Source organism: Cyanobium sp. PCC 7001 (genome assembly GCF_000155635.1).
Classification (GTDB): domain Bacteria; phylum Cyanobacteriota; class Cyanobacteriia; order PCC-6307; family Cyanobiaceae; genus NIES-981.
This window is the reverse complement of the sequence record NZ_DS990556.1, coordinates 328930-374497: the sequence shown is the minus strand read 5'-3', so window position 1 is coordinate 374497 and position 45568 is coordinate 328930. Positions and strand designations below refer to the sequence as shown.

48 protein-coding genes and 1 pseudogene are annotated in these 45568 nt (G+C 68.2%); 23 read left to right on the top strand and 26 right to left on the bottom strand.

Annotated elements, in window-relative coordinates:
• A partial coding sequence (locus CPCC7001_RS01840; RefSeq protein WP_225867143.1) for a RecQ family ATP-dependent DNA helicase occupies positions 1-1578 on the top strand: 1578 nt, incomplete at its 5' end.
• On the opposite strand, the gene CPCC7001_RS01835 is transcribed toward CPCC7001_RS01840, so the two are convergent.
• Positions 1575-1826 carry a hypothetical protein gene (locus tag CPCC7001_RS01835; protein WP_043368475.1) on the bottom strand — a complete coding sequence of 84 codons (252 nt, stop codon included), beginning with the start codon at positions 1824-1826 and terminating at the stop codon, positions 1575-1577. The genes CPCC7001_RS01840 and CPCC7001_RS01835 overlap by 4 nt on opposite strands.
• An 86-nt stretch (positions 1827-1912) precedes the next feature.
• Here CPCC7001_RS01835 and CPCC7001_RS14240 point away from each other — a divergent pair, with 86 nt between their 5' ends.
• Positions 1913-2128 carry a hypothetical protein gene (locus tag CPCC7001_RS14240; RefSeq protein WP_198006442.1) on the top strand — a complete coding sequence of 72 codons (216 nt, stop codon included), beginning with the start codon at positions 1913-1915 and terminating at the stop codon, positions 2126-2128.
• A 3-nt stretch (positions 2129-2131) separates the two neighbouring features.
• On the opposite strand, the gene CPCC7001_RS01830 is transcribed toward CPCC7001_RS14240, so the two are convergent.
• Positions 2132-2941, bottom strand: coding sequence for a prohibitin family protein (locus CPCC7001_RS01830; RefSeq protein WP_006910391.1), 810 nt, complete (start codon positions 2939-2941; stop codon positions 2132-2134).
• 57 nt (positions 2942-2998) lie between these two features.
• Here CPCC7001_RS01830 and aroB point away from each other — a divergent pair, with 57 nt between their 5' ends.
• A complete protein-coding gene (gene aroB, locus CPCC7001_RS01825; protein WP_006911381.1) occupies positions 2999-4210 on the top strand; it encodes a 3-dehydroquinate synthase in 1212 nt (403 codons plus the stop codon).
• Here aroB and CPCC7001_RS01820 read toward each other — a convergent pair.
• Positions 4155-4892 (bottom strand): DUF429 domain-containing protein, encoded by a 738-nt coding sequence (locus CPCC7001_RS01820; protein ID WP_083782544.1) that lies wholly within the window; start codon positions 4890-4892, stop codon positions 4155-4157. The two genes, aroB and CPCC7001_RS01820, sit on opposite strands and share 56 nt — an antisense overlap.
• Positions 4855-5208, bottom strand: coding sequence for a hypothetical protein (locus CPCC7001_RS01815; RefSeq protein ID WP_006909184.1), 354 nt, complete (start codon positions 5206-5208; stop codon positions 4855-4857). The genes CPCC7001_RS01820 and CPCC7001_RS01815 overlap by 38 nt, the downstream gene beginning before the upstream one ends.
• Before the next feature lie 189 nt (positions 5209-5397).
• On the opposite strand from CPCC7001_RS01815, the pseudogene CPCC7001_RS15890 reads away from it, so the two are divergent.
• Positions 5398-5496, top strand: a pseudogene (locus tag CPCC7001_RS15890) (Nif11-like leader peptide family natural product precursor); the annotation flags it as partial.
• A gap of 28 nt (positions 5497-5524) precedes the next feature.
• Here the strand turns inward: CPCC7001_RS15890 and CPCC7001_RS01810 are convergent.
• Positions 5525-6919 (bottom strand): Rieske 2Fe-2S domain-containing protein, encoded by a 1395-nt coding sequence (locus CPCC7001_RS01810; protein WP_006909589.1) that lies wholly within the window; start codon positions 6917-6919, stop codon positions 5525-5527.
• Between the two features lie 111 nt (positions 6920-7030).
• Here CPCC7001_RS01810 and CPCC7001_RS01805 point away from each other — a divergent pair, with 111 nt between their 5' ends.
• Entirely contained in the window at positions 7031-7699 is a 669-nt protein-coding gene (locus CPCC7001_RS01805) for an SDR family oxidoreductase (protein WP_006910493.1), read from the top strand.
• Here CPCC7001_RS01805 and CPCC7001_RS01800 read toward each other — a convergent pair.
• Genes CPCC7001_RS01800 through CPCC7001_RS01765 form a run of 8 tightly spaced genes read right to left on the bottom strand, consistent with a single transcriptional unit; the run spans position 7696 to position 13177 of the window.
• The gene (locus CPCC7001_RS01800) at positions 7696-8358 is read right to left on the bottom strand and encodes an MnhB domain-containing protein (RefSeq protein WP_006910999.1); all 663 of its coding nucleotides are present in this window, start codon (positions 8356-8358) and stop codon (positions 7696-7698) included. The two genes, CPCC7001_RS01805 and CPCC7001_RS01800, sit on opposite strands and share 4 nt — an antisense overlap.
• Positions 8355-8921, bottom strand: a complete 567-nt coding sequence (locus tag CPCC7001_RS01795; protein ID WP_006909044.1) for a hydrogenase subunit MbhD domain-containing protein — start codon at positions 8919-8921, stop codon at positions 8355-8357. The genes CPCC7001_RS01800 and CPCC7001_RS01795 overlap by 4 nt, the downstream gene beginning before the upstream one ends.
• Positions 8918-9244, bottom strand: coding sequence for a monovalent cation/H(+) antiporter subunit G (locus CPCC7001_RS01790; protein ID WP_006909054.1), 327 nt, complete (start codon positions 9242-9244; stop codon positions 8918-8920). Before CPCC7001_RS01790 ends, CPCC7001_RS01795 begins: the two co-directional genes overlap by 4 nt.
• A 31-nt stretch (positions 9245-9275) precedes the next feature.
• Positions 9276-9524 carry a hypothetical protein gene (locus CPCC7001_RS01785; protein WP_006910778.1) on the bottom strand — a complete coding sequence of 83 codons (249 nt, stop codon included), beginning with the start codon at positions 9522-9524 and terminating at the stop codon, positions 9276-9278.
• Between the two features lie 27 nt (positions 9525-9551).
• Complete coding sequence (locus tag CPCC7001_RS01780) at positions 9552-9971, bottom strand: Na+/H+ antiporter subunit E (RefSeq protein WP_043369330.1); 420 nt, start codon at positions 9969-9971, stop codon at positions 9552-9554.
• On the bottom strand, positions 9968-11521 hold the full coding sequence (locus tag CPCC7001_RS01775; protein WP_006909395.1) for a proton-conducting transporter membrane subunit: 1554 nt from the start codon (positions 11519-11521) through the stop codon (positions 9968-9970). Before CPCC7001_RS01775 ends, CPCC7001_RS01780 begins: the two co-directional genes overlap by 4 nt.
• Entirely contained in the window at positions 11518-11943 is a 426-nt protein-coding gene (locus CPCC7001_RS01770) for a cation:proton antiporter subunit C (protein ID WP_006910329.1), read from the bottom strand. Before CPCC7001_RS01770 ends, CPCC7001_RS01775 begins: the two co-directional genes overlap by 4 nt.
• A 25-nt stretch (positions 11944-11968) precedes the next feature.
• The gene (locus CPCC7001_RS01765) at positions 11969-13177 is read right to left on the bottom strand and encodes a class I SAM-dependent methyltransferase (protein ID WP_006909197.1); all 1209 of its coding nucleotides are present in this window, start codon (positions 13175-13177) and stop codon (positions 11969-11971) included.
• A gap of 47 nt (positions 13178-13224) precedes the next feature.
• Between CPCC7001_RS01765 and CPCC7001_RS01760 the strand changes: the two genes are divergently transcribed.
• Positions 13225-14046 carry a TPM domain-containing protein gene (locus CPCC7001_RS01760; RefSeq protein ID WP_006910393.1) on the top strand — a complete coding sequence of 274 codons (822 nt, stop codon included), beginning with the start codon at positions 13225-13227 and terminating at the stop codon, positions 14044-14046.
• Positions 14047-14101: 55 nt separating this feature from the next.
• Here CPCC7001_RS01760 and CPCC7001_RS01755 read toward each other — a convergent pair whose 3' ends face one another.
• From CPCC7001_RS01755 to CPCC7001_RS01745, 3 genes are all read right to left on the bottom strand, one after another.
• Positions 14102-15001 carry a glycoside hydrolase family 104 protein gene (locus tag CPCC7001_RS01755; protein WP_006909760.1) on the bottom strand — a complete coding sequence of 300 codons (900 nt, stop codon included), beginning with the start codon at positions 14999-15001 and terminating at the stop codon, positions 14102-14104.
• Positions 15002-15222: 221 nt separating this feature from the next.
• Positions 15223-16299, bottom strand: coding sequence for a hypothetical protein (locus tag CPCC7001_RS01750; protein WP_006911186.1), 1077 nt, complete (start codon positions 16297-16299; stop codon positions 15223-15225).
• Complete coding sequence (locus CPCC7001_RS01745; RefSeq protein ID WP_006910860.1) at positions 16293-17198, bottom strand: TIGR04168 family protein; 906 nt, start codon at positions 17196-17198, stop codon at positions 16293-16295. The genes CPCC7001_RS01750 and CPCC7001_RS01745 overlap by 7 nt, the downstream gene beginning before the upstream one ends.
• A 45-nt stretch (positions 17199-17243) precedes the next feature.
• Here CPCC7001_RS01745 and nadA point away from each other — a divergent pair, with 45 nt between their 5' ends.
• The 3 genes from nadA to CPCC7001_RS01730 all read left to right on the top strand — a co-directional run bounded on the left by nadA (position 17244) and on the right by CPCC7001_RS01730 (position 20054).
• Positions 17244-18242 (top strand): quinolinate synthase NadA, encoded by a 999-nt coding sequence (gene nadA, locus CPCC7001_RS01740; RefSeq protein WP_006911037.1) that lies wholly within the window; start codon positions 17244-17246, stop codon positions 18240-18242.
• A 64-nt stretch (positions 18243-18306) separates the two neighbouring features.
• Entirely contained in the window at positions 18307-19359 is a 1053-nt protein-coding gene (locus tag CPCC7001_RS01735; protein WP_006911707.1) for a hypothetical protein, read from the top strand.
• Positions 19360-19442: 83 nt separating this feature from the next.
• On the top strand, positions 19443-20054 hold the full coding sequence (locus CPCC7001_RS01730; protein ID WP_006909870.1) for a MarC family protein: 612 nt from the start codon (positions 19443-19445) through the stop codon (positions 20052-20054).
• Between the two features lie 40 nt (positions 20055-20094).
• On the opposite strand, the gene CPCC7001_RS01725 is transcribed toward CPCC7001_RS01730, so the two are convergent.
• Positions 20095-21177 carry a class I fructose-bisphosphate aldolase gene (locus CPCC7001_RS01725; RefSeq protein WP_006911725.1) on the bottom strand — a complete coding sequence of 361 codons (1083 nt, stop codon included), beginning with the start codon at positions 21175-21177 and terminating at the stop codon, positions 20095-20097.
• A 135-nt stretch (positions 21178-21312) separates the two neighbouring features.
• Between CPCC7001_RS01725 and CPCC7001_RS14230 the strand changes: the two genes are divergently transcribed.
• From CPCC7001_RS14230 to CPCC7001_RS14920, 3 genes are read left to right on the top strand one after another with little or no spacing between them, the layout of a single operon-like run.
• A complete protein-coding gene (locus tag CPCC7001_RS14230; RefSeq protein WP_071778244.1) occupies positions 21313-21486 on the top strand; it encodes a conjugal transfer protein TrbI in 174 nt (57 codons plus the stop codon).
• A 32-nt stretch (positions 21487-21518) separates the two neighbouring features.
• Positions 21519-22565 (top strand): ligase-associated DNA damage response exonuclease, encoded by a 1047-nt coding sequence (locus tag CPCC7001_RS01720; protein ID WP_006909908.1) that lies wholly within the window; start codon positions 21519-21521, stop codon positions 22563-22565.
• Complete coding sequence (locus CPCC7001_RS14920) at positions 22562-23026, top strand: hypothetical protein (RefSeq protein ID WP_156796641.1); 465 nt, start codon at positions 22562-22564, stop codon at positions 23024-23026. The genes CPCC7001_RS01720 and CPCC7001_RS14920 overlap by 4 nt, the downstream gene beginning before the upstream one ends.
• Here the strand turns inward: CPCC7001_RS14920 and CPCC7001_RS01715 are convergent.
• Complete coding sequence (locus tag CPCC7001_RS01715) at positions 22926-23471, bottom strand: HPP family protein (RefSeq protein ID WP_225867142.1); 546 nt, start codon at positions 23469-23471, stop codon at positions 22926-22928. The genes CPCC7001_RS14920 and CPCC7001_RS01715 overlap by 101 nt on opposite strands.
• Positions 23472-23519: 48 nt before the next feature.
• On the opposite strand from CPCC7001_RS01715, the gene CPCC7001_RS01710 reads away from it, so the two are divergent.
• The 6 genes from CPCC7001_RS01710 (at position 23520) to CPCC7001_RS01685 (ending at position 31245) form a co-directional block, all read left to right on the top strand.
• Entirely contained in the window at positions 23520-24491 is a 972-nt protein-coding gene (locus CPCC7001_RS01710; protein ID WP_043368471.1) for a DMT family transporter, read from the top strand.
• 22 nt (positions 24492-24513) lie between these two features.
• Positions 24514-25026 carry a hypothetical protein gene (locus CPCC7001_RS01705; RefSeq protein WP_006910129.1) on the top strand — a complete coding sequence of 171 codons (513 nt, stop codon included), beginning with the start codon at positions 24514-24516 and terminating at the stop codon, positions 25024-25026.
• A 50-nt stretch (positions 25027-25076) separates the two neighbouring features.
• The gene (locus CPCC7001_RS01700) at positions 25077-25745 is read left to right on the top strand and encodes an alpha/beta fold hydrolase (RefSeq protein ID WP_006909257.1); all 669 of its coding nucleotides are present in this window, start codon (positions 25077-25079) and stop codon (positions 25743-25745) included.
• On the top strand, positions 25742-26110 hold the full coding sequence (locus CPCC7001_RS01695; protein WP_043368469.1) for a cupin domain-containing protein: 369 nt from the start codon (positions 25742-25744) through the stop codon (positions 26108-26110). The genes CPCC7001_RS01700 and CPCC7001_RS01695 overlap by 4 nt, the downstream gene beginning before the upstream one ends.
• A gap of 222 nt (positions 26111-26332) precedes the next feature.
• Positions 26333-27643 carry a glycosyltransferase gene (locus tag CPCC7001_RS01690; RefSeq protein WP_198006441.1) on the top strand — a complete coding sequence of 437 codons (1311 nt, stop codon included), beginning with the start codon at positions 26333-26335 and terminating at the stop codon, positions 27641-27643.
• Between the two features lie 53 nt (positions 27644-27696).
• A complete protein-coding gene (locus CPCC7001_RS01685) occupies positions 27697-31245 on the top strand; it encodes an SDR family oxidoreductase (protein WP_156796640.1) in 3549 nt (1182 codons plus the stop codon).
• Here the strand turns inward: CPCC7001_RS01685 and CPCC7001_RS01680 are convergent.
• From CPCC7001_RS01680 to CPCC7001_RS01660, 5 genes are all read right to left on the bottom strand, one after another.
• The gene (locus CPCC7001_RS01680) at positions 31239-32966 is read right to left on the bottom strand and encodes a thiamine pyrophosphate-binding protein (RefSeq protein ID WP_006909799.1); all 1728 of its coding nucleotides are present in this window, start codon (positions 32964-32966) and stop codon (positions 31239-31241) included. The two genes, CPCC7001_RS01685 and CPCC7001_RS01680, sit on opposite strands and share 7 nt — an antisense overlap.
• A 35-nt stretch (positions 32967-33001) precedes the next feature.
• The gene (locus tag CPCC7001_RS01675) at positions 33002-33769 is read right to left on the bottom strand and encodes an SDR family NAD(P)-dependent oxidoreductase (RefSeq protein ID WP_043368468.1); all 768 of its coding nucleotides are present in this window, start codon (positions 33767-33769) and stop codon (positions 33002-33004) included.
• Complete coding sequence (locus CPCC7001_RS01670; protein WP_006911167.1) at positions 33766-36489, bottom strand: sugar porter family MFS transporter; 2724 nt, start codon at positions 36487-36489, stop codon at positions 33766-33768. The genes CPCC7001_RS01675 and CPCC7001_RS01670 overlap by 4 nt, the downstream gene beginning before the upstream one ends.
• 23 nt (positions 36490-36512) lie before the next feature.
• Positions 36513-37697 (bottom strand): hypothetical protein, encoded by a 1185-nt coding sequence (locus CPCC7001_RS01665; protein ID WP_006911113.1) that lies wholly within the window; start codon positions 37695-37697, stop codon positions 36513-36515.
• Positions 37698-37776: 79 nt separating this feature from the next.
• Positions 37777-38898: a zinc-binding dehydrogenase gene (locus CPCC7001_RS01660; RefSeq protein ID WP_050757027.1), complete on the bottom strand. Its 1122-nt coding sequence runs from the start codon at positions 38896-38898 to the stop codon at positions 37777-37779.
• Between the two features lie 282 nt (positions 38899-39180).
• Between CPCC7001_RS01660 and CPCC7001_RS01655 the strand changes: the two genes are divergently transcribed.
• Genes CPCC7001_RS01655 through CPCC7001_RS01645 form a run of 3 tightly spaced genes read left to right on the top strand, consistent with a single transcriptional unit; the run spans position 39181 to position 42112 of the window.
• A complete protein-coding gene (locus tag CPCC7001_RS01655; protein WP_006911702.1) occupies positions 39181-40281 on the top strand; it encodes an HlyD family efflux transporter periplasmic adaptor subunit in 1101 nt (366 codons plus the stop codon).
• Complete coding sequence (gene devC / locus CPCC7001_RS01650) at positions 40278-41426, top strand: ABC transporter permease DevC (protein ID WP_006910471.1); 1149 nt, start codon at positions 40278-40280, stop codon at positions 41424-41426. Before CPCC7001_RS01655 ends, devC begins: the two co-directional genes overlap by 4 nt.
• Before the next feature lie 14 nt (positions 41427-41440).
• Entirely contained in the window at positions 41441-42112 is a 672-nt protein-coding gene (locus CPCC7001_RS01645) for an ATP-binding cassette domain-containing protein (RefSeq protein WP_006910668.1), read from the top strand.
• A 55-nt stretch (positions 42113-42167) separates the two neighbouring features.
• On the opposite strand, the gene CPCC7001_RS01640 is transcribed toward CPCC7001_RS01645, so the two are convergent.
• Positions 42168-42917, bottom strand: a complete 750-nt coding sequence (locus CPCC7001_RS01640; protein ID WP_006911684.1) for an SIMPL domain-containing protein — start codon at positions 42915-42917, stop codon at positions 42168-42170.
• Positions 42918-43207: 290 nt separating this feature from the next.
• Between CPCC7001_RS01640 and CPCC7001_RS14225 the strand changes: the two genes are divergently transcribed.
• Positions 43208-43663, top strand: coding sequence for an AAC(3)-I family aminoglycoside N-acetyltransferase (locus CPCC7001_RS14225; RefSeq protein ID WP_071778332.1), 456 nt, complete (start codon positions 43208-43210; stop codon positions 43661-43663).
• 19 nt (positions 43664-43682) lie between these two features.
• Entirely contained in the window at positions 43683-43805 is a 123-nt protein-coding gene (locus CPCC7001_RS15885) for a hypothetical protein (protein ID WP_255347422.1), read from the top strand.
• On the opposite strand, the gene CPCC7001_RS01635 is transcribed toward CPCC7001_RS15885, so the two are convergent.
• Together CPCC7001_RS01635 and CPCC7001_RS01630 are read right to left on the bottom strand one after the other, a co-directional pair.
• Positions 43795-44799, bottom strand: a complete 1005-nt coding sequence (locus tag CPCC7001_RS01635) for a homocysteine S-methyltransferase family protein (RefSeq protein WP_043368464.1) — start codon at positions 44797-44799, stop codon at positions 43795-43797. The genes CPCC7001_RS15885 and CPCC7001_RS01635 overlap by 11 nt on opposite strands.
• Before the next feature lie 84 nt (positions 44800-44883).
• Complete coding sequence (locus tag CPCC7001_RS01630) at positions 44884-45264, bottom strand: hypothetical protein (protein ID WP_006909138.1); 381 nt, start codon at positions 45262-45264, stop codon at positions 44884-44886.
• Between the last annotated feature and the right edge of the window lie 304 nt (positions 45265-45568).

Here is a 45568-nt window from a genome sequence, read left to right as displayed (position 1 = left end):
GCGGCGGTGTGGCGGCAGATCGGCCAGGGAAGCCTCGATCTGCTCTACGTGTCGCCGGAACGGCTGCTGGGGGGCGACCTGCTCGAGCGGCTGGCGGAGCGGGATCTGGCCCTGTTCGCCATCGATGAGGCCCACTGCGTGTCCCAGTGGGGCCACGACTTCCGCCCGGAGTACATCCAGCTGGCGGTGCTGGCCGAGCGCTTTCCGCAGGTGCCCCGGCTGGCGCTCACGGCCACGGCCGATCCCCGCAGCCGCGAGGAGATCGTGCAGCGGCTGCGGCTGGAGAGCGGCCGGGTGTTCCTCGCCAGCTTCGATCGGCCCAACATCCGCTACCTGCTGCGGGCCAAGGAGGATCCCAGGGCCCAGCTGCTGCAGTTCCTGGAGCAGCACCGGGGCGAAGCCGGCATCGTGTATGCCCGCTCGAGGGCCCGGGTGGAGCGGGTCGCAGCGGAGCTGCGGGCGGCGGGCTTCGAGGCCCTCGGCTACCACGCCGGCATGGAGGCGGAGCAGCGCAGCCGCACCCTGCAGCGGTTCCGCAACGGCAGCGCCGTGGTGGTGGTGGCCACGATCGCCTTCGGCATGGGCATCGACAAGCCCGATGTGCGCTTCGTGGCCCACGTGGACCTGCCCAAGAGCCTGGAGGCCTACTACCAGGAAACGGGCCGGGCCGGCCGGGACGGCCTGCCCGCGGTGGCCTGGATGGTGCACGGCCCCGGCGACATCCCCCAGCTGCGCCGCTTCATCGACGACTCGGAGGCGCCGGAGGCCCAGAAGCGGATCGAGCACGGCAAGCTCGATGCCCTGATCGGCTTCACCGAGGCGCCGGGCTGTCGGCGCCAGGTGCTGCTGCGCCATTTCGGCGAGGACCTCGCCGAGCCCTGCGGCAACTGCGATGGCTGCCTGGAGCCCCAGGCCCGGGAGGATGTGACCGAACCGGCCCGCAAGGCGCTTTCGGCGGTGTACCGCACCGGCCAGCGCTTCGGCGCGGCCCACGTGGTGGACGTGCTGCTGGGGGGCAACACCGAACGGATCCGCAGCCTCGGCCACGACGGCCTGAGCGTGTACGGCATCGGCAGGGAGCTCGACCGCGGTCAGTGGCGCACCCTGCTGCGCCAGCTCACCAGCGCCGGCTATCTGGAGCCCGTGCCCGAGGGGCACGGCGGCCTCCGCTTCGGCGCCGAGGCCCTGGTGAAGCCGCTGCTGCGGGGGGAAACCCGGCTGGAGCTGCCGCTGCCGCCGCCCCAGAAGGATCGGCGCCGCAGCAGGGGCGGAACGGGCGGCGGTGGTGCCGGTGGGTCAGGCCCTGGCTGGGGCCCGGCCGGCACAGAGCTGACCGAGCTCGACGACGCGCTGGTGGCCGCCCTCAAGACCTGGCGGCGCGAGCAGGCGCGGGCGCAGGGGGTGCCGCCCTACGTGGTGTTCCACGACCGCACCCTGCTGGAACTGGCCGCGCGCCGCCCCGCCGATCTGGAGGAGCTGGCCGGGGTGAGCGGCATCGGCGCCGCGAAACTGGAGCGCTACGGACAGGCGCTGCTGCAGGTGCTCCAGGCAGGAGGCTCCCCTGAAGCCACGGCTTAATCGTTGGGCTGATCATTGGGCTGATCCTCCGGCTGAGTGTTGGGCTGGGAACCGAGGAAGCGCCCCGAAAGCCGAAGGCCCAGCACGGCGGCGGCGATGCCATAGGACACGAAGGTGATCGCCTGACCGCCGCTGCCGGCCTCGTAGGCGCCCCGCTCCAGCAGCACGAAATCGGCAATCGAGGCGGCCGTGCCCCAGAGCAGCACCCACACGCTCACGTAGGTGATGCCTTTGACGGTCTGGTTCATCGGGTGGCCGCAACCAGGCGAAGCTAGGCGTGGGCATCCGTTGCTGGGAAGCGGTACAACCCGGCTGCCCTTGGCTCGTGCCCGCCATGGCGCCCACGGCGATCCCAGCTCCAGGAGCACGAACCCGTGGAGGCGCTGGCCGGGCCCTGGGCATGGTGGGCCAGAGCGGCAACGCCAGCGCGCCCCATCTGCACCTGGAGCTGCGCCAACGGCAGCGGCAGGGGCTGGTGGCCATGGACCCCAGCCCGCTGCTGCCTGCCCCGCCTCAGGCGGGCCGAATCGCGGCTGACCTGCTCCCCTGAGCCTCAGCGGCGCCCGTTCACGATCACCGGGGGCGCGCCCGATCCCGCCACCCCAGGCAGAGCCGGCACCACCGACGTCTGGCCATCCCACTTGTCGAGGAAGAGCTTGTAGAGCACCTGGTCGTCGAGGCTGGAATTCAGGGTCTGGTAGCGCTTGGCCTCCTGCTCGGCGATGCGCACCTCGGTCTGGGCCCTGAGCAGCTGCTGCTCGGCGATCTGCTTCTGCTCGATCGCGGCCCGGTATTCCTCGGCGATCTGCAGGCCGGTGAGATCCAGGCTCTGCACGGTCACGTAGTCGAACTTGCGCAGCTCCTCGGCCACCTTCTCCTGCACCAGCTCGGAGATTGAGTTCCACTCGGTGGCGATGGTCACCAGCTCGTACTGGGAGAACACCGACTTGAGCGCTTTCAGCAGCGACGGCTGGATCACCCGCGGGTAGATCTGCTGGTCGTCGGTGGCGATCGTCTCGAAGATGCGGCCGGCCTCACCGGGCTTCACGGCGTACTTCACCGTGGCGGTGGCCTGGATCACCTGCAGATCCTTGGTGAGGGTGGAGAACTGCTCGGGCCGCACCTGGGTGCGCACATCGAAGAGGGACGTGGCCTGCACCAGCGGGGCCTTGAAGTTGGCGCCGGGCGTGCGGGGCATCCCCGTGACCCGCCCCAGGGTGGTGACCACCGCCACGCTGCCGGCCGGCACGATGAACAGGGTCTGGCTCAACAGGATCACCAGGGCCAGACCCACCGCCAGGATCAGGCTGAGGCCGGCTCCGGGCCCCTCCGGTGCATTGGCGGAGCGGAGTGGCGATTGCATGACTGGGGCTCGGGCCGGAGCCGGACCCTAGCCTCATCAAGCCGCCCTCCATGACCCATGTCCGCCGCCACCACCGCCCCAGGCAGCACTGCAGGCAGCGCGTGCAGCCCCCGCACCATCCGGGTGGACCTGAGCGCCAACCCCTACCCGGTGGTGATCGGTGAGGGGAGCCTGGCCCAGCTCGGCGAACAGGTGGTGGCCCTGGGGTTCAAGGCCGGCACCAAGGTGCTGGTGGTGACCAACCCCGACGTGGACACCCACTACGGCGCCGCCGCACTGGCCAGCCTGCGGTGCGCTGGGCTGCTGGCCGAGCGGCTGGTGATCGAGGCGGGGGAAGACCAGAAAACGCCCGCCACCGTGGCGCTGATCCACGAGGCGGCCTTCCGGCAGAAGCTGGAGCGCGGCTCGCTGATCGTGGCCCTCGGCGGCGGCGTGGTGGGGGACATGGCCGGCTTCGCGGCCGCCACCTGGCTGCGGGGCATCGCGGTGGTGCAGGTGCCCACCACCCTGCTGGCGATGGTGGATGCGGCGATCGGCGGCAAGACCGGTGTGAACCATCCCGGCGGCAAGAACCTGATCGGTGCCTTTCACCAGCCGCGGCTGGTGCTGGTGGACCCCGCCACCCTGGCCACCCTGCCGGAGCGGGAGTTCCGCGCCGGCATGGCCGAGGTGATCAAGTACGGCGTGATCGGGGACGCGGTGCTGTTCGCGGATCTGGAGGCCGCGGCGTCGCGGCAGCCCGGGGCGGGGCTGGCCAGCCAGCAGGCGGTGGGTCCGAAACTGCTGCAGAGCCTGCTGGAGCGCTCCGCCGCGGCCAAGGCGCGGGTGGTGGCCGCCGATGAGCGCGAAGGGGGCCTGCGGGCGATCCTCAACTACGGCCACACCCTCGGCCATGTGGTGGAAACCCTCTGCGGCTACGGCACCGTGCTGCACGGGGAGGCCGTGGCCATCGGCATGGCGGCCGCCGGCGAGATCGCCGTGGCCATGGGGCTCTGGAGCCGGGACGACCAGCAGCGCCAGCTGGCCCTGATCGCGGCCGCCGGGCTGCCGCACACCTGGCCCAGCCTGGATGAGGCGGCCGTGCTGGCCTGTCTGCAGGGGGACAAGAAGGTACGGGAGGGGCAGCTGCGCTTCGTGCTGCCCACGGCGATTGGAGTGGTGCAGATCCGCGACGACGTGAGCGCCGGGACCATCCTGGGCGCGATCGCCGGCCTCAGGCCGAGATCCGCATCGGCAGACCCGTCGGATCCGGATCCCCGCCCAGCGTGAGGGCCTCGCCGCTGCGGAGCCTGGCGGCGCTCCACAGACAGGCGAGCGCATCGAGGATGTCGTCATCGGCCACCAGGCTGCGGCGCAGGGAGGCCCGGATCGCCTCCACTGCCCCCGGCAGCCAGCTTTCCACCAGGCTGCCGCGCTGCCTGGCTCCCGCCGCCGTCTTCTTGGCGGCCGCCATCGGCACCCCCCCGTTCCACTGCCGGAAGGCCAGCTCCGGGTGCACCTCCCACACCCGCGGCCAGAGGTCCCGGTTCGCCTGGAGCAGGGCATCGAGCTGGCGGATGCGCGGCAGCAGGTGGTAGGCCTGCTGGCTGAGCCGCCGACCCGAGGCCGCCGCGCTGAGGGCACAGGCCTCCACGTAGGTGGACGCGGCCAGACAGGGCCGCACCGGAGCGGGGAACACACTGCTGCGGCGGGGGCCCAGCAGCCTGCGGGCCTCCTGATCGCAGCGGCGGGGCCCGGCCTCGGCCAGACCCACCGGCATGTCCACGGCGGTGAGGGGTTGGGCTGGGGTGGACAGCGCCGACTGCAGGTTCTCCAGCAGCTGCCACTGCAGCTCCGCCGCGGAGCAGGGCAGGGCTGGGGCGGTGATCACCAGCCAGCCGCCCCGGCAGCCATCCACCCCCTGCAGCGATAGCTCAGGGATCGGAAGCGCTTTCGGGGTAGTGGTCTTCAAGGGCGGTTTCCAGCGTGGTGAGCAGCAGCACCAGCGCCGCCCTGGGCTCCAGCTCGGAGCCGCTCACCTGGCCGATCCAGCGGTGGCAGAGCTGCTCGATCTGCTGAAACAGGGTGCCGCCCCTGCGTAGGGTCGCCATCACCCGCTCCACGCTCTCCTCATCCGCTTCGGGCGGCAGGCCCACCACGTAGCGGCGGCCATCATCCCCCACGTAGGTGAGCTGGCCATCGGCATCGAGGATCGGGGCCGCATGCGGGGTGATCGGCTGGTCGTCGGCCGAACCGTGGGGCCCGGACCCCTCTGGTGGCTGCGTCATGCGTGGTCCCCCGTAGTCCTCTCCTAGGCAGAACCCGGGCGGTTGCCAAGCCAGCGATGGGGGCAATCAGCAGGGCTGATCAGTGCCTTCCCCGCGGGCGCTCGGTAACGGGCGGAACCTTGCCGGGCTGTCGCCCCGAGGTCATGGTGGGAGAACCCTCAGCGGCAGCCACAGACGGGCGCGAATGCGATGAGCTGGAGCGAACTGGAACGGTTTGTGGACAGTGCCGAGGCCGATCCGGCCCTCAGACGCGCCCTCAAGCACTGCCGCAGCGAACAGGAGCTGGTGCTGGCGGCCCGGCGCCTGGGCTTCCGGATCACGGCACGGGATCTGGTGCGAGCCCGCTGCGCGGATCAGCAGGAGCGCCACGGCCTGCTGGGGGAGCCTTCCCTGCCGGCTCCGGAGCATTGCGAGGCGGCGCACCCTCCCCACGGCTGAAGGCCCGCTCCCAGCGCCCGCACTGCAGCAGGACCAGCCAGGCTCCCAGGGCCAGCCCCGCCAGAGCGAGCCGCAGCAGCCAGGTGCCGTCCCCCCACAGGGCCGCCAGCGCCAGGAGCGCCACGGCGATGGCAAGCTGCAGCCAGGGCCCCAGCATCCTCAGGCGCCGCTGGGCCGTCGAGCAGGCGTGGCAGTGGCGGGTGTGGGCATGGTCGCGGTCCATGAGTCGATCCCGGTCGAGCCGCTCGGGCAGGGGGCGGCCCGGAAAGGGCTCGCCGCCGTGGCTGTCCACCCAGGCATGCAGGGCCTTGACGTAGACATCCGAGCCGGTGGGCAGGAAACAGGCCTGGCTGAAGGCGGCGCTGCCTCCCCGCCGCGCCAGGGCGCGCTCCTGCCAGTGCAGAAACACCTGGTCGTCCTCCAGCACGGTGTGGTTGGCGAGGTGCTGGAGCCAGCGGGGGCGGAAACGCAGCAGCAACCGCGGCAGCACCGAGCGGAACTGGAACGGAAAGCGGGCGAACAGACGGCACTCGCCCGGCCGGATCGGCGTGGCGTACACCACCGTGAGAATGCGGGCGAAACCCTTGGCGGTGAGGTCGTGCCACATCAGGCACGGCGCGGCGAAGGTGGTGAACTGGCTGCCGAGCCGGCCCCGACGCGGTCCCTCCAGCCATTCGGCCGTGAAGCCATCCGGTCCCTCCGCGGTGATGGTGGCCTCCACGGGAGCCGCGTTCTCCCGGCGCCCCACCGTGCGGTGATGGGTGAACGGCACGTGGCTCACGTCGAGCACGTTCTCGAGCAGGGTGAGGGCATCCATGGGCAGGTCCCTGAAGGTGTCCTGCACCAGCCAGTCCGGCTCCTCCAGCACGGGCACCAGGGGAAGGGGCACGTCGGGAGCCCGTTCCGGCTCACCGGCGAACACGAACAGCAGCCCCTGGCCCGTGGCGGTGGGCAGGGCCGTGCAGCGGGAGCGGGCACTGCTGCAGGCCACCGCAGCCTGGTCGGGGTCGGCCTGGGGGATGGCGGTGCAGCGGCCACTGCCGTCGAAACTCCAGCCGTGGTAAGGACACTCCAGCTCGCCTCGGCCATTCAGCCGGCCTTCGCTCAGGGGCACCAGCCGATGGGGACACACATCCTCGAAGGCGCGCCAGGTGTCGGCGGCAGCATCCCACCAGAGCACCAGGTCCTGCTCCAGCAGGGTGAAGGGAGTGGGGCGGCGGCGGTCCAGGTCGTCCAGATAGGCCACCGCGTACCACTGGTTGTTCCAGCCCATGGCAGCTCGGGAGGCGGGGTGAACGGTCACGTGAGCGCCGACGCTAGGCAGGGCGGCAGAGGGGGCGTGCCGGTTTCTAGGGTCGGATCTCCTGAGTGAGCCGGTGCCGCCATGGCCACGATCGCAGTGAGCGGAGCCTCCGGAAAGACCGGCTGGCGGGTGGTGCAGGAGGCCCTGGCTCGGGGCCACCGGGTCAAGGCCCTGGTGCGGCCCACCTCCGAGCTGCCCGCGGGACTGGAGGGAGCGGAGGTGGTACGGCTGCAGCTGGGCCAGACCGCCGAGCTTCAGAACGCCCTGCGCGGCTGCGAGGCCCTGGTGATCGCCACCGGCGCCAGACCGTCTGTGGATCTCACCGGCCCCCTCCAGGTGGATGCCTTCGGCGTGCGCGACCAGATCAGGGCCTGCGACGCGGTGGGGCTCAGGCGGGTGGTGCTGGTGAGTTCCCTGTGCGCCGGCCGCTGGCTGCACCCGCTCAACCTGTTCGGCCTGATCCTGGTGTGGAAACGGCTGGGTGAGCGCTGGCTGGAGCAGAGCGGCCTCGACTGGACGGTCGTCCGCCCCGGCGGCCTGAGCGAACGGGAGGAGCAGCTCGACGCCGAGGGCCTCGTGTTCAGCGGGCCCGACCAGCAGGAGAGCGACAGCATCCCGCGGCGGCTCGTGGCCCGCGTCTGCCTGGACGCGCTCGAAACCCCGGCCGCCGTGGGCCGGATCATCGAGATCACCAGCAAGGCCGAGCAGCCCAGCCAGAGCCTGGACGGCTGGCTGGCGGCCAACGCCTAGAGCAGGCCGCGGTAGCGCACCAGCAGCTGCACCATGGCCCAGGAGCCCAGGGTGACCTTCACGGCCACCAGCACATTGAGCAGGGGTATCCAGCCTCCGCTGTCGATGGCGCCGAAGGTTCCGGGTCCCCAGGGCGTGAACCCCTCGAGGCTGAGCAGGGCCACCACCAGGAAGGCCACCACCGCGGCCTTCTCCCACAGGTCAGCGCGGTAGCGCTGGTAGAGCCGGTCGGCGAGGCGCACCGAACCGCTGATCAGCAACAGGCCGATGGCCGTGCCGCCGGCCACGCCGGCCGCGAAGCCGCCCCCCGGCGAGAGATGGCCGCGCAGGGCCAGTTCCACCGCCACCAGGGCACACACGGTGGAGCCCAGCTGACAGAGCACCACCGAAGGCGCATCCTGGAGGCCCCGGATGCGTCGCTGGCTGGGCTCACCACTGAAGATCCAGCGCACCCCGATCGAGGCCAGCGTGAACACCACCACCTCGGCCACCGTGTCGTAGAGGCGGGTCTTGAGGATCACGGTGGACACCAGGTTCGGCACGTCACCGCTCTGCAGCAGCAGCTCGAGCACGCGATCGAGGGGAGGTGGCTCCGGCAGGCTCAGCAGCAGGGGCGCCAGGCAGAGGAGCACTGCCGCCAGGGCGTAGATCCAGCTCATGGGGCCGCGTCCTGGGAGGGGGGCTGGGGGGCTGGCGGGGGCAGCAGCACGAGGCTGTGTCCATCGGCCCGCCAGTCGGCGGCACCGGGCAGGGCCGACAGCCGCTCGTGGAGCTGGGGCCGATGCAGCTGCAGCTCGAAGTGCTCCAGGTTCGCGCCCTGCAGCAGCAGACCATGGAGGCCCGAATCCCCCGGGGCCGGCTCGCTGAGCAGTTCCAGCCGCAGGTGGAGGGGCTCCAGCCAGCTCCGCAGCCGCCGCTGCACCAGCTGGGGCGGCATGGTGCCGCCCGGCAGGGCCAGCCGCAGCACCATGGAGGAGCGCAGCGCCACCGCATAGAGGGTGGTGGAGAGCAAGGTGCCCACCAGGGCTTCGGTGAGGGCCACGTCGGCGGCTCCCAGCAGGGCGTAGATCAGGGCCGCCACCGCCCCCAGGATTCCCCGCATCACCAGCGTCTGATAGGGGTTGGGCTGGGTGACCAGGAGGATCGCCGTGAGCGGCAGCAGCGCCGTGAGCGGGATCAGCAGGGCGGCATCGCCGCTGAGGGTGATGGCTGGTGCGGTCATGGCTGGTGCTCCTCCCGCACTGCGGGGGGGGAGGCGGGCGGCAACGGCTGGGAGCAGCTGGCCAGCACGTAGCCGAAGATCGTGTTCCACACCACCAGCGACAGCAGCGCGAGCAGCAGCAGCGGCCACTCGGGTTTGAAGCGCAGCAGCAGGCCCACCACCATCAGGGCCGAGCCGAGGGTGTCGGCGATGCCCAGGTAGTGGAGCTTGCGCAGGAAGCTGCCACGGCCCAGCAGCGGCCAGGTGCCGCCGAACCACAGCACCAGCCCGGCCAGCAGCAGCAGGGTGCTCAGGTGCAGGGTGAGGCTCGTTCCCTCGCTCATGGCAGCGGCCTCCCGTTGCTGTGTGCAGCCTTCATCGATCCACCCCCCGCAGCAGGTTGGCCAGCAGCATCACGGCCGCATTGCCCACGCTGAGCACAATCACCCCGACGATGCCGAGCATCCAGTCGTCCCGCACCACCGAGACGGCAAGCATGAGAATCGCCACCTTGGTGGACACGCTGGCGAAGGCCGCCAGCCGGTGCCACACATCGGCCGAGCGGCAGGCCACCAGGATCGGCAGCAGCAGGGCGAGCACCATGCCGAGCAGGATCACCGCCATGGGAGCACCTCCATCAGGGCACCTCCATCAGGGCAACTCGGTGCCGCTGGCACCCTCGCCCGGAGGGAGGGGCCGGCCCATGCGGTGGATCCGGTAGGCACGGCCCCCCCGCTCCACCCCGAGGGCGATCGTGAGCGGGGTGAGGGTGATGCGGAACACCTCCAGGAAGGTGAGCAGCGCCGAACCGCGGGCCGTGACCGGCGACGCCTCCTGGCGGCCCTCCAGGCGCGGACCCCGCAGCAGCAGGCGCACCGCCTCCGCGTAGGCCACCGGGATGGCCACCAGGCAGGCCAGCAGCAACCGGAACAACTGGCGCAGCGGCAGATGGCGGCTGTGGCGCGCCTGGGGCAGGGCCAGGGCCACGGCGAGGCCGATGGCCACGTTCGTGGTACCGAGATCGGCGCTGAGCAGACACCAGATCAGCAGGCGCAGGGCGATGGTGATCATCCGGGCCACAGCACCTCCTGGGGCATCAGCAGGCCCACCAGGGCAGCTCCCACCACGGCCACACCACCCAGCAGCTCCTGAAGGCGCTCGATGTCGGGCAGCCCGAGGGGCAGGGGCGCAGGCCAGGGAACCAGTTCGGGGGCGGGGGCCGGGGCGGGGGTGGCGCTGCCGGGCTGGCGGCGGCGCTGCCGGGCGAGAGTGATCAGGGTGAGGCCGCTGAACAGCCCGAGCCCGATGGCCAGAACCCCCACGGCCTTGGTGGTGGTTTCCAGGGGCGGCAGGGGGCCAAGGGCCAGTCCACCGAGCAGCAACAGGCCCGCCAGCAGCCAGGGACCCACGGGCAGGCCCCCAGGCTGCCAGCGGATCGGCCGCCAGCAGAGCCGGGCGTACACCACCGCGGTGCCCACCATGGCCAGCAGCAGCCCATCGGGCAGCGCTCCTGCGGCTCCGGAGCGCTCGACGCCGGCGGAGAGCTGGGCCTTGGTCCAGAAGCCGAGCAGGAACGGCGCACCGGCGATCGAGAGGGAGGCCAGCAGCCAGGGCACGCCGAGGGCCGACGGCAGGGGCTGGAGCCGCCAGGTGGTGAGATCCCTGCTGCCGAGGCGACCCGCCAGCAGGAACAGGCAGGCCTTGGCCAGGCCATGGGCCAGGGCGTACATGGCGCCGCTGGCGGGGCTGAGCAGCACCAGGCCGGCCTGGCCCAGGGTGCTCCAGGCCAGCACCCGTTTGAGATCGGTGTCCGCCAGGGCGTAGATCAGGGCCAGCAGGGCGCTGGCCAGGCCGATCGCCGCCAGCAGGGGCTGCAGCTGGGGCAACTGCAGGGCCAGCCGCAGCAGGGGGCAGAGCCCGCCGGCCACCACCACCCCGGACAGCAGGGCCGACACTTCGGCAGGGGCCTCGGCGTGGGTGCGGGGCAGCCACAGCCCGGAGAGGAACACCCCCGACTTGGTGAGCAGACCCACCAGCAGCAGGGCCACCACCACGGCCAGGCTGCGGGGATCGAGTCCCGGGGCGCCAAGGGCCATCAGGCGGAAGCTGCCGGTCTGCAGATAGAGCAGCGCGGCCCCCACGAGATAGAGGGTCATCACCGTGTTGCCCACCAGCAGGTAGCGCAGGGCGATCCAGAGCTGCTGGGGTTCCCGTTTCTGCAGGATCAGCAGAAACGCCGTGACCCCCACCACCTCGAGGGCGACGTAGAGGCTCACCAGATCCACCGCCAGGAAGGCTGAATTGAGCCCGCCCAGCAGCACCATCAGCAGCAGCAGAAAGGGGCCGGGCGGCTTCCGGCTCCAGGTGTCGAGCAGCACGGCCAGCACCACGAGCCCGTTGAGCAGCAGGAACGGTGCCGCCAGGGCATCGGCCTGCAGCAGCACCCCCAGGGGGCCGGTGAGCTGGAGGAACCAGGGACAGGTGCCGTTGAACAGGAGCACCCCCACGGCCGTGGTGAGCAGGGCGCAGACCAGGGCCAGCCAGCGGCCCGTGGAGGGCAGCAGGGCCGAGAGGAAGGCTCCGAGGAACGGGAACAGCAGCCAGGCGATCAGCAGGCTCATGGCGCTCCGGTGCCGGGGGCGGCGCCCGCCGGGTTCGGGGTGGGCCGGCCGGCCTGCAGCTGCTCGAAGCTGGCCGCCTCCAGGAGCGGGTCCACGGCCGAGAGTCTGGTGATCACCACCAGCAGCACGGCCTGGATCGAGAGGCCGATCACGATCGCAGTGAGAATCACGGCCTGGGGAATCGGATCCGCCCAGGAGCCAAGGGTGCGCAGCGCGTCCGGATCCGCCACCACAGGAGTGCGCAGTCCGCTGCGGGCGGCCACCAGCACGAACAGGGCCACCGCGGCGGTGCCCATCACGTCCATGGCCAGGGCCTTGAGGAAGAGGTTCTGGCGGCCGATCAACCCGAGCAACCCCGCCAGCAGGGCCCCCAGCACCAGGGCTTCCAGCAGTCGGAAGGTGTCGATCAGGGGTGAGCCCACGCGCGGCGCGCTGACAGTAGCCGCATCACGCCGGGGTTTGGCGGGTGGCCCAGGACCCGGGATCGGGGGGCAGGAGAAAGCGGGGGGTGGCCATGGCACCGCGGCTGAAGGCCAGCCAGCGGAAATCCCCCAGGGTGTGGGGATCCACCAGACGGAGCAGCCCCTCCCGGCGCTCCAGCAGCTCCGCCAGCCCTGAGGCCTCGCCGGCCTCAGGGGCCTGCTGCAGACCGTGCAGCCGTTCGGCCAGACCCAGGGCCAGCAGGGCCTCCCCCTGGCGGCACTGCCCGAGCACCTGCCAGCCGGCCGCACGGGCCTGGTGCTGCAGGGTGTCGATGCAGAGATGGGCGGTGAGATCCCAGGCTCCGGGTTCCAGCAACGGGTCCGGGCTGGCCCGCTGGCCCCGGTAGGCCAGCAGGGTGCCGGCGGAGCGCTGGGGGGCGTAGTAACGCCAGGCCTCCAGGGCGTAGTCGATCACCAGCAGCGGTCCGTCGGCCAGGGCCGCGGCGCAGGCCTGCAGCCAGGGGCCGGATCCGGGGTGGAGCTCGCTGCACCAACCGGGCGGCCGCTGGTCGCCGGGCGGCTCCAGCCCGAGGGCGGCGAGTTGGGCCAGGGCCTCAGGCTCCAGGGGTTCGCCGGGCTCGAGCCGCAACCACGCCCCGGTGGGACCGGCCTCCACGAGCCGCACCTGCTGGCGGCGCCAGAGCGCCCCGTCCCACACGATCCGCTCCACCGCCAGGGCATCCAGCACCTCGTGGGCCAGCACCACGCCCCGCACCGGAGCGGCGGCGAGCTCCTGCCAGGACGTCCAGCGGCAGGGCAGGGGCGACCCCTGCAGCCGCCGTCGCTGCCGCTCCGCCATGCCGGTGTTCGGCTCCACCAGCCACAGGGTGGTGCGGCCGGCAAGCTCGGGCCAGTGGCGCTGCAGGGCCTCGGCCAGCGCCAGGGCCAGGGACCCCTCGCCTGGACCCGCCTCCACCAGGGCCAGCGCTCCTGTGCCCAGGGCGGCCAGCCAGTCGGCCAGCTGGGGCGCCAGCAGGGCCGCGAAGTCGGGGCCCAGGGAGGGGGAGGTGACGAAGTCGCCGTCGCGTCCGATCCGCAGGCGGCCGGCGCCATAGGCGCCGTGGTGGGGATCGTGCAGCGCCCAGTCCATGTAGCGCTGGAAGGGCACCGCACCGCCGCGCTCCCGCAGCCGCTGCACCAGCCAGTCCGGGCAGGCCGGCGGCGTGCCGCTCACGACCGGCACCAAGCTCGGGGAGAATGCATTGTCACGGAGCACGGTGCATGGGAAGGAGTCTGGCCAAGCGGGCGGCAACCACACTGGCGGCGCTGACGCTGCTCTTCTGCGCCCTGATCGGTGGGTGGGCGGGCCCTGCCCACGCCTACGACAACCCGGAGCTGCTGCCGGACCACCCCACCCCCGTGATCGATCTGGCCCGGGCCCTCACCGACGGCCAGCGGGCCGAGCTGGAGGAGCACCTCACCCGCTTCGAGGCGGAGACGGGCTGGAAGCTGCGCGTGCTCACCCAGTACGAACGCACGCCGGGACTGGCGGTGAAGGAGTTCTGGAATCTGGATGAGCGCAGCCTGCTGCTGGTGGCCGACCCCCGCGGCGGCAACCTGCTGAACTTCAACGTGGGCGACGCGCTGTTCGCCCTGATGCCCCGCACCTACTGGGTGGAGCTGCAGACCCGCTTCGGCAACCAGTACTACGTGCGCGACCACGGCGAGGACGGCGCCATCGTGGATGCCCTGGCCGCGGTGGAGACCTGCCTGGAGCGGGGCGGCTGCCAGGTGGTGCCGGGTCTGCCCAACGAGCAGTGGGTGCTCACCCTCGCCACCTCGATCCTGGGCGGCCTGATCGTGGGCTTCGCCGCCTACCCCCGCCAGGAGGGCCGCACGGTGGAGTGGGCGTGGGTGCTGCTGCTCTCACCGCTGTGGGTGATCCTGTTCGGCGTGTTCGGCGTGGCCCCGATCGTGACCCGCACCGACGATCTGCTGCCTCTGCTGCGCAACGGCCTGGGGTTCTCCGGTGCCATTGCAGCGGCCTACCTGATCGCCCAGAACACGGTGGGGCGCAGCCGCATCAAGCCCGACGAGAGCTGAAGCCGCTGCACCCGAGCCGCTGGTTCGGCTTGTCGCGTTCGAGGGGGTCGGGCGATCAGCTGGCCGAGCGGGGCCCGAGGGTGTCGAGGGCCTCGAGCTGGCAACGGAGCGAATCGGACGGCAGGCAGGCGGGCTTCACCGGCTTCGGCGGTTCGGCGGCGGCCAGGTCGTCCAGCACCCGCTGCTGGCGCTGGCGGAGGTAGGCCAGGTTCTGCTCGTAGAACTGGCGCAGCTCCTGGTAGCGCTTCACGGGCTGGCCGTAGAAGCTGCGGCCGGCCAGGGTGGGGAAGGAGGCCCATTCCGGGGCGAGGCGGTGGGCCAGGTAGGGGGTGAACTGGCCCTGGTCGGCCAGATGAAGAGCACCGCGGCGCTGCACCAGGTAGAGGGCGGCCTGGTCCTGCACCTGGGGACCGAAGGCGTCAGGACCCTGCAGCCGGAAGCCGAGAGCGCGGGACACCATCGCCCAGGTGGGAGGCATGAACTGGTAGGCACCGGCGGCGGCGCTGGCATAGCGGGCGGTGCGCACCACCCGGTTGGGGTGGCGATCCAGGGAGGGCATCAGCCCGCCGCCGAACATGATCCGATAGCCCACGTCGGCACCACCGGCCCAGGTGCCCTCGGCGTAGCGGATGGTGTTGAGCAGGGCGCGCCGCTCGGGGGTGATGGCGTAGACCCGCGGCCCCGGGGGCGGCAGGGGCACCGAGAGGGCCACGGAGTGGGGCTGGGGCAGGGGCCGGGCGGCGGCGGGCACGGCCGACGCGCCATGGGAGCGGTGAACGGGAGGGGGCACCGGGATGGTGGTGAGCACCCGGCCGGCACTGCCGCCCACTGTGCCGAGGGTGGGAGGACCGAGGGCCGCCATCGCGGGCTGGGCCGGCGCCAGGGCTGAGGCCGATGCCGTGAGCGAAGCGACGGAAGCAGCGAAGAACGCGTTCGTTGTTTTGACGAAGGACAAAACCGGAAGCAAAACAACAGGTCGCGCAGCAATTTGGCGATCAAACAGCTCAACACAGTTGCTGTTAGTGCCAATCGCACAGGCGTCCACTGGTGTCAATGGCGACCCCGAGGGGTCAAATCACTGTCAGGGCCAGAAAAATGCCTTTTGAACAACAGCAACGCCGATGGGCCTCGCCACAACGATTGGAGCTGCTGATCACTCCTCAGACCAGTCACTCCTCAGACCAGGCCCCGCTCCGCCGCGAAGGCGGCGATGGCAGCGGCGGCAGCCCTCGTTCCATCCGGCGGCAGGGGGCCGTGGGTCGGGCGGTGCAGCGGCTGATCCAGCTGCCAGCGGCCGGCCTGCAGGTCGCGCTGGCTCAGCAGCCGGTGGTGGCCATGGCGCTGCAGCGCCTGCTCCAGCACAGGCGCTTCGGCGAAGCCGACACGGTGCACCGCATGGATGCCCACGTTCTGACCCATCGCCTCGCAGAAGCTGCTGTAACCGGGCTTGGTGATCAGGCGGCCGCACAGCCGCATCACCTCCAGCGGGCGCAGATCCGCCGGCAGCACCCGGCCGTTGGCCGCGCTCGCCAGGGCCGGATCGTGGCCCAGGAAGGTCCAGTCCGGCCAGAGGGACAGCAGGCCGGGGTCGAGCCGCAGCCCCAGCCCCCCGAAGCTGAGCAGCACGCAGCGTTGCCGGTCGGCGGGGAGCGCCAGCTGGCGGGCCAGCTCCCCCGCATCCAGCCGTGGTTCGCCGGCGGTGAGCCCGAGAGGCCGCGTCGGCAGCCCCCACGCCATCGGCAGGGCCAGCGGACACTGCAGCAGCAGGTCGCCGCGGCGGTAGAGCTGCTCGCAGCGCTCGGCCCAGGCCGTGAAGGCCCCGCCGAGGGGCCGGTAGATCGCCTCCCAGCCGAAGCTGGCCAGCCAGATCAGAGGAGCACCCACCTGCTCGGCCAGCAGGGCGGCCGCCGGCGGCACATCGCCCAGCAGCAGCAGGGGCTGCTCCTGGGCCCGGAGCCAGGCGGCCTCCCGGGCGATCTGCTGCGGCAGCCGGCGTTCCAGCTGCTCGAGCGCCTCGAGGGTGGCGTCCGGATCCGACCCCAGGGCATCGGCCTGCAGCATGCCCACATCCCAGCTGCAGGGACGGATCTCAAAAGGCACCGGCCCCAGGGCGGTGGCGAGGAAGGCAGGCGGCAGGGCGGTGGAGAGCACCAGCCGCCAGTGGGGAAAGCGCTCATGCAGGGCCGTGAGCACGGCGGCGGTGCGGGAGCCATGGCCGAAGCCGTGGGCACTGACGCAGGCGTGGATCAGCACGGTTCGACCCGGCCGGAGGCCAGCGGAGCGGTGCCTGCCGGGGAGGGGGCCGCCTGGTGCACCACCTCCTCATAGTGAAGCTGTCCGTCGAGGCCATACCAGCGGTGGCTGGCCCGCAGCACAGCCCCCTCCGGCGCTGCCTCCAGCTCCACCCAGGTGAAGTGGCGCAGCTCCTGCCCCCCCAGGTCGCGGCCATGGCGGGGCACGAAGGCGGCGTTGAGATAGACGGTGCCGCGGCGATCCACGGCCACGCTGCGCCGGTCCCCCTGCCCGCGCCGCAGGGCATGGTGCATGTGGCCGAACACCACCAGAGGAACGGCGCGCCGCTGGCGGATCTGGCGGATGGCCAGGGCCAGATCCTGATCGCCCCAGTCACAGGCGGGGCTCTTCCAGTCCCGGCCGCAGGGGTCGGCCGCGCCGCTGCCCAGGCCGGAGGGGCCGGAGTGGGCCAGCAGCACCAGCGGCAGCTGCGGATCGGCGGCCAGGGCCGCGGCCGTGATCCGATCGGCGGAGTCCTGCAGGGTGAGGGGACCGAAGACGGCCAGCACCGCCTTGGAGAGATGGAAGCCCCCGCCGGCCGTTCCCGGGCGGGCGCCCACCACCGCCACACCCGGCGGCCGCAGCTCCCGCAGCGCCCAGCCGCAGTGGAGGTCCCCCAGGCTGGTGAGCTGGCGCTGCAGGGTGCGGCCGGACGCGTCGCGGCCGGCGTCATGGTTGCCCAGGATGCAGGCCACCGGCAGTGGCAACTGGCGCAGCAGGGCCGGCACCTGGGGCGTGCCGTCGCTGAGGTCACCCACGACAAGCACGGCGTCGGGGCGGAGCCGCTCGAGCAGGCGATGGTCGCTGCCATCCCAGGCACCATGCGGATCTCCCACCACGGCCAGGCGCAGAAGACCCATCCACCACTACCTAGGCTGAATCATCCTGCCCGTTGGGGTTCCCGGTTGGTTTTCGCAGCCGCCCAGACCACCCAGGCCCGTGCTCCCGAGCACAGCACCTGGGGAACAGCACCGCCACCGCCCTCCCAGCTGCCGGCGGCGATCGATGCCCTGCGCCGCGAGCGCAACGCCGTGATCCTGGCCCACTACTACCAGGACGACGCGATCCAGGACATCGCCGATTTCATCGGCGACTCGCTCGAGCTGGCCCGCAAGGCCGCCAGCACCGATGCCGATGTGATCGTGTTCTGCGGCGTGCACTTCATGGCGGAGACGGCCAAGATCCTCAATCCCGCCAAGACCGTGCTCCTGCCGGACCTGGAGGCCGGGTGTTCCCTGGCTGATGCCTGCCCGGCCGATCGCTTCGCGGCCTTCCGGGCCGAGCACCCCGACCACATCGTGGTGAGCTACATCAACTGCTCGGCGGCGGTGAAGGCCCAGAGCGACCTGATCTGCACCAGCAGCAACGCGGTGGACCTGGTGCAACAACTGCCGGCCGACCGGCCGATCCTGTTCGCGCCGGATCAGAACCTGGGCCGCTGGGTGCAGAACCAGAGCGGCCGCGAGCTCACCCTCTGGCCGGGCAGCTGCCAGGTGCACGAGACCTTCAGCGAGCAGGCCCTGCTGCAGCTCAAGCTGGAGCATCCCGAAGCCGAAGTGCTGGCCCACCCGGAGTGCCAGCAGCATCTGCTCGATCTGGCCGATTTCATCGGCTCCACCAGCAAGCTGCTGGCCCGGGCGGCGGAGAGTGCGGCGCCGGCCTTCATCGTGCTCACCGAGCCGGGGATCCTGCACCAGATGCGCCAGCGGGTGCCGGCCAAGGTGTTCCATGAAGTGCCGGGCGCGGACGGCTGCAGCTGCAACGCCTGCCCCTACATGCGGCTCAACACCCTGGAGAAGCTGTGGCAGTGCCTGCACACCATGGCGCCGGCGATCGAAATGGACGAGGAACTGCGGCAGCGAGCCCTCGCGCCCATCCAGACGATGCTGGCCATGAGCCGCTGAGACCAGGCCGAGGAAGGAGCCTCTGGCCCCATTCGGCACACTACGCAGACCTGAGTCCGCCGCGATGAAGCGCACCCGCCTGCTGCTGGCCCTCACCCTCACGTCCGCGACCCTCGCGTCCGCCCCGCAGGTCCGGGCCGATCCTGCCAGCCGCTCGAAGGATCCAGGGCCATCGGATCTGCCGGCAGCCTGGCGCGAACCGCTGACGCTCGCTCAGCCACCGCTGAAGCCCGGCCAGCAGGGGACAGCCGATCCGGCCGCACACACCGCCACGATGGTGGCCCAGGCAGCGCCGGAGAGCGAAGAAGCCCCGCCCGACCTGAGCGATGGTTCTCCGGCCGAGGCTGAGACCGGGGCCGAATCTCCGGCCGAGGGTGAGGCCGACGCCGCGGCGCTGGCCAGGGAGGCGCAGAACCCGATCGCCAACCTGATCAGTGTGCCGTTCCAGAACAACACCAACTTCGGGGCCGGTCCGTCGGGAGATGGCACGCCGAACGTGCTCAACATCCAGCCGGTGATTCCGGTTCCCCTCAGCGAGGAGCTGCTGCTGGTCACCCGCACCATCATTCCGGTGGTCAATCAGCCTGCGTCGGCCACCGGTACGAACAGCGCCTTCGGGCTGGGCGACATCAACCCGCAGTTCTACTTCGTGCCGGTGTCCAAGGGGCGCATCACCTGGGGCGTGGGCCCCACCTTCGTGATTCCCTCGGCCACCGACGATGTGCTGGGGCAGGGAAAGTGGAGCGCGGGCCCGGCCGCGGTGGTGGTGGTGACCACCGACCGCCTGGTGTACGGCGCCGTGGGCAACAACGTGTGGTCGTTCGCCGGGGATGATGACCGGCGGTCGGTGAGCCAGTTCCTGGTGCAGCCCTTTGTGAACTACAACCTGCCCAAGGGCTGGTATCTGGTGTCGTCGCCGATCATCACCGCCAACTGGAACGCCCCCGATGGCGAGGAGCGCTGGACCGTGCCCATCGGCGGCGGCATCGGCCGGGTGTTCGCCATCGGCAAACAGAAGGTGAATGCCACGCTGCAGGCCTACTGGAACGTGGTCAAACCCGATGCGGCCGGCGACTGGACCCTCAGGGCCCAGTTCCAGTTCCTCTTTCCCCGCTGAACATCCCCTGCTGAACATCGCCAGCTGAGCAGGCTGCTCCGGCCTGACCACCCCGATCTCTCACCCTCACGGGTTCCGGCCTGATGGAAGACCTCAACCGTTCCGTGATCACGCTGCTGGCGTTGATCAATCCCGTGATCTGCGCGGTGATGCTGCTGGAGCGCACCCCGGGCGTTCCCCACCGCAGGCGCCTGCTGCTGATCGGCAACGTGGTGCTGCGCACAGGCCTGATCCTGCTGGTGAGCGCAGCGATCGGCCCCCAGCTGCTGAAGCGGCTGGGTATATCGCTGGATGTCTTCCAGATCGTTGGGGGTGTGGTGATCACCTCGATCGGGTACGGCATGTTCGCGCCCTCCCCTGCCCCTGCAGCAGCCACGGGGCAGGAGAGCGGCAGCCCGGAGAACGCCTCCCTGGATCCGATCGTGCTGTTCGCCGCCAGCCCCGGCACCATCTCCACCGTGCTGGCCCTTTCCGTGATGCACGGTCCGGATCAGGGGCTGCTCCCCACCAGCCTGGCGGTGCTGATCGCCCTGGCGATCACCGCGGTGGTGATGGCGGTGATGGTGCTGCGGCCCGGGGCCTCCACCCGGAGCAATTCCTCCCTGGTCAGCCGATTCCTCGGGCTGATCCTGATCGCCATGGGGCTGCAGTTCGTGCTCACCAACCTGCGCACGTTCTTCCAGGCCGCCGGCTGAACCGAGGGCCCCCCACCGGAGGTTCGGTAGCGGACGACAGTCAGTAGGTGTAGTTGGCCTCGAACAGCGGCGCCCCGTCGGAGGGCTCCGATCCGGCCACGTAGAAGCCCTGGGCGGCCTGGCCATTCGCCCGCGCCCGGGCCATCAGCGCCTGCTGGCCCGCCGCCACATCTTGGCCGGCCCAGTGCTTCAGACACGACTGCTGCAACGCCCGGCCGTAGGAGAAGCCCAGATGCCAGGGGGCCGGCGAGATCGCCCGGTTGATGCCGTTGAGATACAGGCTGGCCTCCTCCTCGCTCAGCCCGCCGGAGAGGAACAGGATGGACGGCACGCTCACCGGCACCGTGCGCTCCAGGGTGCGCAGGGTGAACTCCGCCACCTGATCGGGGCTGGGTGCACTGGCGCAGCCCATGCCGGGCAGGGTCATGGAGGGCTTGAGCAGGCTCCCTTCCAGGAACACGCCGTTGTGGGCCAGGGCCTCGTACACCAGGCGCAGCACCCACTCCTGCACCGCCGCGGTGGTCTCGATGTCGTGGTCGCCATCCATCAGGATCTCGGGTTCCACGATCGGCACCAGCCCCTCCTCCTGCACCGTGCGGGCATAGCGGGCCAGACCCCAGGCGTTCTCCCGCACGCACAGTTCCGAGGGGGATCCCTCCGGCGAGATCCGCAGCACGGCACGCCACTTGGCGAAGCGGGCGCCGCGGGCGTAGTAGCGGGCGGCCCGTTCCTGCAGGCCCTTGAGGCCGGTGCACCAGCCCTCGCCGGGCAGGCCGCCGGGCAGGGCTTCCACCCCCTGGTCCACCTTGATGCCGGGCACGATGCCCTTGTCCTGGAACAGGCTGATGATCGGGGGCCCGGGCTGGCCGGTGGCATCCACGCTGTCCTGGAACAGGGTTTCCTCGTAGAGGATCACGCCGCTGATGTGGTCCTCCAGGTCCGGCGTGCTGGCCAGCAGGCTGCGGTAGGCGCGGCGGTTCTCCTCGGTGTTCTCCACACCGATGGCGGCAAAGCGCTTGCCCACGGTGCCGGTGGATTCATCGGCGGCCAGCAGTCCCTTGCCCTCGGCGGCCAGGGCGCAGGCGGTGGCGGCCAGGTCGTCGCGGAAGCTGTCGAGGCTCATGGGACCTGGCGCGGAGAACGGCGGAACCGCTTGGCTCCATCCTCTGGCTAGGCGGAGCTGGGGGCGCTGTCAACGCCGCAGTCGGCAGGCCGGCTCCAGCCGTGCTAGAGCAGAGGTCGTTCCCGGAGTGCCGTGATGGCCCCTACGACCTGTGCCTGCCCGCGCTGCAGTTGCCTGGTGTCGCCGGACACCGCCGTGGTGCGCAACAACCTCTCCTACTGCTGTGAGGCCTGCGCCAGCGGGCACCCCAACCACGAGCCCTGTCACGCGGCTTCAGGCGCGGGCTGCGGTTGCCAGTGCGGCTCCTGAGCCGCGGCTGATCCGGCGGCTGATCCGGCCCGATGCCCCTGCCCCCCGACGGTCTGCTGCGGCTCACCCCCCAGGGGCTGCACTGCCCGGCGGCGGACGCCTGGATCGATCCCTGGCGGCCGGTGCCCCGGGCCCTGATCACCCACGCCCATGCCGACCATGCCCGGCCGGGCTGCGGCGAGTACTGGGCGATCGGCGCCAGTGAGACGATCCTGCGCCAGCGCCTCGGCAGCGGCATCACGCTGCTGCCGGTGGAGTACGACCAGACCCTGCGCCTCGGCGGGGCCAGGGTGTCGTTTCACAGCGCCGGCCATGTGCTGGGTTCCGCCCAGATCAGGCTGGAGGCCGGCGGCGAGAGCTGGCTGGTGAGCGGCGACTACAAGCGCTGCGCCGACCCCAGCTGCACCCCCTTCACGCCCGTGCGGGCCGACGTGTTCATCACCGAGGCCACCTTCGGCCTGCCCATCTACCGCTGGCAGAGCGGCGCCGACGTGGCCCGCCAGATCCGGAGCTGGTGGCAGGCCGCGCCCGAGCGGCCCTCCCTGCTGTTCGCCTACGCCTTCGGCAAGGCCCAGCGGCTGCTGGCGGAGCTGCACGCCATCGGCGTGTCCGATGAGGTGCTGCTGCACGGGGCCGTGGAGGCCCTGATGCCCGCCTACCGCGACGCGGGGGTGGCCATGCCCCCCACCCGGCCGGTGAGCGCGGTGGCGAAAGGCGAATCCCTGGCCGGGCGGCTGGTGATCGCGCCGCCGTCGGCCCACCGCTCCGTGTGGATGAAGCGCTTCCGGCTGCCCCAGACGGCCTTTGTCAGCGGCTGGATGGCGGTGCGCGGCGCCCGGCGCCGGCGTGGCTACGAGCGCGGCTTCGTGATGAGCGACCACGCCGACTGGGAGGGGCTGGTGCGCACCGTGCGGGAGAGCGGCGCCCGGCAGGTGTACGTGACCCACGGCAACAGCGACGGACTGGCCCGCTACCTGCGGGAGGTGGAGAGCATCGCCGCCGAGCCGCTGGACGGGCGCTTCCAGGCCGAACGGGGCCAGGAGGAGATGGAGCCGGCAGGATCACCCGCAGGACCATGAGCTGGGGCCGGACCTGCCTGCTCTGGCTGCTGATGATGCTGCTGGAGTCGTTGCAGGGGATCCTGCGGGAGGCGGCGCTGAGCCCCGTGCTGGGCGACAGACCGGCGCGGCAGCTGGGCGTGGTGAGCGGATCCCTGGTGGTGCTCGCCATCGCCTGGCTGAACCGGTGGTGGCTCGGGGCCCTCTCCAGGCGCCAGCGGCTGCTGGTGGGCGCAGCCTGGGTCGCCATGACCCTGGTGTTCGAGCTGGGCCTGGGCCTGGCGCTGGGCGCTGGGGCCGAAAGGCTGCTGGCCGACTACGACCCGCGGCGGGGAGGCCTGCTGGGCTTCGGCCTGCTGGTGATGCTGGCGGCCCCCACCCTCACAGCCAGTGATGGGGGTAGGGCACGGCGGCGGGCCGCAGCCGGTGGAACAGCACGGCGATCAGCACGAGCAGCACCGAGCCGGAAAGGATCGGACTGAGCACGTAGGCGGGCCTGGCATCGAGCAGCACACCGAGCAGGGCCACGGCGCCGGCCGGAGGGTGCAGGCAGCGCAGCCCCTGACCCAGGCCGATGGTGAGTCCCACGGCCACACCCATCACCCAGGGCTGCTGCCCGAGGGCGAGCACACAGAGGGTGCTCACCAGGGCCCCCAGGGTGTTGCCGAGCACGATGTTGCGGGGCTGCGCCAGGGGACTGGCGGGAGCCCCGAACAGCAGCACGGCGGAGGCACCGAAGGGCGCCACCACCAGGGGGTAATGGCTCCAGGCGCCGATCAGCCCCAGGGCGCTGATGGCCAGCGCGGCACCCAGCCAGGCCGACACGATCTCATCGCTGGCGAAGCGGGGCTGGAAGGCACGCCCCCGCTCCCGTTGCAGTCGCAGCCGCCGCACCACCATGGCGCCAACTGTATCAATGGCCACCATTTGGGGGCGAGAAGCTGGGGTGACGGCATCAGGCGGAGCTGGGAGGGCATGGGGGCGCTGCTGGCCTACGTGGTGCTGAAGGGTCTGGAGAGCACGGTGGTGCGGGGCCTGCAGCTGCACGGCGCCCGCCATCCCGTGGATGGGCTCAACCCGATCAGTGCCTGCAACCTGTTCTTCTTCGCCCTGCTGGTGGTGGGGCTGAGCCTGGTGGTGGCCGACCGCCGAAACCTGCGTCGGCAGCTGCCCCGGCTGGGGCGCAGCCAGTGGCAGCTGCTGGGCTTGGACATGCTGGCCGGCAGCCTGGCCGGCCCCCTGGGCAGCTACATGGCGATCGAAAGCATGGCCGTGATCGAGAAGACGCTGGTGTTCAGCCTGGTGCTGCCGGCCTCGGCGCTGTTGTCAGCCCTCTGGCTGGGGGAAACCCTGCCCAGGCGCTTCTGGCTCACCACTGCCGTGATCGGCCTGGGCCTGGTGCTGGCCTCCCATAGCAGCGGCGGGCCGATGGGGATGCACCGGCTAGCTGGCCTCGGCTGGGGCGCCCTGGGCGTGGCCGGCTTTTCCTGCAGCGCCGTCACGGCCCGGCGGCTCGGGCGGGAGGGCCTCGGCATCGGCCTCACCACCGGTCTGCCGTCACTGCTGGCCGCCCTGGTGTTTCTGGCCACCGGCCTGGTGCTGTTCGGGCCGGAGCACTTCACGCACCTACAGCTCTGGTGGGTGGCCGGGGTGATCGGCCTCTATGCCCTGACCATCGTTCTCGGCAGCGAGTGGAGCCTGCGGCTGAGCTACCGCCGCTTCAGCGTGGCCACGGTGGCGGTGGTGGGCTCCCTCACCCTGGTGGTGTCGGTGCTCAGTGCCGCGGCCCTGCTGGGGGAACCCCTGGGCCTGCCGGTGCTCACGGGCACGGCCCTGGTGTTGGTGGGAGTGCTTCTGGCGGTTCGACGTGTGCCCTCCCAGGCCTCGGCCAGTGTCCTTTCAGTCGGTGACGCCGAGGTGGCACCCAACAGGTTGTGTTCACGATGAAGGGGTCGTTTGCCCTGTTGCCATGGTCATGCGTTCTCCATCCCTGGCCCTGAACCGGGCGCGACACCTGGCCGGATTCCTGGCAGGCAGCTTCACCTGCGCGGCACTGCTGGCTCCCCAGGCCGCCTCAGCCGGGCCCTGCACCTTCCTGCAGCCGATCGGCGGCAGCGGCCCAATCGTCAAGAAGCGGGTGCAGCGTCCCAAGGGGCCGATCGGCTCCACGATCGGACGCACCAACTGGAACACCGACTTTGCCGTGGACCGCAGCTACAGCAGCTACAAGCTCTTCTTCACGGCCGATTCCACCGACCAGGGCAGCTATCCGATCGAGGCCTACCTGAAGTTCACCGATGGCAGCAACCTGCGCATCGTGCAGGAAACCATGAAGCCCGCCCTGGGCACCGGCAAGATGTTCGGTCCGTTCAAGGCGGTGCAAGGCAAGCGGGTCAGCCAGGTGAACATCAAGGTGGGCACCGCCAAGGAGCCCGGCTCCACCGGCTTCAGCTACCGGATCTCCGTGCAGGGCTGCCGTTGAGCAGCGCCAGCCCGCCGGGACGGGCGGCCCTGACACGGTGATGTTCCTCCGTGCTGTGCAGCCCTGCGAAGGGCGCTGATGCCGCCGCCTCCGCCGCCATGGTGATGAAGGCACCTGCCCAGCTGCTGTTTCTTCCTGGCGCCTCCGGCTGCACCGCCGTCTGGCAACCCGTGGCGGATCGGCTCCGCCACAGGGCCGATCGGCTGCACCTGGGCTGGCCCGGATTCGGGGAAACCCCGCCGGATCCGGCAGTCCAGGGGTTCGAGGATCTGCTGGGGCTGGTGCTGAACCGTCTGGACCGTCCCACCGCCGTGGTCGCCCAATCGATGGGCGGCGTGCTGGCGTTGCAGGCGGCGCTGCTGCGCCCCGAGCGGATCACCCATCTGGTGCTGGCCGTCACCTCCGGCGGGCTGCCGATGGCCGAACACAGCGCCGCCGACTGGCGCCCGGCGTTCCGCAGCGCCCATCCCAGGCTTCCGCCCTGGTTCGACAACGCGGCCGTGGACCTGTCCGCCCAGCTCCCCGCGGTGGAGATCCCCGCCCTGCTGCTCTGGGGCGATGCCGATCCCATCAGCCCAGTGGCCGTGGGCGAGCGCCTGGCTGCGTTGCTCCCCGCCTCCCATCTGGTGGTGCTGGCCGGCGGCAGCCATGATCTGGTGCAGGAGAAGCCCGCCACGATCGCTCCACTGATCGATCGGCACCTGGGGATTTCTGCGTGAGCAAGACGACCTGCACCTACTGGAATCCGCTGACCCCAGCACATCAGCACCGCTGGCAATGGCTGGACGGCCTCGACGGGCAGGTGGAGCAGCTGATCCTCAGCCATGACCCGGTGACCGGCGAAATCAGCCGCCTCACCCGCTTCCATCCCGGGGCCGACACCCAGCTCTTCGGGGCCACGGTGCATGACCATCCCGAAGAGATCCTGATTCTGAGCGGCCACCTCTGGGATGAAGCCTTCGGGATGTGGCTGGAAACCGGGCACTACGCCAGCCGCCCGCCGGGCGAGGTGCATGGACCGTTCCGCACCGAGGAAGGCTGCCTGGTGCTGGATCTGTCCTTCCCGCAGCGGAGCGTCGAATGAAGCCGAAATGGACGAGGCACCTGATCAGTTCCTGGCCTGAACAGGCGGGTGAACTGAGCGCTGAACAGCACGGTGAGCAGGCCGTGGAAGAACCGACGGACCAGGCCTGTACAACGAAAGTCCGTGAGGCCAAGACGGTTGTCGCTGCCTCGTTTGGATCATGAGCAATCGGGGAGGTGCATGAGGATCCTGGTGTGCATGCACGGGGAATCAGGGCACCACATGGGCACGTTTCGCCTCGCCAAAGCTCTGATGGCACGCGGTCACGCAGTGACCTATCTCGGCAATCCCAACGTGAGCAGTCTGGTGCAGGAGCAGGGCTTTGCCTTCATCCCCTTTCCCCCTGAACCCACACCTGGAGGCGAAGGTGCTCAGTCCCAGCCGGACAGGACGGTCAAGACGAGGTGGTGGTCACAACGGTGGAGAAATGAGATGGCGTTTCGCCGCTACACCCAGATGCTCGTGGATGGAACCCTGGATCAGCGCATGGCTTCAGGCCATCCCGATCTTGTGTTGTGTGATGCATTTCTCTGGTCGGTCGCGTTACGGGCGCTGTCCATGCAGATTCCGACAATTCAGATGTCCACATCCCTCTTTACGTCCTTCAATTCGCAAATTCCACCTGCCATCACTGCCATGCCGCCGGCGAGGGGACCATGGTCTGCACGGTTGATCTCCATGGCCTGGGTGTGGATGCACCTGAAGCATGTCGTCACCAAACGGTGGGCATCGGTTCTGCTGGGCTCCTACCGGGCTCCGCTCCGCATGCACCACCTCACAGCAACGTTCCACTGGGTTGCCCGGCATTCCGGTCGACAGTGCAAGCACAACAGGGACTATGTCCTGGATGAGATTGGCCCCCATCTGATCTTGCCTGAAATCGTGCTCTGCCCCAAAGCCTTTCAGTTCCCAGGAAAGCTGCCGGCGCACAGACATTACTACGGTGACTTCATCGACCTTGACAGACAGGAGCCCGATCTTCCGTTTGATCCTCGTCACAAAACCATTGTGTTCTGCTCGCTCGGAACGAGTGCAAGGTCTTACAACGGTGCCAGAAGATTCTTTACAGCTGCAGCGCTAGCCAGCCGACACCACCCCGAGTGGTTCTTCGTGGTTCACATCAGCGATGCTGACTTGATTGAGCACTTCACCAGCACAGAGAATCTGTTGATCCTGCCATGGGTGGCGCAGCTTTCATTGCTGAGACACACTGCCGTGATGGTGACGCATGGCGGTCTCAATTCAATCATGGAATGCATACACAATCAGGTTCCCATGGTGATCGTTCCATGCGCCAGGGATCAACCCGGCAATGCAGCCCGGGCCGCATTCCATGGCATTGCCGTGAGGGCGGAGATCAGACACCTCGATTCTGCTCACCTCAGCCAGTTGATTGCCAAGGCTCTCCAGGATCAAACCATGAAGGAATGCCTCAAGCAGATGAAAGCATCGATTCAATCAGGAGAAGGCATTGATGACGCTGTGGAGTTCATCGAGTCGATGGCCACTGGCCCTGCCATGCCTGCGATGTGATCACCGGGCACCGCCCGGGCGATGACAGCGCTGGGGGCAGCCCTTACGATCCCATGGGGTGGGCGGTGATGGACCCAAACGAGCAGTCCCCCGTTCGCGATGGTCTCCAACCTTCCGGTGAGTTTTGCACCCCGAACAATCTGTCCGCATCAGACAGTGCCCGCCCTGTGAATGAGTCTTCCGCGGACCAGAGTTCCGGCAACGTTTCCGAGGGGTGGCCTGATGCTTCGGTCACAGCACGGGCCCTGCAGGCTCACCTGCGCTACGAACAGATCATCGATGCCATTCTGAGCGGCTACGCCGAGCGCCCTGCTCTGGCGGAGCGTTCCTACCTGGTGCGGCCGGACCCGAGCACAGGTCAAACGGTGCGTGTCCACGAGCAGGCCTTCCGCTCGATCAGCTACCGAACCCTGCAGGAACGGGTTCATGCCCTCACCATGGCCTGGCGCCTTCATCCCGATAGCCCGGTGCAAGCGGGAGCCTTCGTGGTGCTGGTGGGATTTGCCAGCATCGATTACGCCGTTCTTGATCTGGCACTGGCCTACACCAAGGGCGTGCCGGTGCCCCTGTCACCGAACCATTCCAGCGAGGACGATGACGCCATCCTCGGCACAGTCCAGCCCGTCACTCTGGCGGTATCGATCAGTGAGTTCTCTGGCTGTGTCGACCTGATCGCCCGATCGACGTCGATCCGAACTGTGATCGTCTTTGACCTTGACCCTGCCGTCGACTGCGAGCGCGCCGCACTGGAGAGCGGCATCCGGGCACTCAACGAGAAGGGGTCAGACGTTGTCGTTCAGACACTGCAGGATCTGATTGACGTTGGGAGAGACGCAGAGTTCAGCTTCCTGCCGATCCAGGCGCAGGATCAAGATGACCTGGCACTTCTGATTCACACATCCGGCAGCACAGGCACACCCAAGGGAGCCTGCATCTCATCCCGTGCACTGATCAACACCTGGCGCCATGTTTCCGGTCCCTATCCAAAAGTGACCGTGGTTCTGGCACCCTTCCACCACATGATGGGACGAGACTCGATGATCACGGCATTGGGCGCGGGCGGCACCGCCTACTTCACGCTCAGGCCTGACCTTTCGACCGTGATTGAAGACATCAGACTGGCACGGCCCACAGGCCTGGTGCTGTTTCCCCGCCTCTGCGAAGTGATCGAACACCACCTGACTACTGCGCCGGAGTATTCAGGCAACGAGATCCTCGGAGGCAGACTGCAATCCATTGTGGTGGCCTCGGCTCCGATCACGCCACGCTTGAAGGCATCCCTGGAGTGCCTCCTTGGGGTGCCTGTGAGCGAAGGCTACAGCAGCACGGAAACAGCCAGTGGCGGGCTGGCGATGAATGGACTGCTGAACCGCAACAACATTCTCGCGTATCGCCTTCGCGATGTGCCCGAGGCAGGGTATTCAGTGAATGATCGGCCCTTTCCGCGCGGAGAACTCTGCGTGAAGACCCGCTTCGGTATCTCAGGCTATTTCAGAAATCCAGAGGCCACTGCAGAGCTGTTCGACGACGATGGCTTCTATTGCACCGGTGACATCGTTGAAGAGCGGGCCCCCGATCAAATCGCCATCATCGACCGGCGAAAGAATGTCATCAAGCTGGCGCAGGGTGAATATGTCGCTGTGGGCAGGCTGGAACAGCTTTTCCAGGAAGGTTGTGGTTGCGTGCAGCAGATTCACCTCCACGGCGACAGCACAAGGGCCTATCTGCTGGCAGTCGTGGTACCTGATCGCAACACCCTTGCACCGCCCGGGTCACGGCAGGCCAGTGAGGCCGAGTTAAAGGCACGGGTGCGCGAGGAGATTCTCACCTTGGCAAACCAACGGGAGCTGCGCGGCTTCGAGATCCCTCGAGACCTGATCCTGGCGGAGGAACCCTTCTCCCAGCAGAACGGTCTGCTGTCGTCCTTGGGTAAGCCGATCCGCCCGGCCATCCGCGCGCGCTACCGCAGCCGGCTGGAGAGCCTGTATGCCAGCCATGAGGCCACCCGAGGCACTGAGCTCGAGGCCATCAGAGCGTCAGCTGGCGCGGTGGATGTGGAAACCACCCTGTTGGCGCTGCTGAGCAGCACGCTGGGTGTGGTGTGTGGGGCTGCCGATCGGCAGACGAGTTTCCGCGAGCTGGGGGGCGACTCCCTGGCCGCTGTGCAGCTGGCGATGGAGATCAAGAAGCAGTTCGGGGTGGGGCTGGAAGGGAGCCAGATTCTCGGGCCGGGCGGCACGGTGGAAGCGTGGGCGCGGAGGATCCACACCGCCTCCATCCAGCAGGCCCCGCACCAGCGGGTTGGCAGTCCCCTCGCCGCCATTCCGGCCGAGGGGTGGCTGAAGCCGGACCACTACAGGCTGGAGAACCTGATCGGGATTCCCATCGGTACACCCTCAGCCGAGGTGGCCAGGCCCACAGGCGGGCCCCCTACGGTTCTGCTCACCGGTGCCACCGGTTTTCTGGGGGGGCGCTTGTGCCTGGAGTGGCTGCAACGGCTGGCTGGCCAGGGGGGCAGGCTGATCTGTCTGGTGCGCCCCTCGAACAGCCATTCCGCCTGGGAGCGACTGAGGAACCGCTTCTCCCATCTGGAACCCGAGCAGGTGGCACGCTTCCGCGAGCTGGCGGGAAGGCATCTGGAGGTGATTCCGGCGGACATCGGAGAGCCCGGCCTGGGGCTTGAACCGGGTTGCCAGGAGCGGCTCGCCACTGAGGTGGACGCGATCTGTCACTGCGCAGCGGAAGTGAATCACCGGCTGCCCTATCGCCACCTCTACCGGCCCAATGTGATCGGCACCGCGGAGATCATTCACCTGGCGATCACGACGCGGCTGAAATCGGTGGACTTCATCTCCAGCATCGGGGTGGCTTCCCTGCCCCGGCGGCCGGGAGGGAGCATCCCGGTGGAGGGCGGCTACGCCCGGGGCTACTTCGCCAGCAAGTGGGCTTGCGAGCAACTGCTGCGCTCCACCCATGACTGCACCGGTGTGCCCGTACGGGTGATTCGGCCCAGCCTCATTCTTCCCGATCGTGTGCTGGCCGGGGAGATGAACCCGGACGATCTGCTTTCAAGACTGCTGTACAGCATCCTGGTGACCGGGATCGCCCCCGGGTGCTTTGGGGAGGAGTCGCAGAACAGTGGACGATCGGGGTTCTCGGTGCAGGGCCTCCCCGTCGACCAGTTGGCGCAGACCATCCTTGCCCTCGGGGAAGCGCGCACGGAGGGATTTCATGTGCTCAACCTCAACGCTGACAGTGGCAGCGGTGTTCCCCTGGATGCCATCCTCCAGGACATCGCCGCCAAAGGAATCAGGCTGCGACGGGTGGAGGGCTATGACCTCTGGCTCGACGCGATCACAACCCGCCTGCGTCGCCTGCCAGCCGAGCAACGGGCCCGTTCCCTGCTGGATGTGGCGGAAGCCTATGCAGGATCAGCAGGCCAGACAACGCAGAGCAGCGGTGAAATGCAGGCGGGCAGCAGCTCCTGCCCGGAGGAGATCACCAGCCTGCAACCGGACTTCAGTAGGGCCTACAGGCGCAAGATCGTGGATGATCTGGCTCGGTGGGGGCTGATCGAGCCTCCAGGACCCGTGGATCAGTGAGGCTTCTCGAGGGGCTCCATCTCGGACAGCGGTCTGCCGGCGATCGCCTTGGGGTAGGCGTTGATCGCCGGATCGATCACCACTTCCAGAAGAAAAGCGGAATCGGGATCCGTCATCATCGCCGCCAGGGCCTGCGGCAGTTGGGCCTCCTCCGCCACCAAGGCTGAGGGCAGGCCATAGGCCGAGGCAACCGCCGTGAAGGAAGGGGCGTCGTAACCCCAGATCGTGGACTGATAGCGGGCGTTGAAGGCCACATCCTGGATCTGGCGCACCATGCCATGACACTGGTTGTTGATCACCACCATCTTGATCGGCAGGCGATTGCGCCTGATCGTCTGCAGCTCCTGAAGGTTGATCTGAAATCCACCGTCGCCAGCAATCACCACCACCGGATGCCGGCCTGCAGCGAGACAGGCACCGATGGCGGCAGGAAGCGCAAAACCCATCGCCCCCATGCCACCCGAGGTGAGGAAGCGCTGGTGCTCCCTCAGTTGCAGCGACTGGGCCGCCCACATCTGATGCTGGCCCACATCCGCCACGAAGGCCGCGGCATCAGGGCACGCCGCCGAAAGGTGGTGCATGAGGCTGTTGGGATTGATCCCGCTCACGGTGCCCACCTCCCCTGAATCCGGCCATTGACGGCGGCAGCTCACCAGGTGGTCACGCCAGGCGCCGCAGTCCAGTGGGAGAAAGGGAGAACGCAGACCACAGCGCAGAAAGGCGCCGAGATCCATTCGGAGGGTGCTGCACTGCTTCACCCTGTTGTTGAGCTCGGCGTCATCGCAGTCCACATGATGCAGGACCCGCCGGCCACGGAAGAGGGTGGTGTCATTGCCGGTCTGACGGCTATCCAGACGGCTACCCAGAACCAGCAGACAATCACTGTCACACAGAGCGATGTTGGCCCAGCGATTGCCATACAGACCGATCAGACCAATCCTGTTGGGATCGTCAGAGGGGAGCACATCCACGCCCATGAGGGAATGCACCACAGGCACATCGAGCGCGGCCACGAAGCGGCGGAATGGCTCGATCGCGCCCGACACCCGGATGCCGCCGCCAGCCAGGATCAAGGGGCGCTCGGCGTGGGCCAGATCGGCCAGCGCAGTCTCAAGGAAGGCCTCAGCCTCGGGGGTGGAGTCCGCCTCGCCACCGGACGTGGTCGAGCCGGAAGCGGAACCGGAGCACCAGGCGGGCTCGGGAAGGTCCGCCACCTGCACCTCCATCGGCAGATCCAGGAGCACCGGTCCGGGCCGGCCACGCAGGGCCAGATCAAAGGCGTGCTCAAGAACCTGCGGCAGGTCGGAAGGATCGTCCACCAGAATCGCAGCCTTGGTGATCGGTCGTGCCATGGCCACGATGTCGGTTTCCTGGAATCCGAGCTGCCGGACCGGAAGGTCACCTTTGCGTTCGTCCCGGTTGATCTGGCCGGTGATGAACAGCGCGGGAGTGGAGTCGAAGTAACAGCTGCCGATGGCGGTGAGCAGGTTGGTGGCGCCGGGACCGCTGGTGGCCATGGCGATGCCAGGCAGACCGGTGTGCCGGGCGAAGCCCTCGGCCGCAAAGCCAGCACCCTGCTCGTGGTGCATGCTGATGATGTGGATCGAGGTGTGGAGATGGAGAGAATCCAGCAGGTAGGTGATCGTGCCGCCGATCAGTTCGAACACATGGGTGATGCCCCGGTGTTCGAGATACCTGGCCAGCAGATCCGATCCCTTCATGATGGGAAGCGTGGGTTGAATGGGGGCGAGGCCATTTAGCGCACTCCGCCGGTGGGGTGGATGGTTTCCCCGGTGAGCCAGCGGCTCGCCGACGACGCCAGAAACAGCACCACCGGGGCGATGTCCTCCGGCGTGGCCACACGACCGAGCGCTGCCTTCGCCTTCCACTCCTGCTCCAGCTGCTCGGTGACAAACCCGGCGGCCCGGGTTCCCTCCGTGATCACCAGGCCTGGGTTGATGGCATTGACCCGGATGTTCCTGGGGGCCAGCTCTTCGGACAGGGTGCGGGTCAAGGCGTCGATGGCCCCTTTGGTGGCGCTGTAGACCACGCTGCCCGCGGCACCCTTGGTGGCGGCCAGGCTGCTGATGTTCACGATGCTGCCGCCATCGGATGGGAAGCGGCTGCAGGCAGCCTGGCAGCAGAGGATCGCGCCCAGAACGTTGATGCGGAAACTGTGATCGAAGTGGGCTGGCGTCACCTCCTGCAGGGGGGTGGTGACGTAGATACCGGCGTTGTTGACCAGAACATCCAACCGGCCGCCGAAGGCGTCGTCGGCTTCACGGAAGAGCCGTTCGACGCCAGCCGCATCCCCCACATCGGCCTGGATCGCCACGGCCCTGCCCCCTCGGGCCTCGATGGAGCGCACCACGGCATCCGCCCCGCCTCTGTTGCTGGCATAGTTCACGATCACGGCGGCGCCTGCTTCACCGAGCTGCTTGGCCACAGCCGCTCCGATGCCCCGGGAAGCGCCGGTGACGAGGGCCACCTTGCGGTGCAACACGGCGGAGTGCGGCTGGGTCATCGAAGGGCTGAGGGTCGCTTGCCCGCGAGCCAGTGGCGTTCGATCTCCTCGAGGCTCTTGCCCCGGGTTTCGGGCATGAACGCATACCAGAAGGGGATGCCCAGGGCCGTGATCGCGGCATTGATGGAGAACACCGTGGCCAGCCCAACCGCCTCAACCAGCGTGGGGAACACGAAGGAGGCCACCATGCCGCAGAGCAGCTGGAACGCGATCACGAAACCGATGGCGCGATCTCTCACAGCCTGGGGATAGATCTCGGAAATCACCATGCCGCACACGGCGCCAATGCTGAGCGAGAACGAGGTGACAAACAGAATGAAACAGGCCAGCACAAGATATCTAGCGGAGGCAGAAACAATTGCCGGTCCACTGAAGATGAAGGCAAATCCCAGGGAACTGGCCAGTATCCCCAGAATGCCCAGCAGGAAGAGCTTGCGGCGGCCGATCCGATCCACCACCAGGAAGGAGAGCAGGGTCATCAGCAGCCCGAACACACCCACCCCGATGGTGGTGAGCAGGCTGGCAGTGGTGGGATCCTGCACACCGCAGGCCTGAAAGATCGTGGGGCTGTAATAGGTGACAATGATGATTCCCGTGCATTCCTGGAAGAACACCAAGGCCAGACCGATCAGCAGCGGCGGTCGCACCGTGCTGGAGAACAGCCCCATTGCTTTGACCTGACCCGTTGGTTGCTGAGCCGCGGTGGTGATGCGCGCAATCTCCCGGTCGGGATCGGCGACGCAAAGCCTGGCGAGCATGAGCCTGGCGGTGCTGAAGCGGGACTTGGACAGCAACCAGCGGGGCGATTCAGGCAGAAACAGCGTGCCGATCCCCATCATCAGGGCCGGTACGGAACCCAGGTAGAGCATGGCTCGCCATCCTTCCGGGTTGGGCATCAGGGCCGTGTTGGCGCCATAGGCAGCCAGCACGCCGATACAGACCGCCAGATGCTGAATCCCGTTGAGCCGGCCGCGAATGGCGGCTGGAGAGATTTCGGAGATGTAGAGCGGCACGATGCTGGCGGTGACACCAGTGGCAACCCCGGTGACCAATCGGCCCAGCACCAGGATCGGCACGGACTCGGACAGGCCCGAAACAGCTGAACCCACAATCAGCAGCACGGTGGTGGAGAGCAGAATCGATCGCCTGCCGAACACCGCCGCCAGATGACCACCCAGGTACGAACCGAGGATCGCTCCCACCAGCACTGAACTCACCACGAGCCCGCTGGTGAGTGGGGTCAGGGAGAAGACACTCCGAATCTGCAACAGAGCGCCCGCAATCACCGTGAGGTTGTAGCCGAAGAAGATCCCCCCGATGGTCACCACACTGGTGGCCAGGGTGGCGGCAATCTCATAACCCTCATCGCTGGTACCCAGCCTGTGCCACAAGCGCCGGATCTGGGAGAACCGCAGCCGCCTGGTTTCGGGCACCAGGCGCCAGCACAGGGGGATCCCCGCCACCGTGGCTGCCAGGGAAATCCAGTACACCGTGAGCGTGTCGGACGATGAGCGAACCGACAGTGCGGCGAACACCATGAAGGCGTTGAGCACCCAGTTCACGGTGATCGGGATGCTCATCGAGATCCCGCGGATCGCCAGGGGGTAGATCTCCGCCACAAACAGCCAGGGGATGGGCCCCAGGCTGATGGCAAAGCAGAAGACGTAGCCGATCATCAGCACGGGCCTGACCGCATCGGGTGCCAGGGTTCCACCGGCCTCGGCGATGAGGCCCATGAGGCAGAGGGCCAGGGCAGCCATCCCCCCGAGCAGCAGGGGTCTGCGCCCGATCCGGTCCACGAGCGCGATGAACACCACCGTGCCGAGGAGGTTCACGATGCCGATGGCGATCACCAGATTCCAACCCGGTGGTGTGGCGCCGAACAGGGAGCCGTCACCTGCCTTCTGCAGAATGAAGTTGATTCCACTCAGCTGCTGCACGCTGAACAGGAGAACGCCGATGCCGAGAAGGCGCCGGTTCGATGGCTGCAGCAACTGAACGAGTCCGTGGCGATCAGTGTCGGCAAGCCCGGCGTTGATCTCGGCGATCTCGCTGGAGGCGTTCATTCCCAGCACGTTGGCGAGCACGTCGGCCGCCTGCTCACCATCCCCCTGCTTCACCAGCCAGGCGGGCGATTCCGGCAGGAGGATCGCACCAAGGCTCACGATCACCGCCAGGATTCCACTCACCGTGTAGAGCTGAGAGAGGGTGGGAGTGGTCAGCCAGCCGTTCTCAAAACCGAAGGCCAGCAGGATGCCCAGGGTGATGCTCAGCTGATTGAGGGACACCAGGGCACCCCGGTTGCGGGGCCGCGAGATCTCGGCGATGTAGAGGGGGATCGCCAGCGACGTGACACCCACGATCGATCCCAGCAGAAAGCGCGCCAGAAGCAGCTCTTCAAAACGCCCGGAAATCGCGCAGGCGAAGCCGAAAAAGGCGTAGCAAGCTGCTGCCGCTGTGATCACATCCTTGCGGCTGAGCACATCGCTGAAGCGGCCCATGAGCATGCCGCCCAGGATCGCCCCAAGGAAGAAGGCGCCACTGAGTGCATACTGCGATGTGAGGTCGAGCGACCAGTCGTCAGCGGCGGTGGTGGCCACCAGGCCCAGGGTTGTGGCGTTGTAGCCGAACAACAGGCCGCCGAGAGAGGCCACCCAGGCCAGCAGCCACAGCCTGGCGGAAGTCCACCACGTGGGTGAGGGCCGCCTGGGCATGGGCATGGGAGGGGAGGAGTCGATCGGGTTCAGCGCATCGAGGCAGCAGGTGTGGGTGCCGGCCTGCCGATCGTGCCGGTCTGGAGGTTGTGGCGCGCCATCTCGATCAGCGCCATGCGGCTGTTGAACAGCGACTGCGCATCCATGTCTCCCTGCCCCGCGCAGAGGCAGTTGAGGCTGGTGATCAGCAGATCACGATGCTCCCGCAGGATCTGGAGATTTCCATACTCCTCCTTCTGATGGCAGGTTTCGGCGTACTGACAGGGTGCATAGGTTTCCTGCCGCAGGGGGGGGACAAAGCCAGGATCCAGCACCGATCCAAGCCGACCCTTCTGGATGTCGGCATAGCTGGTGCAGGGGTAGACATCGCCCCAGTTGTCCACGATCAGATAGTCGTGGCCAGCTGAGCAGAGCCGTCCCGTGCCGCCATAGAGCCCCACCAGCAGTGCGGCAAGGAACCTCAGTTCCCGGCCCAGGGGCCCACTGTCTGCCACCGTTCTGAGGATGGCCGGACCGGCATCGCCTTCCAGCACCGCATCGATGGGGTCGCAGCTGAGGAAATGGCGGGCCCGCTTGTCCACGTCCACGCGAGCACTCATCTCCTGCGTGGCGGGGACATCAAATCCTGGGAACTTCAGATCAGCGGAGGTGGGGATGGCCGCTTGGGAGCAGCGATCCAAGGCGTCATGAATCAGATCGACATTGTCAGCTGAGAGCAGGGTGTTCACCACCACACCAAACCCCAAACCGGAAGCGAAGAGAACATTCTCCAGGAAGTCGTCCAGGCTGATTTCGGTGTGATGAAACGTGCAGAACAACTTCAGCTTCTCAGGCACAAGCCGATGGACAAGGCTCGGAAGCTGCTTCCTGAGCAGGGACGCATTGGTCTGTACTTCCACAAAGTGGATATTGGACTGCTGGGTGAGCCAAACCAGGTCCTCGATAACGTCCGCATTGAGGAAGGGCTCACCATGCACGTCATAGCGAAGGCCGACTTTGAATGGCAGTGATGCAGCCCAGGTGATGGACTTCCGCGCCATCTCCCTACCAACGTCCGTTCCCCACACATTGCGTTTGGCCCCAGTGCTGTAATCAACACCGCTCACCTGACTCTGTCCTGCGGCTGCAACGCAGTACTGGCAGCTGAAGTTGCATTTCAGCATGCGCACGGAGACGCGGATCTTCAGAAAGTGATCACCATCGGGAGGAAACATGACGGGAGAAGTCATTTCAGGCGGGCGGACAGGCAAGCGGGAAGAAGAGCAGTGAGTGCAGGAAGAGTGATCACAGGAACTAATCAGCAAGCTTCACCACGATCTTGCAATCCGTGCTTGCAACCACATCGGGCTGGGAAAGCACAATTTGCAACTTGTCCAAGCCCTCCAAGGTGGTGGTGATGATGGAATCCAGAGGCAAGTGACCCGACAAGCACAGCTCGATCAACCGTTCGTACACGCCACCGAGATGGCCTCGCAGGCCCATCACACTGATGGCATTGGTGATCATGTGATCAACGGCATCAATCGTGAGTGGTTGTCCTCCCCGACCCAGCAGCGCAACCCGCCCGCAGGCCGCGATCTGCCGGAACACCCTGTTGATGTTGGACAGGTCTCCCGAGGCCTCGATCACAACGTCCCAGCCATGGGCAGGCGTGGTGAGCTCATCAGCGGAGCTGGCTGCCTGATCGGCCCACCGGCCTGCGAACTGGCGCCGGTATGGCGACGGTTCCACCATGGCGACGGAGGAGGCGCCATACACCTGCCTGGCGACGATGGCGCAAAGCAGCCCGATCGGACCGGCGCCGAAGATCAGAACCTTGTCACCCGGGGTGATGCGAGTGTTCATGCCGCAGAGGAGCGCAACCCCCGCCGGCTCGAGACAGGCAGCCATCTGAAGTCCCTGGTCAGTCTGACCGAGCTCGCTGATGTTCACCGTGGAGCGCGCCGGAACATCAGCAATGGTGCTGAACAACCCATCCTGCTCCATTCCCAGCAACACGGCTTTCTGGCACTGGTTAAAGCATCCGGATCGGCAGGAGCGGCACACACTGCAGCTCAACACGGATTCCGGGGCGAGAATGTCGCCGACCCGAAAGGCACCCACATCGGCGCCGACGCCGATCACTCTGCCGATGCCTTCATGGCCGAGCACGCGTCCTTCGGCAGGAATGTGGGCTGGAGCGGAGCAGCGCAGGAATCCCTGCTCATCCCTCTGGGTCATGTGCAGATCGGTACCGCACACCCCCACGCGCAGCATCTGCAGTCGCACATGATCCGGCCGCAGTGGCCGGAGGCCGCGATCCTCGATGGTGATGTGAGGATGCTTGTATCTCAGGTTGGCCTGACGGGAACCGTTGGAGGGAAAGGCCTCTGTCGCACGAAGCACCAGGCTGGCTGTAGTGGATTCCGCGATCATGAAGTGTGAGGGGAGAATCCAGCCTGCAGGCCTGTGTTGATCAAAGCCGCCGTGTTGCTCAAGCAGGTGCAAAGAGGCAACACAGCCGAATCACTGGCGCTGATCGATGGGGATTGATGCAACGCAATTGGCTTGCATCTGGGGAGAAAACTTCAGAACACCCCTTGGCAACGTCATGCTGATTGCGGGGTAAGGGGCTGTCAACTGCATGGCGCTCGGAGCATGGCACTCGGACGGCGCAGGTCCATCGCCGTAGGGTCGAGATGTGAGGGAGGGCGAAGGATGGCGTTCCCGCAGTTGCCGCTGCTGCCACCACGGCATTCCCGCACCTGGCTGCTGGTGGGCGGCGGCGCCGTGGCGGTGGCCCTGGCAGCCGTGGCGGCCCGCGCTGTGCTGGAGCGCTTGGTCTCTCCGCCGCCAGAAGCGGCGCCGGAGGTACAGCAGCCGATCCGCACCGTCACCGCCCTGGGCCGGCTGGAGCCGATCAGCGAGCTGCGCACGATCGCGGCGCCCACCACCGGGCCTAGCCAGCCCACCCTGCTGAAGCTGCTGGTGGATCGCGGAGATTCCGTGCAAGCGGGCCAGCTGCTGGCGGTGCTCGACAACCAGCCCCAGCTGGACGCGGCCGTGAACGCCGCCCGCGCCGAGGTGAACCTGGCCCGCTCACGGCTGGCCATCGCCCGCGCCGATGCCGGCAGCGGCGAGGCGAGCCAGCTGGCCAAGGTGCGCTCGCTCGAGGCCCAGCAACGAACGGCAGCCACCGAGGCACGGCGCTACCAGAGCCTCTACGCCAGCGGCGCCGTGTCGGCGGAAGACCGGGACAACCGCCAGCTCACGCTCGACACGGTGACCGCGGCGCTGCAGGAGGCCCGGGCCCTGCTGGCCCGGCAGCAGGCCCGCAGCACTGCAGGTGCCGGCGGGGTGGACCTGGATGTGGAGGCGGCCCAGCGCAGCCTCGAAGCGGCCGAGGCCAACCTGGGGCGGGCCGTCGCCAGCCGCGACGACAACCTGATCCGCGCCCCGATCGCCGGCACGGTGCTGCAGGTGTTCGCCCGTGCCGGCGAGGCCCCCGGCGCCCAGGGGATCCTGCAGCTCGGCCAGGTGGGCCGTATGCAGGTGGTGGCGGAGGTGTACGAGAGCGATCTGCCCCGGGTGAAGCCGGGCCAGCCGGTGCGGATCACCAGCCCGGCCCTGGAGCAGCCCCTGGAGGGCCGGGTGGGGCAGATCGGCGCCATCGTGCTGCGCCAGACCGTGATCAACACCGACCCCAGCGCCAACACCGACAACCGGGTGGTGGAGGTGCGGGCACCGCTCACGCCCGAGAGCAACCAGGTGGCGGCCCGCTTCACCAACCTGCAGGTGCGGGTGGTGATCGGGCCATGAGAACGCCGCTCGGCTGGCTGCAGCTCCGCCACGACCGCGGCCGCTTCCTGGTGGCCCTGGCCGGCATCGCCTTCGCCGACCTGCTGATGTTCATGCAGCTGGGCTTCCAGGCGGCCCTGTACGACAGCAACACCCGCCTGGACCGCTCCTTCCAGGCCGATGTGGTGCTGATCAGCCCCCGGGCCCTGAACCTGCAGAACCTCTCCACCTTTCCGCGCCGCCGGCTGCTGCAGGCCCTGGATGTGCCCGGCGTGGCCGACGCCCAGGGGCTGTACATCCGCACGGTGACCTGGCGCAATCCCCAGACGCTGCGCACCGCCACGGTGCAGGTGCTGGGCTTCGACCCGGATGCCGATGTGCTGCGCCTGCCGGAGGTGCGCGCCCAGGCCGATCTGCTCAAGCTGCCCGACACAGTGCTGTTCGATCGGGGAGCCAGGGGCCAGTACAGGGAAGCGATCGCCCGGATCGATCGGGGCGAACGGGTGACCACCGAGATCGAGCGGCGCACGATCACCGTGGGCGGGCTGTTCCGGCTGGGGGCCTCCTTCGGGGCTGACGCCACCTTGATGGCGAGCGACCAGACCTTTCTGCGCCTGTTCCCCAAGGTGAGTGCCGGCAGCGTGAGCGTGGGCCTGATCACGCTGGCGCCGGGTGTGGCCGCCGAAGCGGTGGTGGAGGCCCTGCGCCGCCACCTGCCGGGCGACGTGCAGGTGCTCACCGATGCCGACTTCGTGCAATTCGAGGAGAACTACTGGCGGATGGCCAGCCCGGTGGGCTTCATCTTCGGCCTGGGCACGGCCATGGCCTTCGTGGTGGGCGTGGTGCTCGTGTATCAGGTGCTCTCCACCGATGTGAATGCCCATCTGCAGGAATACGCCACCTTCAAGGCGATGGGCTTCCGCAACCGCTACCTGCTGCTGGTGGTGGTGGAGCAGGCCCTGATCCTGGCGGCGCTGGGCTTCATCCCCGGGGCCCTGATGCCGCTGTGGCTCTATGCGGTGGCGGCGAAGGCCACCACCCTGCCGATCGCGATGACGCTGCAGCGGGCCGTGGTGGTGTTCGTGCTCACCTTGGCGATGTGTCTGGCCTCGGGGGCGATCGCCACCCGACGGCTGCAGGCGGCCGATCCGGCCGAGCTGTTCTGAGCGGGGGCAGCACCATGGCCAACGCGATTGCGATTGAGGGGCTCAACCATCACTTCGGTCGGGGGGCGGTGCGGCGCCAGGTGCTGTTCGAGGTGCGCCTGGAGGTGGCGGCGGGGGAGATCGTGCTGCTCACCGGCCCGTCCGGATCGGGCAAAACCACCCTGCTCACCCTGATCGGCGGGCTGCGGGCTGCCCAGGGCGGCTCGCTGCTCGTGCTGGGCCGGCAGCTGGTGGGTGCCAGTGCGCTGGAGCTCACCCTGGCTCGGCGCGAGCACGGCTACATCTTCCAGTCGCACAATCTGCACCGCAGCCTCACCGCCAGCCAGAACGTGCGCATGGCCCTGGAGCTGCGCGGCAGCCTGAGCGCGGCTGAGATGGACCGCCGCTCCCGTTCCATCCTGGAGAGCGTGGGGCTGGGCGATCACCTGGACGTGAAGCCCGCCCGGCTTTCGGTGGGGCAGAAGCAGCGGGTGGCGGTGGCACGGGCCCTGGTGGGGGAGCCCCCGCTGCTGCTGGCTGATGAACCCACCGCCGCGCTCGACAGCCGCTCCGGCCGCGAGGTGGTGACGCTGATGCAGCGCCTGGCGCGGGAGAAGGGCTGCACGATCCTGCTGGTGACCCACGACAGCCGCATCCTCGACATCGCCGATCGCACCCTGGAGCTGGAGGACGGACGCCTGCACTGAAGACCGTTCGGCAGAACGTTCGGCAGACCGTTCGGCGGGACTCCCGCGTGAGGTGTTACTCCACCCGGAAGGTCACGCCCATCACGGCGGTGATGTCCTTCTCGATGGTGGTGGTGTCATAGGAGCCGTAACTGCTCATCTCGGTGGAGTTGGGCACGGTGATCTGGAAGGAGCCAGTGTCGGCCTGGGTGATCACGCCGATGCGGGAGCCGGCCTGACGGGCGATCTCCCGCGCCCGCTCGCGGGCATCGCGGGTGGCCTTGGCGAGCATGTCCACCCGCTTCTCGGAGAGCTTGGTGTAGGTGTAAGCCGGATCATTGATGGTGAGCGGCACACCTTCGCCCACCAGCTGACCGATCTGCTGGGCCACGGCGGCCACCTTGGCCACATCGGGCGTGCTGATGCGGATCGGCTGGCGGGTGGTGTAAGTGACGGACTGCAGTTCCCCCGTGCGGGAGTCACGCACTTCTGAGCGTTCGGACTTGATCGGCTGGCGGCTGACGGCGTCGTCGGCGATGCCCTGCTGGCCCAGGAAAGCGAGGGTGCGCTCCACCTGGGGCTGCAACTGCTGATAGGAGGCCTGCAGCGATGGAGCGCTCTCGGCCACCTCCACCGTCCAGTCGGCGTAGTCACTGGTGATGCGCTCGGTGCTGGCACCGGTCACGGTGATGGTGTCGTTGCCGCGGCGAATGCCCTTCACCAGCATGGAGGTGGACAGCACCAGCCCCGTGGCCAGCACGGCCATGGCAAACACCAGCGGCGGTGTACGGCGCAGGGTGGTCACGAGGGGAGAGAAACGGCCCATGGCCAGAGGCAGCGGGTGAACTCTTGCCTCAGTGTGACCACGCCGGCACCGCCGGCCACGCCAGTGGCCACTTGCCCATCTGGTAGCCACAGACACAGGTGGTTGGCGGACCCGCGGAAGAACCCGGGGGCTGTGGCTAGGGTGAGCCTCAATGCCAGTAGGGCACTTGATTGCCTAGACCAGCTCAAGGATTGGATCGGGATTGATGCAGACAGCGAATGGGCGTCGGGGGTGGTTACCGAGTCCGCCCTATAGCTAGTGAGGCGGAAGGATTGAAAATGCGTCTTCAGATGGAACACGAGATCATTCATTTAAACGTCAAACAAGCCGATCTGCTGCACAAGCTGAACGATCTATTTGGACGGGAGTTTGATGAGATCAAAACTTATACTTCAAGCAGGCCAGATGATGAATATCTAAAGTCCCTGCTTTCCGATCGTTCATTTATTGCTTTGGTGGCTCGATTAGACTCTGAAGTTATTGGCGGACTCGTAGCTTACGAGCTCAAGAAGTTTGAGCAGCAGCGAAGTGAAGTCTATCTTTATGATTTAGCAGTTTCAGCTAATCATCGCAGAAAGGGCATAGCAACCGGCCTGATACGCAGACTTCAATCTATTGCTCAATCTTTAGGAGCTTGGGTCACATTTGTTCAAGCCGATTATTCTGACAAGGCAGCAGTGGCACTCTATTCGAAACTAGGCACTCGAGAGGATGTGCTGCATTTTGACTTGCCCTTTTCCAGCTAAATGCCAATCACCGAACAAGGTGCTCAACCGGAATCGCAACTTCCACTTCATTTTCAGTGCGGACGTCACGGTGCTGCTGCTCACCGACGTGGTGATGCCCTTCTTCACCCTCCGCTTCCAGGGCTGGCTGTTCAACGGCTGATCCTGGTGTCCAGGCTCGGATTGAGGCCCTCCCACAGCAGGGGCAGGGTGGCCCGGGCAATGGCTTGCACATGGCGAAGGTCGGTGCCGCAGCAGCCGCCCAGCACCGCCAGGTTGGGCAGCAGCGGGCTCAGCTCCCGGTACAGCCGTGCCAGGTCGTCAGGATCGCCCTCATCGAGGCTCTCGGCCGCATCCAGTTCCGCATGACTCCTGCGGGAGGCGTTGGCGCGCAGCCCCACGATCCGCTCCCGCCAGGGGCCGCCCTGCTCCAGCACCGCCGCCACGTGGCTGGGATGGGCGCAGTTCACCATGAAATAGGCCGCAGCGCCATCCGTTTCGGCATCCACCCGCTCGATCGCCTCGCTTAGGGGCTGGCCGCTGGGCAGACGCCCGTCGGTTTCCACCGTGAAGGAGATCACCACCGGCACGGCTTCCGCCCGGGCGGCACGCACGATGCCCACCGCCTCCGGCACCGCACTCAGGGTGAACGCCGTGACCAGATCCACGCCGCTCCGGCTCAGCACTCCGATCTGCCAGCTGTGGAAGACCTCGGCCTCCTCAGCGCTCAGCTTCTGGTCGGGCACGTAACCGTCGCCGCGGGGGCCGATGCAGCCGCTGATCTGAATCACGGGGTCGGGCCGGTCGTCGCTGCGAGCGGTCCGTTCCTCCTCCTCCCGCAGCTCCATCAGCAGGGCCACCGCCTGCCGGTTCGCCGCCTCCAGCTCCTCGCTGCTGTAGCCCAGCTCCGGTCCCCAGGCCGGATTGGCCCGCCAGGTGGGGGTTTCCATCACAAAGCCCGTGCCCGCCTCCCGGCCCAGGGCGAGGTAGCTGCGGAAGTAGTCAGTCAGCAGCTGGGCGCCCCGCTCCCGCCGCAGCAGATCGAACGCCGCGAACCCCGGCAGCTCAATCCCCTGGTGGAACACCAGGGTGGTTTCCAGCCCGCCGTCGGAGAGCAGCGGCACGCCGTTGAGCTGAATCAGGGATCGGCGTTCCACGTTCGGGCCTTCAGCTGTCAAGGTGACTGCCATTGTCGCCGCCTCGGCGGGTCTGGGGTGCTGAGCCGGCGCTGGTCACGCCGATCAGCGAAGCAGCAGGAGGTGATCCGGGTCGGTGCTGGCCCACGCCACCTGGCCATCCGGGAGGGCTGCGGCTTCCCGTTGTGCAAGCCTCACCAACGGCATCTCCAGGGCCAGGGCAAGCAGGTGGCCCGAAGGCTCAGGCTGACCAGCAGCCCCGACGAACACCATGGCGGGATCGGCTCCCGGAAGGAGCAACGGCAGGGCCTGCTGCCGATCGCCGCGCAGCAAGGCGAGCGTGAGGCGCCGAGCCACCCATTCGGGAGATCCGCATGCCAACCCTCGGGCCCACGGATCATCGGCGCGGCCAAGCACCGGCAGCGGCTGAAGCGCATCGATCCGGAAGCCCCGCTCGGCCAGCAGGGCCTGCAGCCGCCGGTTCACGTTCGGGTCCCCCCTGCTGCGCGGAAGCTGGCCATGGCGGCCTCGGCGAAGCGGGCGATGGCTTGGCCGTGGGGATGTAGCCCAAAGGTCTCCAAATGCACGTATCTAAGGGCCACGAACAAGGGCCACGAAGCGCCGACCGGGCCTGCCCCCAGGTCGAGCACCCGCCACCCACATCCTTCAGTCCGGCGCGATGCCATGCGGATCATGCCGACGGACGCCAGAGCTCATGCTGCCGCCGCAGGCGCTCCCTCTCCTGGGCATGGGTGCCGAGAACGTAGGAATCGGCGGCCATGGGCCCGGA

What these genes read in the sequence shown, in the direction of transcription:
- CPCC7001_RS01790 (WP_006909054.1), bottom strand. Translation starts at nt 9,244, where the DNA reads ATGAGCGAGGGAACGAGCCTCACCCTGCACCTGAGCACCCTGCTGCTG.
- CPCC7001_RS01640 (WP_006911684.1), bottom strand. Translation starts at nt 42,917, where the DNA reads ATGGGCCGTTTCTCTCCCCTCGTGACCACCCTGCGCCGTACACCGCCG.
- CPCC7001_RS01815 (WP_006909184.1), bottom strand. Translation starts at nt 5,208, where the DNA reads ATGACGCAGCCACCAGAGGGGTCCGGGCCCCACGGTTCGGCCGACGAC.
- CPCC7001_RS01665 (WP_006911113.1), bottom strand. Translation starts at nt 37,697, where the DNA reads ATGTTTCCTCCCGATGGTGATCACTTTCTGAAGATCCGCGTCTCCGTG.
- CPCC7001_RS01775 (WP_006909395.1), bottom strand. Translation starts at nt 11,521, where the DNA reads ATGAGCCTGCTGATCGCCTGGCTGCTGTTCCCGTTCCTCGGAGCCTTC.
- CPCC7001_RS01655 (WP_006911702.1), top strand. Translation starts at nt 39,181, where the DNA reads ATGGCGTTCCCGCAGTTGCCGCTGCTGCCACCACGGCATTCCCGCACC.
- CPCC7001_RS01720 (WP_006909908.1), top strand. Translation starts at nt 21,519, where the DNA reads ATGCCCCTGCCCCCCGACGGTCTGCTGCGGCTCACCCCCCAGGGGCTG.
- CPCC7001_RS01835 (WP_043368475.1), bottom strand. Translation starts at nt 1,826, where the DNA reads ATGAACCAGACCGTCAAAGGCATCACCTACGTGAGCGTGTGGGTGCTG.
- CPCC7001_RS01785 (WP_006910778.1), bottom strand. Translation starts at nt 9,524, where the DNA reads ATGGCGGTGATCCTGCTCGGCATGGTGCTCGCCCTGCTGCTGCCGATC.
- CPCC7001_RS01735 (WP_006911707.1), top strand. Translation starts at nt 18,307, where the DNA reads ATGAAGCGCACCCGCCTGCTGCTGGCCCTCACCCTCACGTCCGCGACC.
- CPCC7001_RS01725 (WP_006911725.1), bottom strand. Translation starts at nt 21,177, where the DNA reads ATGAGCCTCGACAGCTTCCGCGACGACCTGGCCGCCACCGCCTGCGCC.
- CPCC7001_RS01705 (WP_006910129.1), top strand. Translation starts at nt 24,514, where the DNA reads ATGGTCATGCGTTCTCCATCCCTGGCCCTGAACCGGGCGCGACACCTG.
- CPCC7001_RS01805 (WP_006910493.1), top strand. Translation starts at nt 7,031, where the DNA reads ATGGCCACGATCGCAGTGAGCGGAGCCTCCGGAAAGACCGGCTGGCGG.
- CPCC7001_RS01715 (WP_225867142.1), bottom strand. Translation starts at nt 23,471, where the DNA reads ATGGTGGCCATTGATACAGTTGGCGCCATGGTGGTGCGGCGGCTGCGA.
- CPCC7001_RS01675 (WP_043368468.1), bottom strand. Translation starts at nt 33,769, where the DNA reads ATGACCCAGCCGCACTCCGCCGTGTTGCACCGCAAGGTGGCCCTCGTC.
- CPCC7001_RS01745 (WP_006910860.1), bottom strand. Translation starts at nt 17,198, where the DNA reads ATGGGTCTTCTGCGCCTGGCCGTGGTGGGAGATCCGCATGGTGCCTGG.
- CPCC7001_RS01730 (WP_006909870.1), top strand. Translation starts at nt 19,443, where the DNA reads ATGGAAGACCTCAACCGTTCCGTGATCACGCTGCTGGCGTTGATCAAT.
- CPCC7001_RS14240 (WP_198006442.1), top strand. Translation starts at nt 1,913, where the DNA reads ATGGCGCCCACGGCGATCCCAGCTCCAGGAGCACGAACCCGTGGAGGC.
- CPCC7001_RS01830 (WP_006910391.1), bottom strand. Translation starts at nt 2,941, where the DNA reads ATGCAATCGCCACTCCGCTCCGCCAATGCACCGGAGGGGCCCGGAGCC.
- CPCC7001_RS14920 (WP_156796641.1), top strand. Translation starts at nt 22,562, where the DNA reads ATGAGCTGGGGCCGGACCTGCCTGCTCTGGCTGCTGATGATGCTGCTG.
- CPCC7001_RS01690 (WP_198006441.1), top strand. Translation starts at nt 26,333, where the DNA reads ATGGGCACGTTTCGCCTCGCCAAAGCTCTGATGGCACGCGGTCACGCA.
- CPCC7001_RS01810 (WP_006909589.1), bottom strand. Translation starts at nt 6,919, where the DNA reads ATGGGCTGGAACAACCAGTGGTACGCGGTGGCCTATCTGGACGACCTG.
- devC (WP_006910471.1), top strand. Translation starts at nt 40,278, where the DNA reads ATGAGAACGCCGCTCGGCTGGCTGCAGCTCCGCCACGACCGCGGCCGC.
- CPCC7001_RS01670 (WP_006911167.1), bottom strand. Translation starts at nt 36,489, where the DNA reads ATGCCCATGCCCAGGCGGCCCTCACCCACGTGGTGGACTTCCGCCAGG.
- CPCC7001_RS01710 (WP_043368471.1), top strand. Translation starts at nt 23,520, where the DNA reads ATGGGGGCGCTGCTGGCCTACGTGGTGCTGAAGGGTCTGGAGAGCACG.
- CPCC7001_RS14230 (WP_071778244.1), top strand. Translation starts at nt 21,313, where the DNA reads ATGGCCCCTACGACCTGTGCCTGCCCGCGCTGCAGTTGCCTGGTGTCG.
- CPCC7001_RS01795 (WP_006909044.1), bottom strand. Translation starts at nt 8,921, where the DNA reads ATGACCGCACCAGCCATCACCCTCAGCGGCGATGCCGCCCTGCTGATC.
- CPCC7001_RS01800 (WP_006910999.1), bottom strand. Translation starts at nt 8,358, where the DNA reads ATGAGCTGGATCTACGCCCTGGCGGCAGTGCTCCTCTGCCTGGCGCCC.
- aroB (WP_006911381.1), top strand. Translation starts at nt 2,999, where the DNA reads ATGTCCGCCGCCACCACCGCCCCAGGCAGCACTGCAGGCAGCGCGTGC.
- CPCC7001_RS01645 (WP_006910668.1), top strand. Translation starts at nt 41,441, where the DNA reads ATGGCCAACGCGATTGCGATTGAGGGGCTCAACCATCACTTCGGTCGG.
- CPCC7001_RS01780 (WP_043369330.1), bottom strand. Translation starts at nt 9,971, where the DNA reads ATGATCACCATCGCCCTGCGCCTGCTGATCTGGTGTCTGCTCAGCGCC.
- CPCC7001_RS01760 (WP_006910393.1), top strand. Translation starts at nt 13,225, where the DNA reads ATGGGAAGGAGTCTGGCCAAGCGGGCGGCAACCACACTGGCGGCGCTG.
- CPCC7001_RS01680 (WP_006909799.1), bottom strand. Translation starts at nt 32,966, where the DNA reads ATGAAGGGATCGGATCTGCTGGCCAGGTATCTCGAACACCGGGGCATC.
- CPCC7001_RS01685 (WP_156796640.1), top strand. Translation starts at nt 27,697, where the DNA reads ATGGGGTGGGCGGTGATGGACCCAAACGAGCAGTCCCCCGTTCGCGAT.
- CPCC7001_RS01660 (WP_050757027.1), bottom strand. Translation starts at nt 38,898, where the DNA reads ATGATCGCGGAATCCACTACAGCCAGCCTGGTGCTTCGTGCGACAGAG.
- CPCC7001_RS14225 (WP_071778332.1), top strand. Translation starts at nt 43,208, where the DNA reads ATGGAACACGAGATCATTCATTTAAACGTCAAACAAGCCGATCTGCTG.